A 56504-nucleotide genomic window follows, 5' to 3' on the forward strand; every position below is an offset into this window, starting at 1 on the left:
CCGCGCGTCCCCGGACGAGATGTCGTGCCCCGTGTCGAGGCCGGCCGAGGCGAGGTCGGCGAGCAGCTGCTCCCGGGTCATGGTGACCACGACCGTGGCAGCGACCTTGCCGTGCAACCGGTCGGTCGGCAGGTGCTCGAGCAGCTGCGCGAAGGCCCGGCCGTACTGGTGCGGCCAGTCGACCTCGGCCCAGGTGGCGGTCTTGTCCCCGGGCGCGCCGACGCTTCTGACCGAGCGGGCGCTGCCGCCCTGGTGACCGTCATGGTAGAAGGCGTTGTCGGCGTCGCCAGCGTTGCGTTGGCGACGGGGCGAGGCGAGCTGTTGCACGGTCTTGCGCAGGATGTCCCCGGCGGGGCGGGGCACGACGAACGACCCGGAGACGGTGCCGTCGTGGTTGTCGTGCATCGTGAGGCGGCACCGGTCCAGCGCCGAGCTCTCCTCGTCGCGCAGGACCCGGTCTTCGTGCTCATCGACCTTGCGCTGGTCGCGCTCGACGACCGAGAGGGCGCGCCGGGCCGCGGTGCGCAGTCTCGGCGCCGACATCCGGGCCGCGTCACCCACCAACGACTCCTCGACCCGTGCGACCTGGTCCGGCGACAGCCCCTCGGGCAGCTGCGTGATCGCCCACGCGATCACCCCCGCGTGCTCGGGCGAGACGCGGCCCTGGGACATCGCGGTGCCGGTCGCGGGAAGTCGCTCGTCGAGCTGCTCGGCGAGGTCGGCCTCCCGGGTCGCAGCGCCGCCGGTGCTGTTGGTCTGCCGCGCCAGCCAGGCCCCCGTGGTGGAGAACCCGCTCTGTCTGGCGACCTTGGACCGGTTCGCGCACGCCACCAGCCGCAGCTTCAGAGAGGCCACGCGCCGTGCCAGCCGCTCGGTCTCGGCCACCGCGCGCTCCAACGCGTCGGCGTCGGCGAGCACTCCCGGGCCGGGCTCGTCACCCAGCGCGTCCAGCACCGCGTGCAGCTCGTGCAGGGTGGACGCCACGGTGACGCCGCCCGCGACACGCGGCCGGCTCGCCGTGCTGGTCGCTGTGCTGACCGCCATGCCCTCCCCTCCCCGGGTGACGCTCGTCCCACGACGGGCGAACTGGTGTTCGACTGAGACCCACGCTACGACCGACCACTGACAGCCGCCCCGGAGCCGCGGAACGCCAACAGATCCGCGGGGTTCGTCGTTCTCCGTGCCGGGTCTCGATACGGCCTCGTTCCTCGGCCTACTCGACCGGCTTGTGCCGGCGTACGCGACCGGCTTGCGTCGGGCGTACTCGACCGGTCGGCACCGGCCCGGGGGCCTCCAGCGGCCCGGACTAGGGTTGGGCTACATGCGACAAAGTCGCATATAGCCGATCCGAACCGGAGGTGCACATGGCCGACTACCAGCTCCCCGAGCTGCCCTACGACTACGACGCGCTCGCCCCGCACATCAGCGGCGAGATCATGGAGCTCCACCACGACAAGCACCACGAGACCTACGTCAAGGGTGCGAACACCGCGATCGAGCAGATGGCGGAGGCGCGCGACAAGGACGACCTGAGCACGGTCAACCTGCTCGAGAAGAACCTCGCGTTCAACCTCGCGGGGCACGTCAACCACTCGGTGTTCTGGCCGAACATGTCGCCCGACGGCGGCGACAAGCCCGACGGTGAGCTGCAGCAGGCGCTCGACGACCAGTTCGGCTCGTTCGACGCGTTCCGCTCGCACTTCACCGCCAACGCGCTCGGCATCCAGGGCTCCGGCTGGTCGATCCTCGCCTGGGACTCGGTGGGCCAGAAGCTGCTGATCTGCCAGCTGTACGACCACCAGGGCAACCTGCCGGTCGGCCTCACCCCGCTGCTCATGCTGGACATGTGGGAGCACGCGTTCTACCTCGACTACAAGAACGTCAAGGCCGACTACGTCAAGGCCTGGTGGAACGTCGTCAACTGGGCCGACGTCATCCGCCGGTTCGAGGCCGCGCGCACCGCGACGAACGGACTCATCGTCCCGGCCTGATCGTCAACCCCCGGAGAGACATCTCTCGCAGACGAGCCCTCACCCGCCTCACCCCTTGACCTCGCGCCGGACGCGCAGGAGGTTGGGCCGAGACGGGCGGGGGCCCGTCGTGCACCGCACAAGGGGAAACACCATGAAGATCAAGACCGTTCGTCGTACGGCCGCGGCAGCTGCTGTCGTCGGCGCCGCCGCCACCGGGATCGCCCTGGCGCCCGGGGCCAAGGCCGACAGCAGCTTCACCGGGCCGAACGGCTACATCAGCAGCTCGTGCAGCGGCTCGCTGATCAACTCGGGCCGGCTCTACAGCAGCAACGGGACCCGGCACTCGACCGCGCAGTGGCGGCTGTACTACAGCAGCAGCAACGGTGGCAAGAACTGTCTGGTCCTGAACGACAACATCTGGGGCTCGCACGACATGACCGCGGCCATCCGCTACGCCTACAACTACAACGACGGCGCCAAGGACAGCGGCGTGTTCGCGAACTACGCGGGCGCGTCGAACCTGAAGAACGCCGCCGGGCGTTGCATCGGCATCACCGTGTCGCTCACCGAGCACGACGGGACGGTCTACAGCTACAACCGTGAGTCGTTCCACTGCGGCTGACCCGCGTCAGCAGCACGCGAAAGCCGCCGGATCCCGTTGGGACCGGCGGCTTTTCGCTGTCTGGAGCGGGCGACGAGAATCGAACTCGCGTATTCAGCTTGGGAAGCTGATGTTCTACCATTGAACTACGCCCGCGCGGCCGCTCGTCCGGTCTGGACCGGTCTGCAACGGCACGGCGCCACGGAGTCTAACCGACACCCGCCCGCACTCCCGAACTCGCCCGGCGAGAGCATGTGACTCGTGACAGCGGTGCTCGAGGGATTCGCCACGATCGGCCTGGTCATCGCCCTCGGCGCGCTCCTCGCCCACATCCGCCTCGTGGACGACCAGGCCCGCGTGATCCTCTCCCGGCTGGCGTTCTTCGTCGCCTCGCCGGCGCTGCTGGTGACCACCATCGCCGACACCGACGTGCACGGCGTGCTCTCCGGCAACCTCGTGGCCACCGCCGCCGGCGTGCTCGTCCCGGCCCTGACGTACGCCCTCGCCGCCCGGTTCGTCTGGCGGCGCGGCAGCGGAGACACCGTCATCGGCGCGCTGTCGAGCAGCTATGTCAACGCCGGCAACCTCGGCCTGCCCGTCGCGGCGTACGTCCTCGGCAACGCCTCCTTCGTCGCGCCCACCCTGCTGCTGCAGCTGCTCGTGCTGCAGCCGCTCGCGCTCGCGGTGCTCGACGCCGACCGCGGCGGGCGCCGGGTGTCGCTGCGGGACATCCTGCTGCGCCCGTTCACCAACCCGCTAACCCTCGGCACCCTGCTCGGCCTGCTGCTTGCGGTCACCGGCTGGCGGCTGCCGGAGTTCGTCGGACGCCCCATCGAGCTCGTCGGCTCGATGGCCGTGCCCGGCATGCTCATCGCGTACGGCATCGCGCTGCGGCTCGGACCCGGCCTCGGCGGCGGCATCCCGAAGGCGGAGCTGGCGCTCACCACCGCGCTGAAGCTGGTCGTGCAGCCGCTCGTCGCCTATCTCGTCGCGCACTTCGCGCTCGGCCTCGACGGGCACCCGCTGCTCGCCGTCGTGGTCTGCTCGGCGCTGCCGACCGCGCAGAACATCTACGTGCACGCCAGCCGATACGACCGGGCCACCACCCTCGCCCGCGACACCATCCTGCTGACCACCGCCGGTGCCGTGCCGGTGATCCTGCTGATCGCGTACCTCCTCGGCTGAGGCGGAGCCGCGGGCCACCTCGTAGTGTCGAGGCCCGTGACCCCTGAGCAGATCGCCGACCGGCTGGCCCTGGACCGGGTGCGCCCGTTGCTCGACCCGCTCGCGGTCGAGCCCGACGACGCCGCCGAGCTGGTGCGCTGGCTGCCGACCCTCGACGCCGCCGACCACGCGCGCGTCGCGACGGCCGCGGACGCGGTGCTCGGGCACCTCGGCGTCTACCGGATGCCCGACCCCGACCTGTTCGCGGCGGTGCCCGACGAGGCGGCGCGCCCGCCGGGGCTGCTGCGCCTGGCCGCGCTGCTTGCCACCGTGCCGGAGGTGCGCGCCTTCCACGCCGACCGCGGCATCCCCGACGCCGACTCGTGGACGGCGCTGAGCCTGTTCGGGGTGCAGCTGCGCATCGACCGCGCGGCCTACGACGGCACCTTCGGGCTGCGCACCGCCCTGTGGCTCACCGCTCCCTGGTCGGGCGCGCTCTACTGGCTCGGCCGGCTGCAGCTCAACCTGTTCGACGTGCCCGAGCAGGGGCGCTGGCTGTCCGCCCACATCCCCCGCACCGGACCCCTCGACCCGGGTGCGGTCGACGCGTCGTTCGCGCGGGCGTACGCCTTCTTCGACCGGCACTTCCCCGACCTGCCGGTGCGCGGGTTGCACTGTCGCTCTTGGCTGTTGGACCCCCAGCTGCTGGAGACGGTCGCGCCGGAGAGCAACATCGCCCGCTTCCAGCAGCGGTGGCGGCTGACCGACGAGCTGGCCCCGGGGAACGCCGACGCGCTCTACTTCACCTTCGCGCTGCGCGGCGACCTCGACCTGGAGCGGCTGCCCCAGGAGACCTCGCTGCAGCGCGGCATCGTGGGGCGGGTGCGGGGCGGCGGCGAGTGGCACGTGCGCACGGGCACGATCCCGCGCTGAGCGGCGGGTCGTCTAGTTTGGCGTCGTGCTGCTCTCCGACCGCGACATCCTCGCCCAGATCGACGCCGGCCGCGTGGCCCTCGATCCCTACGACCCGGCGATGGTCCAGCCGTCCAGCATCGACATCCGCCTCGACCGGCACTTCCGGCTGTTCGACAACCACAAGTACCCCTACATCGACCCCGCCGAGGAGCAGCCGGAGCTGACCCGCGCGTTCGAGGTGCGCGGCGAGGAGCCGTTCGTGCTGCACCCGGGGGAGTTCGTCCTGGGCTCGACGTACGAGCAGGTCACCCTGCCCGACGACGTCGCCGCCCGCGTCGAGGGCAAGTCGAGTCTCGGCCGGCTCGGACTGCTCACCCACGCGACGGCGGGCTTCGTCGACCCCGGCTTCTCCGGCCACGTCACCCTCGAGCTGTCCAACGTCGCGACCCTGCCGATCAAGCTGTGGCCGGGCATGAAGATCGGTCAGCTGTGCTTCTTCCAGCTCAGCTCGCCGGCCGAGAACCCTTACGGCAGCGAGAAGTACGGCTCGCACTACCAGGGCCAGCGCGGCCCCACCGCGAGCAAGTCGTTCTCCCGCTTCCACCGCAGCGAGGTCTGAGCGCCGGTGCCGAGCGAGGAGGCGCCCGAGGTCACCGCGGCGCACCGGCCCCACCTGAGCCTGCCGCGCGGTCGGCGGCCGGGGGCCGTGGCGCTGGTGCTGCACGGCGGCGAGCCGACCAGCACCCTCCCGGTCACCCGGCTCGACCCCGCCCTGCTGCGGATGATCCCCTTCGCGCGCGACGTACGCCTGCGCAGCCGCGGGCGGGTCGGCCCGGCCGTGCTGCGCAACGCCGTGCGCGGCTGGAACGGCGACGCCAAGTCGTCGGTCGCCGACGCGGAGTGGGCGCTCGGGCGGCTGCGCGAGCGCTTCCCCGACGTGCCGATCGGGGTGATCGGCCACTCGATGGGCGGGCGCACCGCGTTCGAGCTGGCGGGCCACCCGGAGGTCAGCAGCATCGTCGCGCTCGCCCCTGGCTGTCCGACGCCTACGCCGCCGAACCGTTCGTCGGCACCCCGCTGCTCGTGGTGCACGGGCTGCGCGACCGGCGCACCGACCCGGCCGCGGCCCGCGACCTGGTCGAGCGGGTCGCGGCGGCCGGCGGCGACGCGCAGTTCGTGGGGCTGGACGACGCCCACGCGATGCTGCACCGCGCGCCCGCCTGGCACCGGCTCGCCTCGCGGTTCACCATCGACCGGCTGCTCGCCCGCTGAGCGGGAGGCGCGGGAGGCGTACGCCCGGCTCGCCGGCCCGGGGGAGGGGCGGCTCACCCTTACGGCGGGGCGGCGGACGTACGTCCTGACACCTGTCGGTCCGTGCCCATAGGTTGGGGCCATGATCACGTTCGACGAGGTCACCAAGTCCTACCCCAGCGCGCGGGGCGGTGAGCCGACGATCGCGGTCGACAAGCTGTCGCTGGAGGCCCCCACCGGCAAGATCACGGTGCTGGTCGGCCCCTCCGGCTGCGGCAAGACCACCTCGTTGCGCATGGTCAACCGGATGACCGACCCGACGTCGGGCACGATCGCGATCGACGGGCAGGACATCATGTCCACCGACGCCGCGACCCTGCGCCGGGGCATCGGCTACGTCATCCAGCACGCCGGCCTGTTCCCGCACCGCACCGTCGTCGACAACGTCGCGACCGTGCCGCTGCTGCTCGGCTGGTCCAAGGACAAGGCGCGCTCGCGGGCGCGCGAGGTGCTCGAGCTCGTGGGGCTGCCGGGGGCCTACGCCGACCGTTATCCCGCCCAGCTGTCCGGCGGTCAGCAGCAGCGCGTCGGGGTCGCCCGGGCGCTCGCGGCCGACCCGCCGGTGATGCTGATGGACGAGCCGTTCAGCGCCGTCGACCCGGTGGTGCGCGACCAGCTGCAGGACGAGTTCCTCCGGCTGCAGGACGAGCTCGGCAAGACCATCGTCTTCGTCACGCACGACATCGACGAGGCCATCAAGATGGGCGACCAGGTGGCCGTGCTGCGCGTCGGCGGCGTGCTCGCCCAGGTCGCGACGCCCGAATACCTGCTGGCCCACCCGATCGACGACTTCGTGGCCGACTTCGTCGGGCGCGACCGCGGCTATCGCTCACTCAGCTTCCAGCCCTCCCCGCAGCTGCCGCTGCGCGAGGAGGTCGTGGTGCCGATGGGCGCCGAGCCCGACGCCGTGCGCGCGGCGACCAACGACCCCTGGGTGCTGGTCGTCGACGACGAGGCCCGGCCGCAGGGCTGGGTCGAGCCGCAACGCATCCAGGCCGCGATCGAGCCGTCGATGCTGCACCGCGGCGGCACCGTCGCCCGGGCCGACGGTCCGCTGCGCGCGATGCTCGACGCGGCGCTGTCCTCGCCGAGCCGGCGCGGGGTCGTGGTCGACGACAAGGGCCGGCTGCTCGGGTCGGTGCGGGCGCACGAGGTGCTCGCCGCCATCGAGGCCACCGACCGCCCCGAGGTCGACCCCGACGACGTCGCACCCACCGAGGACCGGTCGGCATGAAGGCGCTCGACGCGTCGTTCGTCTCCGACAACCTCGGCGACATCGCCTACCGCACCTTCCTGCACGCCGAGATGGCCGGCATCCCGCTGCTCATCGGGCTCGCGCTCGCGCTGCCGCTGGGCTGGCTCGCGCGCCGCGCGTCCTGGCTGCGCACCGGGCTGCTCACCGCCTCGGGCCTGCTCTACACCATCCCCTCGCTGGCGCTGTTCGTCGTGATGCCGCTGATCCTCGGCACTCCGATCCTCGCGGGCTGGAACGTCGTGGCCGCGATGACGCTCTACACGCTGGCGCTGCTGGTGCGCACCGTCGTCGACGGGCTCGACGCGGTGCCCGAGACCGTGCGGCAGGCGGCGACGGCGATGGGATACACCCCGTTCAAGCGGTTCGTGTCGGTCGAGCTGCCGCTCGCGGTGCCGGTCATCGGCGCCGGGCTGCGGGTCGCGGCGGTGAGCAACGTGAGCATCGTCAGCGTCGCCGCGCTGCTGGGCATCCCGCAGCTGGGCGTCTACCTGACCAACGGCTACAACCGCACCTACTGGACCGAGATCTGGGTCGGCATCGTCGCGATCCTGCTGCTGGCGCTGGTCTTCGACCTCGTCATCCAGGCCATCACGCGGTTGCTCACCCGGTGGCAGCGAGCGGGGGCGACGGCATGATCCTCTCCGAGGTCTGGACCTGGCTGACCAGCTCCGAGAACTGGTCGGGCGACGCCGGCATCGCCAACCGGCTGCTGGAGCACCTCGGCTACACCGGCCTGACGATGCTCTTCGCGATGCTGATCGCGCTGCCGCTCGGCACCTGGATCGCCCACACCGGCCGCGGCGCCTGGATGATCACCGTCGCCAACGCCGCCCGCGCGATCCCGAGCCTGGGTCTGCTGCTGGTGCTGGTGCTGTGGTTGCAGCCGAAGTTCCAGGGCGACACCAACCTCGGCTTCCTGCTGCCCTCGATCGTCGCGCTCGTGGTGCTGGCGCTGCCGCCGCTGCTGGCGGGCGCGTACTCCGGCGTCAGCGAGGTCGACCCGGCCGCGCGCGACGCGGCCAAGGGCATGGGCATGACCGGCCGCGAGGTCTTCTTCAAGGTCGAGCTGCCCAACGCGCTGCCGCTGATCCTGTCCGGCGTGCGCAGCGCCACGCTGCAGGTCGTGGCCACCGCGACCATCGCGGCGTTCACCGGGCTCGGCGGGCTGGGGCGCTACGTCATCGACGGCCGGCAGACCAGCCAGTCCGACGAGATGATCGGCGGCGCGCTGCTGGTCGCGGCGCTCGCGCTGGTGCTCGACCTGGTGCTCGCGCTCGTGCAGCGCAGCATCGTCTCGCCCGGGCTCACCGGGCGCACGTCCCGACGGCGGCTGCGCCCCGCGCGGTCGGCCGCCGACGCCGACACCGGATCCGCCACCCCCAACGCCACCAGAGAGCAGGCCACGGCATGACCACCCGACCCACTCGACGCGCAGCCCTCGCCGCCGGCGCCTGCGCCGTGCTGCTGACCGGGTGCGGCCTCTCCGGAGACCCGCTCGAGGCGGCCGGCGGAGGCGGGGAGGCGTGCTCCACCGAGCAGCCGCAGGCCGGCCCCATCAAGGTCGGCGCCGCGGACTTCCCCGAGTCGCAGCTGATCGCCGAGCTGTATGCCGGCGCGCTCAAGGCCAAAGGCGTCAACGCCTCGACGACCGACCCGATCGGCGCGCGCGAGGCCTACCTGCAGGCGCTCGGCGACGGCTCGGTGCAGGTCGTCCCCGAATACACCAACTCGCTGCTGAACTTCCTGCAGCCCGACACCAAGGTCAAGGGCACCGAGCAGATCTACGCCGCGCTGCGCACCGCCGTGCCGTGCAGCCAGGTCGTCGGGGCGAAGTCGACCGCCGAGGACTCCAACGCGATGGTGGTCACCAAGGAGACCGCGCAGAAGTGGAACCTCAAGACCGTCTCCGACCTGGCCAAGCGGGCGAACGAGGTCACCATCGCCGCGCCGCCGGAGTTCCGCACCCGCGAGCAGGGGCTGGTGGGGCTGAAGTCGACCTACAACCTGACGCCCAAGGCGTTCCGGCCGATCAGCAACACCGCCACCCTCGCGGCCGCGCTGAAGAACGGCCAGGCCACGGCCGCCAACATCTTCTCCACCGACCCCTCGATCACGACCAACGGCTTCGTGGTGCTGCGCGACGACAAGCAGCTGTTCGGCTCCGACAACGTCGTGCCGCTCATCGCCCGCTCGTCGGCCACCCCCACCGTCCAGGTCACGCTCGACCAGGTGTCGGCCAAGCTGACCACCGCCTCGCTCGCGCAGATGCTCAAGCAGGTCGTGGTCGACAAGCGCGACGCCGCCACCGTCGCCCAGACCTGGCTGCGGCAGAACAAGCTGGCCTGACGCCGCGGAGCGCGCACGCTCTGGCGGTGGACCGTGGGTGCGTGCGCTCGGGCGCACGGGTCGGCGGTGGTCCGCAAGGGCGTACGTCGGTGGCCGGTTCGGCGGGAACCCACCCGGGCGGGTCCCCAGCGGCGAAGATGGTGCCGAGGGCGTGAGGTCTGGCTCGCGTCCCGGAAGGAGACCCGATGCTGCTGCGCCTGGTGCGCTCCGGGCTGGCGTCATACCGACCCTGGGTCGCGCTGCTGGTCGTGCTGCAGCTGATCAGCGTCGTCACGTCGCTCTATCTGCCGAGCCTCAACGCCGACATCATCGACAACGGCCTGGCCCGCGGCGACATCGGATACATCTGGCGGGTCGGCGGCGTGATGCTGCTGGTCAGCGTCGTGCAGATCATCGCCGCCGCGGCCGCGACGTTCACCGGCGCGCGCACGGCCATGAGCTTCGGGCGCGACGTGCGCGCTGCGATCTTCGACCGGGTCACCCGGTTCTCGGGACGTGAGGTCAACGAGTTCGGCGCCCCGTCGCTGATCACCCGCACCACGAACGACGTGCAGCAGGTGCAGATGCTCGTGCTGATGAGCGCGACGCTGGCGGTGAGTGCTCCGATCATGATGATCGGCGGGGTCATCATGGCGCTGCGCGAGGACGTCGGCCTCTCCTGGCTGATGGTCGTCGCCGTGCCGGTGCTCGCGGTCTCCATCGGGCTGATCGTGCGGCAGATGGTGCCGCAGTTCCGGCTGATGCAGACCCGGCTCGACGGGGTCAACCGGGTGCTGCGCGAGCAGCTGATGGGGCTGCGCGTGGTGCGGGCGTTCGTGCGCGAGCCCTACGAGATCGACCGCTTCACCGACGCCAACACCCAGCTCACCGACGTGGCGCGCATCGTCGGGCGGCTGATGGGCGCGATGTTCCCCGTCGTGATGCTCGTGATGAACCTGTCGACCGTCGCGGTGGTGTGGTTCGGCGGCCAGCGGGTCGCGAGCGGTGACATGCAGGTCGGGGCGCTGACGGCGTACATGACCTATCTGGTGCAGATCCTGATGTCGGTGATGATGGCGACCTTCATGTTCATGCTGGTGCCGCGCGCCTCGGTCGCCGCCGAGCGCATCCAGCAGGTCCTCGACACCGACAGCTCGGTGGTGCCGCCCGCCGACCCGGCGCCGCTGCGCGAGCTGCACGGCGTGGTCGACCTGGTCGACGTGGGGATGCGCTACCCGGGCGCCGACCAGCCGGTGCTCACCGGCGTCGACCTGCACGCCGAGCCGGGCCAGACGGTGGCGATCATCGGCTCGACCGGCGCGGGCAAGACCACGCTGCTGTCGCTGGTCGCGCGGCTGTTCGACGCCACCGCGGGCGAGGTGCGCATCGACGGGGTCGACGTGCGCCGGATCGAGCCCGACGTGCTGTGGGGGCACCTCGGGATCGTGCCGCAGAAGCCGTTCCTGTTCAGCGGGACGATCGCGAGCAACCTGCGCTACGGCCGGCCCGACGCCACCGACGACGAGCTGTGGCAGGCCCTCGAGATCGCCCAGGCGCGCGACTTCGTCGAGCGGATGCCGGGCGGGCTCGAGGCGCCGATCTTCCAGGGCGGCAGCAACGTGTCGGGCGGGCAGCGGCAGCGGCTGTGCATCGCCCGAGCGCTGGTGGCGCGGCCGCGGATCTATCTGTTCGACGACTCCTTCTCGGCGCTGGACCTGGCCACCGACGCCCGGCTGCGGGCCGCGCTGGAGCCGATCACCCGCGACGCGACGGTGCTCGTCGTCGCCCAGCGGGCGGCCAGCGTGCGCGACGCCGACCGGATCCTGGTGCTCGAGGACGGCCGGGTCGTCGGCGACGGCCGGCACGACGACCTGCTCCAGACGTGCGAGACGTATCGGGAGATCGTGGAGAGCCAGGCGGGGGCGGGGGTTCCATGAGCGGCGAGGAGCGCGCAGCGCAGGGTGCGGGTGAGGGACGAGCACGCGGCCGGAGCGGAGTGCGATCGAGCGCGACAGAAGACATGACGGATGAGCAGCAGGAGAGGGAGACACCGGCCGCGCCCGTGCGCGGCGGCGGGCGCGACCCGCTGTCGGCGATGCCGCCGGTGGGGAAGTCGCTGAACTTCGTGCCGTCGGCGAAGCGACTCATCGGTCTGCTGCGCCCCGAGCGGGGGCGGATGGTCCTGGTGGTGGCGCTGGCGGTGGTCTCGGTGACGCTGTCGGTGATCGGTCCCCGGGTGCTGGGTCAGGCGATCGACCTGGTGTTCGCCGGCGCGGTGGGCCAGCAGCTGCCCGCGGGGCAGAGCCTCGAGACGGTCGTCGCGGGCATGCGGGCGGCCGGTCAGAACGACATGGCAGACATGGTCTCGCGGCTGGACGTGGTGCCGGGGGTCGGCGTCGACTTCGGCGCGGTCGGACGGGTGCTGCTGATCGTCGTCGCGCTGTACGCCTTCGCGGCCCTGGCACAGTTCGTCCAGGCCTGGCTGCTCAACGACGCGGTCCAGGCGACCGTGCGACGGCTGCGCCAAGAGGTCGAGGACAAGATCCACCGGCTGCCGCTGTCCTACCTGGACGGACAGCCGCGCGGCGAGCTGCTGTCGCGGGTCACCAACGACGTCGACAACATCTCCCAGTCGCTCAGCCAGACGTTGAGCCAGCTGCTGATCTCGCTGCTCACGGTCATCGGCGTCATCGTGATGATGCTGAGCATCTCGCCGCTGCTGACCCTGGTGGCGCTGGTGTCGATCCCGCTCGCGCTGCTGCTGACCCGGCAGGTCATGAAGCGCAGCCAGCGGCTGTTCATGCAGCAGTGGCAGCACACCGGCGAGCTCAACGCCCAGATCGAGGAGGCCTACACCGGCCACGAGCTCGTGACCGTCTTCGGCCGTCGCCGCGAGGTGGGCGCGCGGTTCGCCGAGAAGAACGCCGAGCTCACCGACGTGAGCTACAAGGCGCAGTTCGTCAGCGGGCTGATGATGCCGATCATGATGTTCGTCGGGAACCTCTCCTACGTCGTCATCTGCGTGGTCGGTGCGCTGCGGGTCGTGAGCGGGCAGCTGTCGCTCGGCGAGGTCACCGCGTTCGTGCAGTACTCCCGCCAGTTCACCCAGCCGCTCAGCCAGCTTGCGTCGATGGCCAACCTGCTGCAGTCGGGCGTGGCGTCGGCCGAGCGGGTCTTCGAGCTGCTCGACGCGCCCGAGCAGACGCCCGAGCAGGCCGAGCGCCTGCCGCGCCCGACGCGCGGGCGGGTGGCCTTCGAGGACGTGTCGTTCGGCTACGGCGAGCGGCCGCTGATCGAGCACCTCGACCTGGTCGCCGAGCCGGGCCAGACCGTCGCGATCGTCGGCCCGACGGGCGCCGGCAAGACCACCCTGGTCAACCTGCTCATGCGCTTCTACGAGCTCGACGGCGGGCGCATCACGCTCGACGGCGTCGACATCGCCTCGGTCCCGCGCGAGGAGCTGCGCGCCCGGATCGGCATGGTGCTGCAGGACACCTGGCTGTTCGCCGGCACCATCCGCGACAACATCGCCTACGGCAACCCCGACGCGACGCCCGAGCAGATCCAGCAGGCGGCCGAGGCCACCTTCGTCGACCGGTTCGTGCACTCGCTGCCCGACGGTTACGACACGCTCATCGACGACGAGGCCAGCAACCTCAGCGTCGGCGAGCGGCAGCTGGTGACCATCGCGCGCGCGTTCGTCGCCGACCCGTCGCTGCTGATCCTCGACGAGGCCACCAGCTCGGTCGACACCCGCACCGAGCTGCTGCTGCAGCAGGCCATGGCGGCGCTGCGCACCGACCGCACGAGCTTCGTCATCGCCCACCGCCTCTCCACGATCCGCGACGCCGACGTGATCCTCGTGATGGAGGACGGCGGCATCGTCGAGCAGGGTTCGCACGACGAGCTGATCGCTGCCGAGGGTGCGTACTACCGCCTCTACCAGGCCCAGTTCCGAGGCGCCGCAGTCGATCTCGACGAGGAGGAGGCGGTCGAGCAGACCCAGGGCACCGGGGCCGCCGCCCCCTGACGCGACGCGGCCGACGCGGCATCACGGTCTCTCCGGTGGTCGACGGATCAAGAAGTCGTACGTCGTCGTCCGGCCGCGCAGGAACCCGTCGTTGTCGAGGTACCACTGCACGAGCTGGGGGTCGCGCACGCTGCCGCGCGCGAGCTGCTGCGCGGCGCTGCGGGCGTACCGGTCGGAGTCGTGCACGCCGATCACCGACTCGGGCGCGCAGCCCGGCAGCGGCGAGGGATCGAGCACGACCCGGACCCGGTTGACGGTGTCGGGGTCGGCCTTCTGGTCGAGCCGGGGCACCAGGTCGCTGCGGTGCTCCAGCGACAGCACCCGCACGTCCTTCGGCACGTCGACGCGCGACACCGGCGACCCGGCCGTGAGCACCGAGGTGACCCGGAAGCGCCGGCGAAACGCGGGGTCGGCCGCGAGCCGGGTGGCGACGAGGCCGCCCTGGCTGTGCCCGCTCAGCAGCACCGGCTCGCTGCCCGGCCGCACGCCGGCCGAGCGCATCGCGGCGGCGACCGCCTGGGCGATCGCGGCGTAGAGCCTCGTGGCCACGCCGCCGACCGCCGCGAGGTTGGTCGGGCCGTCGCTGGGGTTGGTGGGGAGCCCAGGCTCCAGTCCTGGGTGCCGGGGATGTTGACCACCCACCGGGCCTGCCCGTCGCCGCCGACGACGCGCTGCACGCGCACCCGTGAGCCCGCCGCCCCGGCCGCGGACGGCGCGGCGATCGCCGACTGGGTCTGCAGCAACCCCGACAGGTCGCCGGGTGCGTCGGTCGCGGCCCCGACGGCCGGTGGATCGTCAGCGGCACCAACGCTTCTCGCGGCCTGCCCTGCCTGCGGCAGGGGCACGGACGTGACGGTGAGCGGCCGGTCGTCGCGGGCCAGCCCGCCGGCGCGCAGCAGCACCAGCAGCTGCCCGGCCTGCTGCTCGAGCGGCCCCGGCGGCAGCATCCACCGGCCGCCGGCGACGGCGAGGTCGACGATGCCGGGGTTGGCGTAGACCGTGGCGTCGAGCCCGCGCAGGAATCGGGCGACCACGTCGGCGACCGGGTCGCGGTCGCGCGGGAACCCTTGGGGCGTGAACCAGCTCGCGGGGTGCTCGGTGACCGACTGCACCACCGAGGTGACGGCCGTGCCGCTGACGACGGTCAGCACGACCGGCACCCCCACCGACAGCTGCACCGCCTCGAAGGCCGCCGACCGGCGCCGCTCGACCGCCTCGTAGGCGCCGGCGCCCAGCCGCACCCCGCGGGCGACCAGCTCGATGCGGATGCCGAGGCTGTGCAGCCCGCGCGGGCCGTACGCCAGCGCCTGCATCTGCAGGTTGACCGCCCCCGCGGTGAAGGGGGACAGGAACGAGGAGCGCAGCGGGATGCCGTCGACGTGCATCACCTGCCGCCCCAGGTCGCGCGCGGTGTCGCCCGACCGGTCGAGCCGCCACGCCACCGACCGCATGTCGCCCAGGTCGGCCTCGATCGACACCGCCCCGCCGGTGACCTGCGGGCGCCCCGGGCCCGGGCCGCACCCCGGCGAGGTCCGGCTCATCCGGTCACGGCCCGCGCGGCGGCACCGGCCGGGCGCGTGAGGACCACGGCCGCGTCGAGCAGCTCGTCACGCAGCATCGCGGCTGAGAGCGGCGCCGCGCTGATCTGCTCGTGCGGGTGCGCCGCGAGCCGCCACCATCCGTCGGCCGTGGCCAGCGCCGAGACGATCGTCAGCGGACGTCGGTCGCCGCCCGGGTCGACTGCCACGGTCACCCCGCCCGTCGTCGAGGTCGCCGCGCTGCGCACCCACCGCGGGACGTCGGCCAGCCCCAGGTCGTCGAGGGCCACCGCCAGCACCTCGGTCTCGTCGCGGCGCAGCACGTCGCACAGCACCAGCAGGTCGCCGAACTCCACGCACGGCGCCGGCAGCGGCTCCTCGTCGGCGAGGTCGTGGTCGGCCGGCTCGAGCACCGCGTCGGCGCTCCCGGCCGCGGCACCGGCGCCCCCGGCCGTGGCGTCGGCGCCCCCGGCCGTGGGCACCAGCCGCCACAGCTCGTCGACCAGGGCCCAGGCCGGGCCGGTGCTGCGGCCCTGTGCGGCGACGGCCGCCTCGTGCACGAACGTCACCGACAGCACGAACCGCTCGCCGTCGAGCGCGGCGGCGGCGGTGAGCTGCCGGTCGCCCTGCCACGACGACAGCAGCAGCTTCGGCCGCAGCGGGTCGCGCAGCGGCGCCAGCTCGGGCCCGTCGGGGTCGGGGTGGATGACCCGCCGCACGCCGCTCACGGCAACCGCCCCACGGCCCGGACCGCGGTGCCGCCCGGCAGCCACGGGGCGATCTGGTCCAGCGTCGCGCCGGTGGCCGTGACCGTCGCGCCGACCTGCTGCCCGACCCGCGCGAGCATGCGCTCCTGGTGGTCGACCGCGACCGCGTGCACCAGCAGCTTGCGCTGCAGCAGCGCGAGCCCCTCGGCGCACCGGTCCATCTCGCGGGCGCGCTCCTCGAGCCGCCGGCGGTATGCCGTGGCCCCCAGGCTCTGCCAGGTCACCCCGTCGGCCCGGCGCAGCGCCGTCGCCGCGGCCCGCGCCTCGAGGGTCATCCGCCCGGCCCGGCCGGCCGCCCGCCTGATCTGTTCGACGTCCTCCGACATACGGCGAGCCTCACCCGGCCCGGCGCCCCGCGCGAGACCCGAGCCCCGGCCTGTGGACACCACCCGGCCGGGGCGCCGGGCTGTGGAAAGCAGCCCCCAGCCCCGCAGCCCCGGAGCCCCGGAGCCTCGCACTCCGGGCTCACCGCGGGTCAGTCGCGCGCGTCCACCCAGGTCGGACGTACGTCCTCGGCCGGCACGGTGCCGACCACGCCGCGCTCGCGCAGCACGTCCGCCGAGCGCCCGGCGGGCACGATCGCGACCGGCCCGGCCGACCGCGCCTGCACCCACGCGCGGTGGAAGTCGCTGCCCGGGGCGACCTCGGCACGCCGCTGCGGCTGGCGCAGCAGGTCGACGTCGCACACCAGGCCCGGCCGCTCGGCGACGACGGGCCGGCGCAGCGCCGGGATGCACTCGGCCAGCGCCAGGGCCGCCGGCTTCGGCCGGTGGTCGACGGTGAACAGGCCGAGGTCGTACTCCCGGTCGGGGAAGTCGAGCAGGTCGCGCGACAGGTCGTGCGAGCACCACCAGGTCACGCCCCACAGGGCCGGGTTGGCGCCGACGTGCTCCAGCGTGCGGCGCACGAACGCGTCGGCCTCGCCCGCACCGATGTCGGGCAGCGGTGCGCCGATCTCCTGCAGCCACACCGGCCTTCGCGGGTCGGTCGCCGTCGCGGCGGCCAGCTCGACGAGGTAGTCGGCGTGCGTGGTCGTCGCGTCACCGAGCGGCCCGTCGATGCGCGAGACGCCGTTGAACACCCACGAGTGCACGGTGCTGAGGTCGCCGATCTCGGTGACGTCGGACGGCACGAACGGGTGGTCCGGGGCGTAGAACGCGTCGTCGAACAGCGAGTGCAGGACCAGCAGCTCGGGCGCGGCGGCCTTCGCGGTCGACACCAGCTCGCGCGCCCAGTCGGTCGAGGTCGCCGCGGTGGTCGCGTTGGCCGGCCACAGGTTGTTGACCTCGTTGCCGAGGGTCACCGCGAACACGTTGGGCCGCGTCGCGACCGCGCGCGTCACGGTCTCGACGTACGTCCGCAGCCCCGCTCGCACGTCGCGGTCCTCGAACACCGAGCGGCGGTGCCAGGTGAGCACCCACGAGGGCAGGAAGTCGAAGCTGGACAGGTGTCCCTGCAGCAGGTCGACGGACACGTCGAGCCCGGCCTCGGCGGCCAGGTCGATCACGGTGAGCAGGTCGTCGATCGCCCGCTGGCGGATCAGCCCGCGGTTGGGCTGGACCCACGGCCACACGGGGAAGACGCGCACGTGGTCCAGCCCGATGCCCGCCAGGTCGGCGAGGTCGCGGCGCACCGCGTCGGGGTCGAGGTCGAGCCAGCTGTAGAACCAGCCGCGCGAGGGCACGTAGTTCGCGCCGATCCGACGCGGGGCCGGGTCCGACGTGCTCGGAGGTGTCACGGGGGCTGCTCTCGTCCGGGGCTGGTGAACGCCCGAACCCTAAACCGCTTAAGTGGCGCGTGGCAACGGGTGCTCAGGAACGGCGTACGCGCGCGGTGCTCTCGCGCACCACGAGCGTGGGCGTGGGGTGCTGGTGCACCACCCGCTCGCCGGGCTCGTCGACCAGGCGCAGGATCAGCTCGCCGATCTCGCGGCCCCAGGCCTGGGTGTCGCGCGACAGCGCGGTCAGCGCGGGGTGGGTGAGCCGGGTCAGCAGCGAGTCGTCGAACGAGACGATCGAGACCTCGCCCGGCACGTCGACGCCCATCTCGAGCGCGACGCCGAGACCCGCCACGGCCATCACGTCGCTGTCGTAGACGATCGCCGTCGGCCGCTCGCGCGAGGCGAGCAGCCGGCGGGTGATGGCCGCGCCCTCGGTGTCGCTGAAGTCGGTCGGGATCGAGCGGCAGCGCAGGTCGAGCCGCTCGCGCGAGGACTCCAGCGCGGCGATCCGCCGCTGGGTGTGCCGGAACTGCTCGAGCCCCGCGACGTGCACGATGTCGTGGTGGCCGAGGGCCGCGAGGTAGTCGATCGCCGACAGCATCGCCTCGGCGTCGTCGATCCAGGCGTACGACAGTGTCTCGCTGGGTTCGAGCGGCCCGCCGAGCACGAGCGAGGGCACCGACAGCTCGCCCAGCACGGCCGGGCGCGGGTCGTCGACGGTCAGGTCGAGCACCACGAAGCCGGCCACCCGCTGCTGCGCGGCCCAGTCGCGGTAGACCTCGATCTCGGCCTCGAGGCTGTCGACGATGAGCAGCTGCAGCGCGGTGCCGCGCGTCGACAGGCCCGCCTGCAGCCCGGAGAGCAGCTCGCCGAAGAACGGCTCGACGCCGAGGGTCTGCGCGGGGCGGGAGAGCACCAGGCCGACGGCGTCGGGGGCGGCGCGGCCGAGCGCGCGGGCCGCGCTGTGCGGGCGCCAGTGCATCTCGTCGGCGACCGCGAGGATGCGCGCGCGGGTCTGCTCGCTGACGCCCGGGCGGCCGTTGAGCGCGAACGACACCGCACCCTTGGACACGCCGGCGCGCGCGGCGATGTCGGCGATGGTCGGCCTGGCCACTCGTCCTCCCCGGGCTCGTGCTGGTCCAGTGCTGCAGGCGGCTGCGGTGCGCCCGCGGCTCGGCGAGCGGTTTTGCGTGAAGTCCTTGACGGCGTACCGCGCTGTGGGGATAGTAGCGGACGACTAAACCGCTTAAGAACAGCGGACGACGAAGGAGTGGCCATCATGGGCGCAGGACGCCGGCACGGCATCGCGGCAGGGGCGATCGGGGTGGCGCTGGTGGCCACCGGTTGTGGCATCGGAGGCGGCGACGCGGGCAGCTCGGCGCAGCCGACCAGCAGCGTCACCGGCGAGGTCAAGGGCACGGTCTCGATCCAGACCTGGGCGCTGAAGCCGAAGTTCACCAAGTACATGCAGGGCGTGATCAGCGGCTTCGAGAAGGAGTACCCCGGGGTCAAGGTCAACTGGCTCGACCAGCCCGGCGACGGCTACTCCGACAAGGTGCTCAGCCAGGCCAGCTCGGGCACCCTGCCCGACGTCGTCAACCTGCCGCCCGACTTCGCGCTGCCGATGGTCAGGCAGAACATGCTGCTGGACGTCTCGACCCAGGACAGCAACCTCACCCGCGACTTCGTGCCCGGCGGGCTCGAGGCCTACCAGTACGCCGGCACCAAGGGCACCTTCGGCTACCCGTGGTACCTCGGCACCGACGTGAACTACTGGAACACGGCGATGCTCAAGCGCAACGGCATCAACACCGACCAGCTGCCGACCGACCTGGACAGCCTGATCAGCGCGGCCGGCACGGTGAAGACCAAGTCCGGCGGCAAGGACTACCTGATGAGCCGCAAGCCGGGCGTCGGCGACCTCGCGCAGGAGGGCATCCCGATCCTCAGCGAGGACGGCAAGAAGTTCGTCTTCAACACCCCGCAGGCGGTGGCGCTGCTGGACAAGTACCGGAAGGCGTACAGCGACGGGCTCATGCCGCGCGACGTGCTGTCCAGCAAGTACCTCGGCAACAGCGAGCTGTTCAACCAGCAGAAGGTCGGCTGGACCACCGGCGGCGGCAACACCATCCCGAGCATCGCCGAGTCGAACCCGACGCTGGCCAAGCAGGTCGTGCCGAGCAAGGCGTTCGGCACCGGCCCGCTGTACGTCCAGGGCCTGTCGGTCTCGTCCAAGAGCAAGAACCTGCCGGCCGCGATCGCCCTGGCGCGGTGGGTCACGAACCCGCAGAACCAGGCGCAGTTCGCCAAGGAGGTGCCCGGCGTCTTCCCGAGCACGACGGCCTCCAGCAAGGACCCGTTCTTCAGCAAGAGCGACGGCACGCCCGCGGGTGACGCCAAGGTCATGGCGTTCAACACCCTCAAGACCGCCAAGCTGCTGCAGCCGGTCGTCGTCGACTCGGCGATGGCCACCTTCATCGACCAGCAGTTCGCGCTCGCGATCTCGGGCAAGGTCAGCTCCAAGAAGGCGCTCGACGACGCCGTGAAGAAGTGCAACGAGCTGCTGAACAACGGCCAGGAAGCTGAGGTGCGCTCCGGCTCGACCATCCAGCAGCAACGCTGGTTCACCCCCTGGCTGCTGGTCGCACCCGCCGTGGTGTGGCTGGTGGTGTTCAACATCTGGCCGGCGATCAACACCGTGTTCCTGGCGTTCACCGACGCCAAGCCGCTCGGCGGCGGCCGGCTCGTCGGGCTGGCCAACTTCGAGCGGATGCTGGACGACACCCAGCTCGCCCACGCCCTGCTCAACAGCGTGGTCTACATGCTGGTGTGCGTCCCGCTGCTGACCCTGCTGCCGCTGCTGCTCGCGTTGCTGGTGGAGAAGAAGCTGCCCGGGATCACCTTCTTCCGGACCGCGTTCTACACCCCGGTGATCGCCTCGGCCGTGGTCGTCGCGCTCATCTGGAACTGGATGCTCGACGACCGCGGCGCGATCAACTCCATCGCCCAGCAGCTCGGGATCCTCTCGGGCCCGCTGCCGTTCCTCAGCGACCGGTGGCTGCTGCTGCTCAGCGCGATCAGCCTCACGGTCTGGAAGGGCCTCGGCTACTACATGATCATCTACCTGTCGGCGCTCGGGAACGTGCCGCGCGAGCTGCACGAGGCGGCCGCCGTCGACGGCGCCGGCCCGGTCCGGCGGTTCCTGTCGGTCACCCTCCCCGGCGTGCGCGGCACGATGCTGCTCGTCACGATCCTGATCACCGTGTCGGCGCTGCGCATCTTCACCGAGCTCTACGTCATGACCAACGAGACCGGCGGCCCGGGTGGCTATGTCAGCTCGGTCGTCATGCTCATCCAGCTCTACAGCCGCGGCTTCAACGGCAACCTCGGCTACGCCTCGGCGCTGAGCCTGCTGCTGTTCTTCATCACGCTGGTGCCGATGCTGCTGCTGGCGCGGCTCAACCGGAAGGAGGGGCAGGCATGAGTGCCCCCACCGGCGTCGCCACCGTGACGCAGGGCGCCGAGCCGACCGAGCCGGGCACCGGCGGGGGCGGCGGACGCGCGAGCCGGCGACGGTCGTACTCCTTCAGCCGGATGTCCGGCAAGGAGATGGCGATCCGCTACGTCCTGCTCGTGGTGGTGCTGCTCATCACCATCGGGCCGTTCCTGTGGCAGCTGTCGACGTCGCTGAAGAGCCCGACCGAGGACGTCTACACCGCGACGCCGCGCTTCCTGCCGGAGTCGCCGACGCTGACCAACTACAGCGCGGTGGCCGAGACCATCCCGGTCTGGAGCTACGCGCTGAACTCGATCATCGTCGCGGTGCTGGTCGTCGGCGGCAACGTGATCGGGGCGACCTGCGCGGGGTACGCCCTCGCCCGGCTGGAGTGGAAGGGGCGCAAGCTGGTCTTCGGGCTGCTGCTCGCCACCCTGATCCTCCCCGGCGAGGCGACGATCATCGCGCAGTACGTCACGGTCCGCTCGATGGGTCTCGCCGACACCCTGCTCGGGGTCGCCCTGCCCGGGATGATCGGCATGCTCAACGTGCTGCTCATGCGGGTGGCGTTCGCGGCCATCCCCGAGGAGCTGGAGATGTCGGCCAAGATCGACGGGGCCAACGCCTGGCAGCGGCTGCGCTACATCGGGCTGCCGTCGGTGCGCGGGATGCTCAGCGTGATCTGCATCTTCGCGTTCATCGGCGCCTGGGACGACTTCCTGTGGCCGCTCATCGTGCTCACCGACCCGCAGAACTACACGCTCACCGTGGGCCTGCAGTACCTCTCCGGCGCGTTCACGCTCAACCCGCGGGTCATCGCCGCCGGCACGATGATCGCCTTCATCCCGATCGCGGTGCTGTTCGCCGTGCTGCAACGATTCTTCTTCAAGGGAGTCGAGGAAGGCGCGGTGAAGGGATGACCGGGATGACGCTGCCGGACACGCACTGGTTCGACGACGAGGGGCGCCGGCTGCTGGCCCTGGTGGGCCGCGCGGTCCACCCCGACGGCGGCTTCGGCTGCCTCGACGACGCCAGCGAGCTCGACCCTCCCGGCCGGTCGCCACCTGGATCACCTCCCGGATGACCCACGTGGCCGCGCTCGGCGCGCTGCACGGGTCGGGCGAGGCGCAGGACCTGGTCGACGTGGGCGTACGCGCGCTGACCGGGCCGCTGCGCGACACCGAGCACGGGGGCTGGTTCTCCGACACCAGCCGCCCGGACCTGAAGGAGGCCTACGCCCACGCGTTCGTCGTGCTCGCGGCCGCGTCGGCCACCGGCGCCGGCCACCCCGACGGGCAGGCGCTGCTCGACGAGGCGCTGGCCGTGCTCGACCAGCGCTTCTGGGACGAGCAGGCCGGCATGTCGGTCGACGAGTGGGACGCCGCGTGGACCCGGCTCGACGACTATCGCGGCGTCAACGCCAACATGCACACGGTCGAGGCGCTGCTGGCCGCGGCCGACGTGACCGGCGACGCGGGGCTGCGCGAGCGGGCCGCGCGCATCACCGAGCGGGTCGTGCACGGCTTCGCGCGCGAGCACGACTGGCGCCTGCCCGAGCACTTCGACACCGGGTGGCGCCCGATCCTCGACTACAACATCGACGAGCCGGGCCACCCGTTCCGCCCCTACGGCGTGACCATCGGGCACCTGCTGGAGTGGTCGCGGCTGGCGCTCGCGGTGCGCACCGCCCAGGGCGACGCGGCGGCCGACTGGCTGCTGCCCGACGCGGTCGGCCTCTACGACGCCGGCGTGCAGCGCGGCTGGGCGGTCGACGGCGCCGACGGGTTCGTCTACACCACCGACTTCGACGACCGGCCGGTCGTGCGCGAGCGGATGCACTGGGTGCTGGCCGAGGCCACCGCCACCGCCGCGGTGCTGCACCGGGCGACGGGGGAGCAGCGCTACCTCGACGACGGCGCCCGCTGGTGGGACTACGCCCGCACCCACCTCATCGACCCCACCGACGGGTCGTGGGTGCACGAGCTCGGCCCCGACAACCAGCCGTCGGCCACGGTCTGGCCGGGCCGGCCCGACATCTATCACGCCTACCAGGCGTCGGTGCTGCCGCTGCTGCCCGACGCCGCCAGCTTCGTCGGCGCGGCTCGCCCCCGGTGGTGACGGCGGCGACCCGCGGCCCCGGGCCCGCGGCAGCGGTCGCGGCGCGCCCGGGCACCGGCCTGACCCGCCCCGACCCGTGGCTGGTCGAGGTCCCGCCCGGCGAGGGCGTGCAGCGCGTGCTGCTGCCCGGCGTGCTTGCCGGGACCGCGCTCGAGGCCGGCACGCAGCTGTGCTGGACGGTCTTCCCCGAGGGGACCGATGATCTCGGGTCCCGTTGGGACGCAACGGCTCTCGCGGTCGACCTGCTGCTCGACGACGGCACCTGGCTGAGCGCGTCCGGTGCGCTGGACCAGTACGCCGGCGCCGTCGACCCGGCCGCGCAGGCCGCCGCGCGACGCACCTGGGTCGACCAGTGGAACCTGCGCCGGGTCACCCTCGACCCGGTGGCCGGTCGCCGGGTGCGGGAGGCGTACGCCGTCGTGGTGGCCTCGCCGCGGCGCGCGCTGCGCGCGCACGTCGACGAGGTGGCGGTGCGGCCGGTGCCCGTGCTCGAGCCCGGGCTCGGCAGCGTCGACACCCGCCGCGGCTCGCACTCCTCCGACCGGTTCTCCCGCGGCAACAACGCGCCGCTCGTCGGGCTGCCGCACGGCGGGGTCTTCGGGCTGCCGACGACCGACGCGACCAGCCGGTCCTGGCCCTACTCCTGGGCCGGCCACCTGCGCGACGACGCGCGACCGGCACTGCAGGCGTTCGCCACCTCGCACCTGCCGAGCCCGTGGATGGGTGACCGCGGGGTGTTCCAGGTGATGCCGAGCGCCTCGACCGACCCCGACGTGTCGCCGCAGGGGCGGGCCCTGGGGTTCGACCACGCCGACGAGCACGCCGGGCCGCACCGCTACGCCGTGCGGCTCGACGACGGTGTCACGGCCGAGCTGACCGCCGGCGAGCACGCCCTCGGCATGCGGTTCGGCCTCCCCGGCGAGCAGGGGTCGCTGGTGCTCGACCACCACGGCACCGTGACCGACGTGCAGGTGGCGGTGCGCGACGGCGAGGCCGTCGTCGAGCTGCGGCTGGACGACCGCGAGGGCACCCCGCCGCACTTCGTGCACCTGCGCGTCGCTGGCGCGGTCGCCGAGCGGCTGACCGTCGAGGACGGCCGGCTGCAGGGCTTCGTCGTGGTGCGTCCCGACGCCCGCGGCCAGGTGGAGGCCGGGCTCGGCATCTCCACCGTCGACGTCGCCCAGGCCCGCGAGAACCTCTCTGCCGCAGGCGATTTCGACCAGATGTGCGGTGCCGCAGAGGCCGCGTGGCGCGAGCGTCTCGCGACGGTCGAGGTCGCCGGCGAGACCGCCGACCAGCAGGTCTCGCTCGCCTCCGGGCTCTACCGGTCGTTCCTCTATCCCAACCGGATGGGCGAGCGGGCCGGCCGCGACGAGCCGGCCTTCGCCTCGCCCTATCCGCCGTTCGAGGTCACCGCGGGCGAGGTGAGCACGACCAACGGGTTCTGGGACACTTACCGCACCGAGTGGCCGCTCCTCGCGCTGCTCGAGCCCGGCACGGCCGGCGAGCTGGCGCAGGGTTTCGTGCGGCACGCCGACCTGTGCGGCTGGACGCCGCGCTGGAGCGCGCCCGGCGCCGAGGACTGCATGACCGGCACGACCCTCGACGTGGTCCTCGCCGACCTCGCGCTGAGGGGAGTGCCCGGGATCGACCTGCGGGCGGCGTACGACACCGTGCTGAAGAACGCGACCGTGCCCGCCGACGACCAGCGCGTCGGCCGAAAAGGCTTGTCGCGCGGGATCTTTCGCGGCTTCATCGACACCGCCACCCACGAAGGCATGTCGTGGACGCTCGACAACGCGATCAACGACTGGGGTGGCGCACAGCTGGCGGCGCGGCTCGTCGGTGACGGTGCGACCGACGACGCCGACCACGACTGGGCCGCCGAGCACGAGTACCTCGCGCGCCGGTCGCTGGCGTACGCCCTGGTCTTCGACCGGGACAGCGGCTTCTTCCGCGGGCGCGACGCCGACGGGGCCTGGCGACCGGGCTTCGACCCGGCCGAGTGGGGCCACGACTACACCGAGACCAACGCGTGGGGCACCCGGTTCACCGCGCCGCACGACGGGGCGGGGCTGGTGGGGCTCTACGGCGGCGAGGCGCGGTTCGGTGCGGCGCTCGACGCGCTGCTCGCGACCCCCGAGACGGCCGCCGAATCCCTCTCCGGTCACTACGGATTCGTGATCCACGAGATGGCCGAGGCGCGCGACGTGCGCCTCGGCATGCTGGGGCTGTCCAACCAGCCGGCGCACCACATCCCGTTCATGTACATGTTCGCCGGGCGCCACGACGACGCCCACGCGGTCGTGCGCGACTGTCTCGACCGCCTCTTCGTCGGGTCCGACCTGGGCCAGGGATACCCCGGCGACGAGGACAACGGCGAGATGAGCGCGTGGTGGACCTTCGCGACCGTCGGCCTCTACCCGCTGGTCCCGGCCACCGGCACGTTCGTGCTGCTGCCGCCCGCGGTGCCGCAGACCCGCATCCGGCCGCTCGGCGGGGACGCGGTCACCACGATCACGGTGCCCGACTTCGACCCGGCGGCGCGGTTCGTGCGCGCGGTGCGCGTCGACGGCGAGCCGTGGCACGAGATCACCCTCCCGCACGAGGTGCTCGCCCGCGGCTCGCGCATCGAGTTCGACCTGGCCCGCACCCCGCAGGGCTGGGCGCGCGACAGCCGCCCGCCGTCGGCCTCCCAGCTGCACGGCTTCCGCACCCCGCCGGCCGACCTCGCCGAGGCGGCCTCCGGGGTGGCGGGCGCAACCGCGCTCGTCGACGACGCAGCCGACCACGACGTACGCCTTCGCCCGGGTGACGCGGTCACCGTGCGTCTGTCCGAACCGTCGCCGATCTCGTTGCTGTCGTTTACGATCGGCGAGCCGGCGACGATCTCGGTCGTCGTGGAGGTGCTCGCCGGAGACACCGTGGTGCAGCGCACCGAGCTGCGTGACGCCCGCTTCCGCTGGACCCGTCAGACGCGGGTCTTCTCCCTGGACGGCGCGGGCGGCGCCGCCACGGACGTACGCCTGACCGCCCTGGAAGACTGCAGCCTGCGACAGGTCGAGGTGCTCGCTGCCGACCCGTCGCGGGCGGACGACCCCGACCTCGACACCACCCAGGAGCAGCACCGTGCACGATGACATCTCGCTCACCGTCGGCCGCGTCCGGCGAGTCCTGACCGAGCGGGTGTGGCCCGCGGTGCACCCCGAGTCGCAGCCGCTGACCGTCGAGGTGCACCAGCTGCCCGGCGAGCCCGTGCCGCCGGCCGAGGGTCTCGAGCTGGACTACGAGCCCTACTCCGTCGGCACCCCGTGGGGCCCGGCGTGGGGCACCACCTGGTTCCGGCTCACCGGCACCGTCCCGCAGGAGTGGGCGGGCCGGCGCGTCGAGGTCGTGGTCGACCTCGGCTTCGACACCAACATGACCGGCTTCCAGTGCGAGGGGCTGGTCTACCGCCCCGACCTGACGCCGGTGAAGTCGCTCAACCCGCGCAACCAGTGGGTGCTCGTGGCCGACCCGGCCGAGGGCGGCGAGACCGTCGAGCTGTTCGTCGAGGGCGCGAGCAACCCGGTGCTGCTGGACTACCACCCCTTCCTGCCGACGCAGGAGGGCGACGTCCAGACCTCCTCGCCGAAGCCGCTCTACACCACCCGCCGGATGGACCTGGCCGTCTTCGACGCCGAGGTGCACGACCTCGCCCTCGACCTCGAGGTGCTCTTCGAGCTGCAGGCGGAGCTGCCCGAGGGCCCGCGCCGCATGCGCGTCCTCCAGGCGCTCGACGACGCGCTGGATCGCCTTGACCTGCAACGCATCTCGCAGACCGCGCCCGACGCGCGCGCCGCGCTGCGCGGGGTGCTCGACCAGCGCTCCGACGCCAGCGCCCACCAGATCTCGGCCATCGGCCACGCGCACATCGACTCGGCCTGGCTGTGGCCGGTGCGCGAGACGATCCGCAAGGTCGCCCGCACCACCTCCTCGATGACCGCGCTCATCGACGAGACCGACGACTTCCGCTACGGCATGTCCAGCGCCCAGCAGTACGCCTGGATCAAGGAGCACCGCCCCGAGGTCTGGCAGCGGGTCAAGGACGCCGTGGCCGCCGGCCGGTTCGTGCCGCTCGGCGGCATGTGGGTCGAGAGCGACACCGTGATGCCGTCGGGCGAGTCGCTGGTGCGCCAGTTCCTCTACGGCCAGCGGTTCTTCGAGACCGAGCTCGGCGTGCGCACCCACGGCGTGTGGCTGCCCGACAGCTTCGGCTACTCGCCGGCGCTGCCGCAGCTGGTGCGCCGCGCCGGCTTCGACTGGTTCTTCACCCAGAAGATCTCCTGGAACCAGGTCAACAAGTTCCCGCACCACACGTTCTGGTGGGAGGGCATCGACGGCTCCCGGGTGTTCAGCCACTTCCCGCCGATGGACACCTACAACTCCCAGCTGTCCGGCTCCGAGGTCGCCAAGGCCTCGACCCAGTTCCGCGAGAACCGGGTCGCCACCGGCTCGATCGCCCCCGTCGGCTGGGGCGACGGCGGCGGCGGCACCACCCGCGAGATGGTCGGCAAGGCGCAGCGGCTGGCCGACCTCGAGGGCAGCGCGCAGGTGCGCTGGGAGCACCCCGACGACTTCTTCGCCCGCGCCCGCGAGGAGCTGGCCGACGCGCCGGTCTGGGTGGGCGAGCTCTATCTCGAGCTGCACCGCGCCACCCTCACCTCGCAGCACAAGACCAAGCAGGGCAACCGGCGCACCGAGCACCTGCTCGTCGAGGCCGAGCTGTGGGCGGCGACCGCCGCGGCGCGCGCCGGGCTGGACTACCCCCACGACGAGCTCGACGCCCTGTGGCACCAGGTGCTGCTGCAGCAGTTCCACGACATCCTCCCCGGCACCTCGATCGCGTGGGTGCACCGCGAGGCCGTGGCGCAGTACGCCCGGGTCACCGCCGCCGCCGAGGCGATCGTCGCCCGCTCGCTCGAGGCGCTCACCGGGGCAGGCGAGACCGCGCTGCTCGCCAACGCGAGCTCGTACGCCATCGACGGCACCCCCGCCGGCGGCGTCGGCCTGCTCGACGCGCCGGCCGCGGACGGCACCGCGCTGGAGGAGCGCGACGGCGGGTTCGTGCTCGACAACGGCGTCGTGCGCGTCGTCGTCACGAGCGAGGGTCTGATCACCTCGGCCGTCGACGTCGCCACCGGCCGCGAGGCGATCGCGCCCGGCGGCGAGGCCAACCTGCTGCAGCTGCACCAGGACTTCCCGAACCTGTGGGACGCGTGGGACGTCGACCGCTTCTACCGCAACCGGGTGACCGACCTGCGCGACGTCGAGAGCATCGCCGGCGAGGTCGTCGACGGCGTCGCCACCGTGACCATCGAGCGGGCCATCACGCCGGAATCGACTGTGCGACAAGTGCTTTCGCTGGCGCCCGGCAGCCGCACGCTGACCGTCGACCAGACCACCGACTGGCACGAGACCGAGAAGTTCCTCAAGGTCGCCTTCCCGCTCGACGTGCGCGCCGAGCACACCGCGGCCGAGACCCAGTTCGGCCACCACAAGCGCGTCACGCACACCAACACCTCGTGGGAGGCCGCGAAGTTCGAGGTGTCGATGCACCGCTTCGTGCTGGTCGAGGAGCGCGGCTTCGGGGTGGCGCTGGTCAACGACTCGACCTACGGCTACGACGTGACGCGCGACGTCACCGACGACGGTCCGACCACCACGCTGCGGCTGTCGCTGCTGCGCGCGCCGCGCTTCCCCGACCCCGAGACCGACCAGGGCGAGCAGACCCACCGCTACGGCCTGGTCGTCGGCGCCGACGCCGCGATCGCCGCGCGCGAGGGCGAGGTGCTCAACACCCCGGCTCGCGAGATCACCGGCGGCGAGCCGGTCGCGCCGATCGTCGAGGTCGACGGCGAGGGGGTGGTCCGCACCGCGGTGAAGCAGGCCGCCGACCGCTCCGGCGACCTGGTCGTCCGGGTGCACGAGGCCCTCGGGGGCCGCACGCGCGGGCGGGTCCGGTTCGCCGTGCCGGCCACGGACGTACGCCGGGCGAACCTGCTCGAAGAACCGCTCCCCGACGCCGGCCTCGAGCCCGACGCCGACGGCTGGGTCTCCTTCGACCTGGGCGCCTTCGAGGTCGCCACCCTGCGCGCCACCCCGCCCCCCACGACCTGACCCAGCCACCCCCTGACCCCCCGTCGGGCATGAAACCGGGTTACGTGCATCTGACCCCAATGCATTGAGGTCAAACGCACCTAACCCGGTTTCATGCGCCGGTCAGGGCCTGCTGGCCGGCCCCCGCGACCTCACCCGCGAGGATGGCGTCATGGACGCGCAGATGTGGGAGCAGCGGTGGGCCGAGGGACGGATCGGCTTCCACCAGCAGACGGTCACGCCCCAGCTCGAGCAGCACTGGCCCGGGCTCGGCGTGCCGGCCGGCGCGCGGGTCTTCGTGCCGCTGGCCGGCAAGAGCCTCGACATGGTCTGGCTGGTCGAGCACGGCCACCCGGTGCTCGGCGTCGAGCTGTCCCAGCTGGCGATCGACCAGTTCTTCGCCGAGCGTGGGCTGCAGCCCGACGTGCACGAGTCGGCGTACGGCGTGCACCACGTCGCCGGGCACTACGAGCTGATCCGCGGCGACGTCTTCGACCTCGACCTGGCCGGCCTCGGCGGTTGCACCGCGGTCTTCGACCGGGCGTCGCTCATCGCGCTGCCCGCCGAAGACCGGCCCCGCTACGCGCGGCTGTTCGATCACCTCGCGCCCGGCACCCGCGGCCTGGTCGTCACCCTCGACTACGACCAGTCCCGCATGGACGGCCCGCCGTTCTCGGTGCCCGAGCCCGAGGTCGACCGGCTGTACGCCCCCGCCTGGCAGGTGGACCGTCTCGAGCGGTCCGTGAGCGAGCCCGAGCCGCGCCTCGCCCGGGCCGGCCTGACCGAGCTGGCGACGACGACGTACGCCCTCACCCACCACTGACCGGCTACGCGCCCCCTCGGGCATGAAACCGGGTTACGTGCATCTGACCCCAATGCATTGAGGTCAAACGCACGTAACCCGGTTTCATGCGTTGGTCTCGATACGGCCCACTCGTTCCTCGCGGGCCTACTCGACCAGCTCAGCCGCGCTTGACCGCCGCCAGCAGCATGTTGGCGACGTCGACCACCTCGACGTCCTCGCGCGCCTGCCCGTCGGACTGCTGGGCGGTGAGGCCGTCGGTGAGCATCACGCGGCAGAACGGGCAGCCGATGGCGATCCGGTCGGCGCCCGTCGCGACCGCCTCGGCGGTGCGGTCGAGGTTGATGCGGTTGCCGAGCTTCTCCTCCATCCACATGCGCGCGCCGCCGGCGCCGCAGCAGAACGAGGTCTCGCCCGACCGCTCCATCTCGCGGTACTCCACCCCCGGCAGCGCGCCGATCAGCTCGCGCGGCGGGGCGTACACCCCGTTGTGCCGGCCGAGGTAGCACGGGTCGTGGTAGGTCACGCTCGGCGCGGTCGAGGCGGCGCCGGAGGTGTCGGCCTCGTCGGGGCGCGCGACCGGCGTCAGCTTCTTCTCGCGCACGAGGCGGTTGAGCAGCTGCGTGTGGTGCACGACCTCGTAGGACCCGCCGAGCTGGGGGTACTCGTTCTTGATCGTGTTGAAGCAGTGCGCGCAGGTGACGACGATCTTGGTCGCGCCGACCTCGCCCAGCGTCTCGACGTTCTGCTGCGCGAGCATCTGGAAGAGCATCTCGTTGCCCGCGCGCCGCGCCGGGTCGCCGGTGCAGGTCTCGCCGTCGCCGAGCACCGCGAACTCCACGCCCGCAGTGTGCAGCAGCTCGGCCACCGCGCGCGTGGTCTTCTTCGCGCGGTCCTCGTACGCCCCCGCGCACCCGACCCAGAACAGCCACTCGACGTCCGTGGCCGACTCGACGGCGTTGCTGCCCGAGCCCCCGATGACCTTGACGTCGAACGGCAGGTCCTTGGCCCAGTCCATCCGCGCCCGCGCGGACATGCCCCACGGGTTCTGCTTGTTCTCCAGGTTCTTGAACAGCCCGCCGAGCTCGGTCGGGAACGCCGACTCCAGCAGCACCTGGTGGCGGCGCATGTCGACGATGTGGTCGACGTGCTCGATGTCGACCGGGCACTGCTCGACGCACGCCCCGCACGTGGTGCACGACCACAGGACGTCCTCGTCGACCACGGCGCCGGCACCGCTCACGCCGAGCGGGTCGTACGCCGTCAGCGGCGAGCCGATGTCGTAGCCGGTCTGCCCGACGAGACTGAGCTCGGCGACCTGCGCCGTCTGCGAGCCCTGGGCCTCCTCGACCGCCACGGCCGAACCCGCCTGTGCCGCCTGCAGATACGGCGCCTTGGCGCTGGCGTGGTCGCGCAGCGTCATCATCAGCAGCTTGGGCGACAGCGGCTTCTCGGTGTTCCACGCGGGGCACTGGCTCTGGCAGCGACCGCACTCGGTGCAGGTGGAGAAGTCGAGCAGGCCCTTCCAGGTGAACTGCTCGACGGCGCCGACGCCCAGCTTCGGCTCGGCCTCGCTCTCGTCGTCCATCAGCTCGTCGAGGTTGTCGAAGTCGACCGGCTTGCCGTCGATCTGCATCGGCGCCAGCGCACCGAGCGACGTGCGCCCGTCGGCGTGCCGCTTGAAGAAGATGTTGAAGAACGCCAGGAAGCGGTGCCAGGCGACGCCCATCGTGGTGTTCAGCGAGATGGTGATCATCCAGGCGAACGAGATGACGATCTTGATCGTCGCGATGACGACGATGAGCTGCTCCAGCGACGTCTGCGACAGCCCGCTGAACGCCTCGCCGACGGGGAAGGTCAGCGGGTAGTGCAGGATCGCGTTGACGTCCTCGGACTTGCTCTGCAGGGCGAACTCCAGGCCGCGCAGGGTCAGGATGCACAGCATCACGCCGAGGATGGTCAGCTCGACGTAGTAGGCCTGCCAGAACGTCGACCCGAAGAAGCGCGAGCGGCGCTCGGTCGGGACCCGGCCCGGGTGGTTCTTGCGGCGCACGGCCATCAGCACGACGATCCCGACGATGCCGGTGATCGTGAGGATGTCGGTGATCCACTCGTACACCGGGAAGTGGCCGATCAGCGGGATCGCGAAGTGCGGGTCGAAGATCTGCCCGAACGCCGTCAGCAGCGTGAAGAACAGGAAGCCGAACGCGATCATCGTCACCCAGTGCGCGGCCGACACGATGCGGATGCGCGACATGCGGGTGTGGCCGAGGAACTCGCGCAGCAGGGTGCGGGTGCGCTCGCCCTTGTGGTCGCCGCGGTTCTCGGGCTGGCCGAGGCGGAAGGTGGCCAGGATGCGGCGCACGGCGCGGACCATCAGCGCGATGCCGACGGCGGTGATGCCCAGCGCGATGACGGCGCAGACGATCTGGAGCGGGGTCATGCGCGCAGTCTAACGATGGGTTACCCGCTGGTAACGTTCCCGGCTCGTCTGCCGGTCGCGGATCGAGATTGACGGGCGGGCCGCACGCACCTGAGGGTGGGGCGCGTGAACGAACCCCGCCTCGTGCTCGGCGCGATGTATTTCGGAACCCGCCTCGACGACCGCGCCAGCTTCGCGCTGCTCGACCGGTTCGTCGCGGCCGGGGGCCGCTGGATCGACACGGCCAACTGCTACTCCTTCTGGGAGGACCCCTCCGGCCTCGGCGGCCAGAGCGAGGAGGTCATCGGCCGCTGGCTGCGGGCCAACCCGGGCGCGGACGTACGCCTCAGCACCAAGGTCGGCGTGCAGCCGACGGTCCCGCACGGTCACCCCGAGCACGACGAGGGCCTGTCCCGCCAGGCGGTGCGGGCGGGGCTTGCGCTCAGCCTCGAGCGGCTCGGAGTCGAGCGCATCGACCGTTACTGGGCGCACCCGGAGGACCTCCGCGAGCCGATCGACCAGGTCGGCGTGACCTTCGGTGAGCTGGTGCGCGACGGGCTGGTCGACGAGGTCGCGATCTGCAACAACCCGACCTGGGCCGTGGAGCGCGCCCGGGCCGCCGCGCAGGCCGCGGGCCTGGCGCCGTTCGCGGGGCTGCAGCTGCGCCACTCCTACCTGCAGCCCAAGCCCGGCGTGGTCGTCGAGGGGCAGGACTGGCGCTTCGGCATGGTGACGCCGGAGACGGTCGACTACGTCGCGCGGAACGACCTCGACCTGTGGGTCTACACCGCGCTGCTGCTCGGGGCGTACGACCGCGACGACCGGCCGTTCACGCCGGCCTACCAGCACGAGGGCAACGCGGCCCGGCTGCAGGTGCTGGGCGAGGTGGCGGACGAGGTCGGCGCCAGCAAGGGGCAGGTGGTGCTCGCCTGGCTCGCCGGCGGCGAGGTGCCGATGCTGCCGATCCTCGGCGGCAGCAAGCCCGAGCAGCTCGACAGCGCGCTCGCGGGCGTGCGGCTGGAGCTGACCGCCGACCAGCGGGCGCGGCTCGACGCCGCCGGCTGAGCAGGCGCCGCCCGGCGAGGGCGTACCGACGGTGCTGAAGCGCGGTTTGAGCGCTCTGACTCCGCTGCAGCACGGTCAAAGCGCTGAAACGCGGTTTCGGCGCCCGGGGTGCCCGGGTGCCGGACTCACCCGGCGGCCGCCACCACGGAGGGAATAACCTGGCGTTGGAGTTCGTATAAGCCTTTGCCGGTCTTGGCGTACGCCGGCCGCACCGACCCCAAGGAGCATGCCCGTGCCCATCCTCGACGACGTCACCCAGTCCATCGGCCAGACGCCGCTGGTGCGGATCAACCGGATCATCAGCGCCGAGACCGGCGCCGCCGACGGCGTGACCGTCGCCGGCAAGCTGGAGTTCGCCAACCCCGCCGCCTCGGTCAAGGACCGCATCGGCGCCGCGATCGTCGAGGCCGCCGAGAAGTCCGGCGAGCTGAAGCCGGGCGGCACGATCGTCGAGGCCACCTCGGGCAACACCGGCATCGCGCTCGCGATGGTCGGGGCGGCCAAGGGATACCGCGTCGTGCTGGCCATGCCCGAGACGATGAGCAAGGAGCGCCGCGCCCTGCTGCGCGCGTTCGGCGCCGAGCTGGTGCTGACCCCCGGCTCGGAGGGCATGAAGGGCGCGGTCGCCAAGGCCCAGGAGCTCGCCAAGGAGGAGGGCGCGGTGCTGGCCCGGCAGTTCGCCAACGAGGCCAACCCCGAGGTGCACCGCCGCACGACCGCCGAGGAGATCTGGAACGACACCGACGGCGCCGTCGACATCGTCGTGAGCGGCATCGGCACCGGCGGCACCATCACCGGCGTCGGCCAGGTGCTCAAGGAGCGCAAGCCCGAGGTGCAGATGATCGCCGTCGAGCCGGCCGAGTCGCCGATCCTCAACGGCGGCGAGCCCGGCCCGCACAAGATCCAGGGCATCGGTGCCAACTTCGTGCCCGACATCCTCGACCGCGAGATCTACGACGAGGTCATCGACATCGACTTCCCGACCTCGGTGGAGTGGGCCCGCAAGGCCGCCACCCAGGAGGGCCTGCTGGTCGGCATCTCCTCCGGCACCGCGCTCGCGGCCGCCGCGCAGGTCGCCGCCCGCCCGGAGAACGCCGGCAAGACGATCGTCGTGATCATCCCCAGCTTCGGCGAGCGCTACCTGTCCACGCTGCTGTTCGAGGGTCTTGTTGACTGATGGCCATGGGCACCCACCTCCTGACGGGGAAGACCGACGACCGGCGTCCGCTGGCGCGGCTGCGCCGAGCCGTGGACGACGTACGCTCGGGGCTGCGCGACGACGTCGACGCGGCTCTGCTGCGTGACCCGGCCGCCGGATCCTCGCTGGAGGTGGTGCTCACCTCGCCCGGGCTGCACGCCGTCTGGGCGCACCGGGTCGCCCACCGGATGTGGCAGCGGGGTGACCGCTGGCGCATCCCTGCGCGGCTCGTGGCGCACGCGTCGCGCGCTGCCACCGGCGTCGAGATCCACCCCGGCGCCACCATCGGGCAGCGCTTCTTCATCGACCACGGCATGGGGGTCGTCATCGGCGAGACCGCGGAGGTCGGCGACGACGTGATGCTCTATCACGGCGTCACGCTCGGCGGCCGCTCGATGGAGCGGGTCAAGCGCCACCCCACGATCGCCGACGGCGTGACGATCGGCGCCGGCGCGCGCATCCTCGGCCCGGTCACGATCGGCGAACGCACCCAGGTGGGCGCCAACGCCGTGGTGGTCAAGGACGTCCCGCGCGACTCGGTCGCCGTCGGCATCCCCGCCACGGTGCGCACCTCCGCCCCCGCAGAGGACCCCTACGCCGACCCCGCGCTGTACATCTAGTCCTTTTGGCCTCAGTTCCTCCTCCGCCAGCCCGGCCCTGCCTACTGATTACCTCGGTTCCTCCTCCGCCAGCCCGTCGCAAGCTCCGGTCTGGCGGCATCGTCACCGAGGGGAGCTCCGGTCTGGCGGCATCGTCACCGAGGGAAGCTCCGGTCTGGCGGCATCGTCGCCGAGGCAGTCTGATCAGGGACGCTCGGGGGAGTGCCGCAGGGTCTGCAGCAGCACCGCCATGTCCTGCTCGCCCAGGCCGAGCGCCACGGTGCGGTCGAACTGGGCGGCCACGGCGTCGCGCACCGGCAGCCGCAGGTCGCCCGCGGCCTCCGCGGCGTAGCGCAGGTCCTTCACGAACAGCCGCGCCGCGGCGGTCGGGGTGAAGTCGTCGCTGCTCAGCGCCGGGCCGCGCTGACGCAGCAGCTCCGAGGCCGCGAGCCCGCCGCCCAGCACCTCCAGCAGCTGGGCGCGGTCGAGGCCGTGGCGCTCGGCGAGCAGGGTCGCCTCGGCCAGCGCCTCCATCGTGGCCGCCACCACCAGCTGGTTGGCCGCCTTGGCGACCGAGCCCGCGCCGACCGGGCCGAGGTGGCGCACCGTGCGGCCCAGCGCCTCCAGCATCGGCCGCAGCCGCTCCAGCTGTTCCGGCGTGCAGCCGCACATGATCGACAGCCGCGCCTCCTGGGCGCCCTGCGCCCCGCCGCTCACCGGCGCGTCGACCACCTCGACCTGCGGGCCGAGCCGCTCGGCCAGCGCGACCACGTCGACCGGGGAGCAGGTGCTCATCACGACCAGCGCGGTCGTCGCGTGGCCCGGGGCCAGCAGCGAGCCGTCCTCGAGCAGCGCCTCCAGGTGGGCCAGCTCGGGCAGCAGGCAGACGAGCGTGTCGCACCCGCGCAGGTCGGCGAGGTCGGTGGTCGTGCGCAGCGACGCCGGCCCGGAGAGCGAGCGGGGCGTGCGCGACCAGCCGGCGACGGCGTACCCCGCCCTCGCGAGGTTGACCGCCATGGGCGCACCCATGTGGCCGAGGCCGATGACGCCGACGTGCTGCGGGGCGGCGGGCTGCATGGCTCAGCAGCCTAGGGCGGCACGGCCGTACGCCTGCCAGGACGCCGAGAGCCCGCTCCGCCGGTGGCGGTGCGGGCTCTCGGCCGAAGGGGAGAAGATCGCTGGGGCGTCAGCCCTTGGCGGCAGCCTTGAGCTTGCTGCCCGCGGTGACCTTGGCGGCCTTCGTCGCGGCGATCTGGATCTCCTCGCCGGTCTGCGGGTTGCGGCCGGTGCGCGCCGCGCGGTCGACGACCTCGATGGTCAGCAGGCCCGGCAGCTGGATCTTGTCGCCGCGGCCGACGGCCTCGAGGATCACATCGTTCAGTCCACCGATGACAGCGTTGGCGTCCTTGACGCTCACGCCGGTCTTCTGCGCGATGGTGCTGGCGAGGTCAGTGCGGTTCATGAATGAGTCCTGTCCTTGGTTGAACGGCAAGCCGTGACCGGCTTCCCGATGGAAACTACGCCAGATCGCCCGGAATTTCGCGACCTGGGGGCGTCGGGCGTGCCTCGTGTCGCGGGTGCCCGATACGCGTGTGACGCGTGTCGACCAGTGCTGCTGGACGTGCGTCGGGCGAGCGCAGGATCAGGGCAGGTTGCCCGGGCCGGGGCCGAAGCCACCGGGCTCGGCGTGCAGCTTGCCCTTCTCGTCGCGGTGGATCGTCTCCGGCAGGTCCTCGTCGGCGGTGTTGGGCGCCTCCGGCCCGGACGAGACGCCCGGGGTGGCCCGGGCCGCCTGACCTGCGGCCTTCTGCGCGGCGGTGCCGGCGGCGGCCGCGACCTGCGGCGCCTTGGCCTTCACCTGCTCGCTCGCCTTCTCCACCGTGTCCTGCACCTGCGGGTGGCCCCACGCCTGGTTCGCGCGGTCCTTGATCTGCTCGTAACGCTGCCTGCCGGCCTTGGCGCCGAGGACGTATCCGGCTCCGAGGCCGACGAGGAAGGACAGCTTGCCCATGATGTGCAGCTCCTTTCGGGGTTGGCTCGCCTGTTCCAGGCGGTTCTCGCGACCCTAACGCGACGAGAGCGGCGTTCCCACGCCCGCGCGGGCGTACGGCCGGCTCGCGTCTAGACTCGGGGACGGGCCCGCTGGTGCGGGCAGGGAGGGCTCGCATAGTGGCCTAGTGCGGCGGTCTTGAAAACCGCTAAGTCGGTTACCCCGGCTTCGTGGGTTCGAATCCCACGCCCTCCGCCACCGCAGTACGCCGCCCCCGGGCGGGGCCGAGGCGCCGCGGACCGCTCCACCCCAACGGCGGAGGCCCGTCAGCGCGGGGCTGCGCGCAACATCTCGACGCGCTCCATCCGTCTGGTGTTCACCTGTCGCGTGCTAACGTCGCACCCGGTTGCAGTTGCAGTTCCTCGTGATCGATGGACCGCCCGCGCGAGCGGGCGTTCCTGTGTCGGGACCGTCTCGGTCCGGGCAGGGGTGTCATCGGCAGCCGGCCCCGGCACCATCGGGGTCTCACGCCAGAGAAACAACAGATTGAGAGTTACACCCCATGGCACAGGGAACCGTCAAGTGGTTCAACGCTGAGAAGGGCTTCGGCTTCATCGCCCAGGACGGCGGCGGCCCGGACGTCTTCGTCCACTACTCCGCCATCCAGTCTCAGGGTTACCGCAGCCTCGACGAGCAGCAGCGCGTCGAGTTCGAGATCACCCAGGGCGACAAGGGCCCGCAGGCGACCAACGTCGTCCCGGTCTGAGTCCTGCCCTAGAGCAGACTTCGCCGGTCTCCTGACCGGCTCCGAAGGCCCCGCACCGATCGGTGCGGGGCCTTCGTCGTGCCCGATGGCGTACGTCCTCAGCCGGCCTGCGAGAGCAAGGCCAGGAAGTCCTTGGCCACCGGGGCGGCCCGGTCGCCGCCGCCGCTGCCCAGCGGCACCGTCTCGATCAGCACGGCGAACGCGACGTTGCCCTGCCAGCCGACCAGCCACGCGCGCGACTCGGGCCCGTCGGCGCCGTCGAACTCGGCCGTGCCGGTCTTGGCGAACACGTCGCCGCCCGGGGTGCCCTGCATCTGCCGGCCGGTGCCCTCGGTGACGACCTGGCGCATCATCTGCCGGATCTGCCCGACCGCGTTGCCGTCGAGCGGCTTCGGGGTGCGGTCGGTGCCGGACTGCACGACCAGCTGCGGCGGGACGTAGCTGCCGCGCGCGACCGACCCGGCCATCACCGCGAGCGACAGCGGCGAGGCGAGCGTGCGGGCCTGGCCGAAGCTCTCGGCGGCGTGGTCGACCTTCCCGTCGGTCGGCGGCACCGACCCGGTGTAGGCCGGCACGCCCAGCTGCTTGGTCCAGTCGACGCCGATGCCGAGCTGCTTGGCCGACGTGCTCATCGCGTCCGGCGCGAGGTCGCTGGAGGCCTGCACGAAAGCCGTGTTGCACGACTGGGCGAAGCTGTCGCGGAAGTCGGCGTCGGCCGGCAGCGTCTCCTGCTCGAAGTTCCCGATGCGGCGGCCGTCGACCATGATGCTCGGTGGGCACGGCACCTTGGTGTCGGCCGAGAAGCCGTTGGTGAGCAGGGCGTACGTCGTAGACACCTTGAGCGTCGACCCGGGCTGGTACTGCCCGGCCAGGGCACGGTTGATGCCGTTGCTCGGCCCGTTGGCGACGGCCAGCACGTCGCCGCTCTTGACGTCGAGGGCCACGATCGCGGCGGGGGAGGAGTCGCCGGCGTTGCTGATCGCCTTCTCGGCGGCGCGCTGCACCTTCGGGTCGAGGGTGGTCTGCAGCGACGTGCCGGGCTGCGGCTTGGCGCCGTGCAGCACCTGGTCGGGCTGCCCGGCGACGGTGACGGTGAGCCCGCCGCTCGGCGCGAGGGTCGAGTCGAACGCCGCCTGCAGGCCCGAGCGCCCGACGTACATGCCGGGGCGGTAGCGGTTCGGCTGCTTCTTGATCATCTCGTCGGTGGCCGGGCCGACGGTGCCGAGCAGCGGCTGCCCGAAGGTGCGGGTCTCGGCGAGCGGCTGCTGCCGGTCGTCCACGACGATCCCGTCGAGACCGGTGAGCGAGTCCTCCTTGGGCTGGTAGTCGCTCGCGCGGTAGGTGATCACCGGGATGAGCGCCTCGGACTTGCGGGCCTTGGCGGCGGTCAGCTTCGCCAGCAGCTGGCCGCGCTGGCCGACGACGCCCTCGAGCGTGCCGACGCTGCTCGGCGTGGCCTTCTGCGGGTCGATCTTGACGTCGTAGACGGTCTGGTTGGCCATCAGCTTCGCTCCGCCGCGGCCGAGGATCTCGCCGCGCTGCGCGTCGGACTCGCGCACCGCGAACGCGCCGTTCGGCGCCAGCTTGGGGTGCCACAGCGAGGTGTCGCCGACCTGGACGCCCCACTGCTGGCCCGACTTGGCGAGGGTCACCGGGTCGACCCACTGGAACGGCTTGCCGTTGCGCAGGGTCCAGCTGACCTGCAGGTCGGCCGTGGCGGTGCTGCCGTCGCGCCGCAGGTCGCCGACGGTGATCTTGATCGGGCCCGAGCCGAGCGCGGCGGTGGCGGTGCGGAAGTTGGCGGCGGCGCCCTGCCCGTCGGTGCCGATGTAGCGGGCGTCCTGCGGGGCGCGCTGCATCCACGCGCGGGCGAACTGCTCGGCGGCCGCCCGCGCGTCGTCGTCGGCGGCGGAGCCCTCGCGGTAGTCGCTGAGCAGCATGTAGCCGCCGAGCCCGCCGGCCAGCACCACGCCGGCGACGGCCGCGGTCAGCACCGTGTGACGCGCCACGAGCGTCCCCCTTCGTCGGTATGACCGTGCGCAGTCTCTCAGCAGGAGTCGCGCGTGTTGGTGATCGCCTGCGTGGTGGTGCTGCTGCTCGTCGGCGGCACCGTCGTGGTCGTGCTGGGCGTCGGCGTGGGCGAGCCGGTCGACTTCGGCGCCGTCTTCTCCGGCGGGGCGGTGGTCGCCTGCTTCACGAGCGCGCGGATCTTGGCGTAGTCGGGGTCGTAGCCCTTGATGATCGGCGGCGACAGGTTGACGCTGCGCATCGTGCCCTTCTGCATCGTCTCCACGAGGGTCGCGAAGGCGGGCAGGTGCTCCTGCGGGATGTCGAAGCTGATGTTGTTCTCCGCGACGGCCATGATGTCGGGGAACTTCTGCAGCAGCGAGAACGGGTTGGACTGGCTCACCAGGGCGTTGACCATGCACCGCTGGCGACGCATCCGGTCGTCGTCGCTGGTGGTGGCGCGCGAGCGGGAGTACCACAGCGCCTGGTGCCCGTTGAGCCGCTGGTAGCCCGGCTCGATCCAGTCGGTGATGCTGCCGGGCACGACATAGCCGTTGCGGATGACGCCGCCGATCGGGATGCGGGTCGGCACGTTCATCGTGACCCCGCCCATGGCGTCGACGAGCTTGGTGAAGCCGGACAGGTCGACCACGGTGGTGTAGTCGATCGGGAGCCCGACGATCTCCTGCACGACCTCGCGGGTGGTGTTCAGCCCCGGGTTGGCCTCGTCGGCGGGGAACTTGTCGCGGTTCTTGGTGGCGGCCTCTTCCCAGACCGCGTCCATCAGGCACTCGTTGCCGCAGTCGAAGCCGTTCGGATAGACCTTCTTCAGCGGGTTGTCGGCGGGGAAGGGCACCTTCTGCAGGTTGCGCGGCACGCTGATCAGCACGGTGTCGCCGGTCTTGGTGTCGATGCTCGCGACCATCAGCGAGTCGGTGCGCACGCCGGTGCGCTGGTCGGCCGCGTCGGAGCCGATGAGCAGCACGTTGACGCGCGGCACGTCGCGCCACGGGTCGGAGCCGCCGTCGGGGGTGCGCGCCGAGCCGCCGCGGCCGGCGTAGCGCTCCTCGGTCATCCGGGTGAAGGCGTCCTTGGTGATCAGGACGTACTGCGCGCCGCGGGCCGACGGCGCGGCGATCAGCAGGCACAGGGCGGCGGCGAAGATGCGGTGCAGCCAGACCGAGCGCGTCGACCACGAGTCGCGCACCGTCTCCTGCGCGGTCAGCATGATGCCGAGCACCCAGACCACGCCGCCGATGACGAACAGGGCGAGCAGGAGCAGCAGCCCGCGCGCGGTGAGGAACCCCGCCGCGCTGCTGATCACGCCGCCGCTGAGCAGCGAGAAACCGACGAGCCCGAAGGTGATCAGCGCGGCCAGCGCCATCAGGATGCCGAGGCCGCGGCGGCGGGTGAAGATCAGGCCGAGACCGGGCAGCAGGGTGCTCAGCGCGGTGAGCCCGAACGCCCGGCGCACCTCACCGTTGTGCTGGGCGCGCTGCCCCGCCTGCTGGTCGCGCCAGCCGCTGCGGGAGAGAGGATCCGACCCGCCCGGCTCGTCCCGGGGTCGTACGGCCGCTGCGGGGGCGTCGCCGGCGGCGGCTGGCTCATGGATCATCCTTCGCGGGGCTCGGGAGGCACCGGGTCACGGTGCGGCTCGGGTGGCGCACGGTCGACCGTCGATGCTGTCGGGGCGCGACCGCCGATCATCGTCCCGCACCGTCTCCAGCAGTGTCAGGCGAACCGAGCAGATGTGACCCCGAGCATCTCAGATCGGTTACCGAGCATGACGCCACATCAACCTGTGTGGTTGCTGGGCGGTCCGGTTTGGTCGGGAACCCGCGCCGCAGGTAGCCTGGCGGACGCTCGACGGGGAGGCGTCGCCTAGTCAGGTCTATGGCGCCCGCCTGCTAAGCGGGTTTGGGGCTACAACCCCATCGAGGGTTCAAATCCCTCCGCCTCCGCCACAGCGCACGAAGGGCCCTCACCGACCAGGTGAGGGCCCTTCGCTGTGCCGGCCGAGGGCGTACGGCGGGGTTGGGCATGTCGTACGTCGTCGCACGATCTGCGCCAGCAGCTCAGCCGGGCGCGGGGCCGAGCGGGGCGGCCGGGGGAGGTGGCGCGAGCGGGGGCGGCGTCGCCGGGAGCGCGATGGTCACCGTCGTCTCGCCCGGGCGGCTGGTCAGCCCGACGCGGCCGCCGTGCGCGCTCACGACCGCGTGCACGATCGACAGCCCGAGGCCGCTGCTGCCGCCGGCGCGCTGGCGGGCGGCGTCACCCCGGGTGAACCGCTCGAAGACGCGCGCCTGCAGCTGCGGCGGCACCCCCGGCCCGGTGTCGGTCACCCGCAGCTCGACCCCGCCGGGGACCGGCCGGATCGCGGTCGTGACGAGCGTGCCCGGCGGGGTGTGCGTGCGGGCGTTGGCCAGCACGTTGATCAGCACCTGCCGCAGCCGGGCCTCGTCGCCGACGACCTCGGCGGGCTCGTCGGGCAGCTCCAGGGCCCAGCGGTGGTCCGGGCCGGCGGCGCGGGCGTCGCTGACCGTCTCCATCACGACCATCGTCAGGTCCACCGGGTCCTGGGCCAGCGGACGCCCGGCGTCCAGCCGCGCGAGCAGCAGCAGGTCCTCGACCAGCTCGGTCATCCGGTCGGCCTCGGCCTCGATGCGCCCCAGCGCGTGCACGACGCCCTCGGGCACCGGCTCGGGCTCCTTGCGGGACAGCTCGGCGTAGCCGCGGATCGAGGCGAGCGGGGTGCGCAGCTCGTGGCTCGCGTCGGCGACGAACTGGCGCACCTGCAGCTCCGAGCGGTGCCGCGCGGTGAGCGAGCGGTCCACGTGGTCGAGCAGCTCGTTGAGGGCGACGCCGACCTGGCCGACCTCGGTGCCGGGGTCGGTGTCGGCGGGCGCGACCCGCTCGGACGACGTCTGCGCGGCGCCCTCGGCCAGCGGCAGGTGCGACACCCGGCGGGCCGTGCCGGCGACCCGGCGCAGCGGAGCCAGGTTGCGGCGCACGAGCAGCCACGACGCGAGCACGATGAACAGCAGGCCGAAGAGGCCGACGAGGGCGACGGTGCGCACCAGGCGGTCGACCGACTCCTGCACCGGCGCGAGCGGCAGGCCGCGCACCTCGGTGAGGGTCTGCTCCTCGGTGCCCTCGCGGGTGCGCACCAGGCCCGAGCGCTGGGCGGTGACGACGCGATAGTCAGAGCCGTCCACCGCGCGGGTGACCGGCCTGGCGGACTGCTGCGGCGAGAGCGTGCGCATCAGGGTCTCGACCTGCCGCTGCGTCAGGTCGAAGCGGCTGCCGTCGGTGCCGGAGACGTAGCAGGTGCTCGCCAGGCTGCCGTCGACCACGCGCTGCACGATCGTGCCGTCCTGGGCGACCGTGCAGGTGACCTGGGACAGACCGAGCCCCGGCGGCGGGCCGCTCTTGCCGGCGTCGCCGCCCTCCAGCGCGAGCGCGGCGCTGCGCAGCTGCTCGTCCATCTGGGACAGCTGACTGGTGCGCGAGCCCAGCACGGTGGCGGCACCCGTCACCAGCGTGACGGCCAGGTAGAGCAGGACGATCGAGGCGACCAGCTTGGTGCGCAGGTTCCAGCCGCTCGGCCGGAGCGCGCGCGCCCGCCGAGCCGAAGGTCTGGTGCCGGTCACGCAGCCGGCTTGAGGACGTACCCCGCGCCGCGCATGGTGTGGATCATCGGGGTCCGGCCCGCGTCGATCTTCTTGCGCAGGTAGGAGATGTACAGCTCGACGACGTTGGCCTGGCCGCCGAAGTCGTAGTGCCACACGCGGTCGAGGATCTGCGCCTTGGACAGCACCCGGCGCGGGTTGCGCATGAGATAGCGCAGCAGCTCGAACTCCGTCGCGGTCAGGGCGATCTCGTCACCGCCGCGGGTGACCTCGTGGCTGTCCTCGTCGAGCGTCAGGTCGCCGACGACGAGCACCGAGTCGGACTCCTCCTGCAGCAGCACGGTGCGGCGCAGCAGCGCGCGCACGCGCGCGACGACCTCCTCCAGCGAGAACGGCTTGGTGACGTAGTCGTCCCCGCCGGCGGTCAGCCCGGCCACCCGGTCCTCGACGGCGTCACGCGCGGTGAGGAACAGCACGGGCACCGTGGGGTTCTCGTCGCGCAGCCGGCGCAGCACCTCGAGGCCGTCGAAGTCGGGCAGCATCATGTCCAGCACGACCGCGTCGGGCTTGAACTCCTTGGCCACGCGCACCGCCTGCGAGCCGGTGCCGGCGCTCTTGACGTCCCACTTCTCGTAGCGCAGCGCCATCGACAGCAGCTCGGTGAGGTTGTTCTCGTCGTCGACGACCAGCACCCGCACGGGGTTGCCGTCGACGCGGGCGAGGGCGCGCTGCTGCTCATAGCAGCAGTGAAGCGCGCACCTCTGTGCCGGCGCCATCACCAACCTGTGCGAATCCTGTGTCGGCGCGAAACCCTCAGGTGGTGGCGGTCACGTCGCGCAGGCCGGGGCGCGTCTCGGGGGCCTTGGTGCGGGTGGCGTCGCTCTCGGCGTCGGTCGCGAGCTGCTGCGAGGCGATCTCGGCCGCGACCCGCTCCTTGTAGGCCTCGATCTCGCGCGCCTTGGTGGCCTCGTCCCAGCCGAGCACCGCCGCCATGATGTCGGCGGTCTCCTCGGCGGCGTCGACCCCGCGGTGCTTGGTCTCGATCGACATGCGGGTGCGCCGGGCGAGCACGTCGGCGAGGTGGAGCGCGCCCTCGTGGGTGACGGCGTACTTCAGCTCGGCTCGCAGGTACTTCTCCGCGGAGGCGACCGGCTCGAGCATCGAGGGGTCCTCGTCGCCGAGCGCCAGCACCTCGTGCAGCTTGGAGCCGTAGCGGCCGAGCAGGTGCTCGATGCGCCACTCCGGCAGGCCCGCCTCGCGCCCGAGCTCGGACTTGAGGTTGAGCATCGCGGCGTAGCCGTCGGCCCCGACGAGCGGGACGTGCTCGGTTACCGACTCGCTGATCTGACCGAGGTCCTCGGCCGCGGCGTCGACGGCGTCCTTGGCCATCACCCGGTAGGTGGTGTACTTCCCGCCGGCGATGGAGACCATGCCGGGGGCCGAGCGGGCCACGGCGTGCTCGCGCGAGAGCTGGCTGGTGTCCTCGCTCTCGCCGGCGAGCAGCGGCCGCAGGCCGGCGTAGACGCCGACGATGTCGTCGTGGGTCAGCGGCACGGCCAGCACCGTGTTGACGTGCTCGAGCAGGTACTCGATGTCGGTGGCGGTCGCGGCCGGGTGCGCCAGGTCGAGCGCCCAGTCGGTGTCGGTGGTGCCGATGATCCAGTGCTGGTCCCACGGGATGACGAACAGCACCGACTTCTCGGTGCGCAGGATCAGGCCGACCTCGCCGGCGATCCGGTCGCGGTTGACCAGGATGTGCACGCCCTTGGACGCCCGCACCCGGAAGCGGCCCCGGCCGCCGGTCATCTTCTGGATGTCGTCGGTCCACACGCCGGTGGCGTTGATGACGACCTTGGCGCGCACGGTGGCCCGCTCGTCGGTCTCGACGTCGCGCACCACCGCGCCGACCACGCGGTCGGCCTCGGTGAGGATCTCGACGACCTCGGTCGAGGAGCGCACGACCGCGCCGTAGTGCGCCGCCGTGCGGGCCACGGTCATGGTGTGCCGGGCGTCGTCGGCCTGGCCGTCGTAGTAGCGCACGGCCCCGACGAGCGCGTCGGACTTCAGACCCGGGAACAGCTGCAGCGCCCCGCCCTTGGTGAGGTGCTTCTGCCGCGGCACCGAGCGCGCCCCGCCCATCTGGTCGTACATGGCCAGGCCGGTGGCGACGTACGGCCGCTCCCAGCCGCGGTGCGACAGCGGGTAGAGGAACGGCACGGGGTGCACCAGGTGGGGCGCGATGTGGGTGAGCATCAGCTCGCGCTCCTTGAGCGCCTCGGCCACGAGCGAGAAGTTCATCTGCTCCAGGTAGCGCAGGCCGCCGTGGAACAGCTTGGACGAGCGCGAGGAGGTGCCGCTGGCGAAGTCGCGCGCCTCGACGAGGCCGGTGCGCAGGCCACGGGTCGCCGCGTCGAGCGCCGTGCCGGCTCCGGTGACGCCGCCGCCGATGACCAGCACGTCGAACTCACGCTCGGTGAGCTCCTTCCAAGCCTGTGCGTGCTCGGCCGGACCGAGTGTGGCGCTGAACGGCTGCATCACCATGACGGGGATCCTCTCTCGACGCGACACAGGGCTCGGGCATCACCCGTTCGGTGTACCGACAACCCCGAAGTGCGGTAGGAATCGAAGCCTACTGAGCACGTCGAGGGCGTCGCAGCCGCACCGTGCGTCCGAGCCCTCATCGAGACGAAAGGCACACCATGAGTCTGGGGCAAGTGTTCGTCAGCGAGGTCTTCGGGACCGCGTTGCTGCTGCTGCTCGGCTGCGGCGTCGTCGCCAACGTCGCGCTGCCGAAGAACAACGGCTTCGAGGGCGGCTTCCTGATGGTCAACTTCGGGTGGGGGCTGGCGGTGTTCGCCGGTGTCTACGGCGCCTACAAGTCGGGCGCGCACCTCAACCCCGCCGTGACCTTCGGCCTGCTGGCCAACGACGCCGGCGAGTACGCCAAGGGCGTCCCGATCACGGTCACGTCCACGCTGGTCTACCTGGCCGGTGAGATGGTCGGCGCCTTCCTCGGCGCCGTGCTGTGCTGGATGGCGTACAAGAAGCAGTTCGACGAGCGCGGCGACGCCGCGTCGCTCGGCGTCTTCTCCACCGGTCCGCAGATCAAGAGCACCCCGTGGAACCTGATGACCGAGATCATCGGCACCTTCGTGCTGGTCTTCGTGATCATCACCTTCGGGCAGACGCCGTCCGGGCTCGGCCCGCTGGCCGTGGCCCTGCTCGTGGTCGGGATCGGCGCGAGCCTCGGTGGCCCCACGGGGTACGCCATCAACCCGGCCCGCGACCTGGGCCCGCGCATCGCGCACGCGCTGCTGCCCATCCCGCACAAGGACGACAGCAACTGGGGCTACGCCTGGATCCCGGTGGTCGGTCCGATCATCGGCGGCGTCATCGCCGGTGTCCTCGCCAACCTCTACATCTGAGCATCTGAGCCAAGGAGACTTTTGTGAGCAGCTACATCGCCGCTATCGACCAGGGGACCACCAGCACCCGCTGCATGATCTTCGACCACGACGGCAAGATCGCCGCCGTCGCGCAGATGGAGCACGAGCAGATCTTCCCCAAGGCGGGCTGGGTCGAGCACGACGCCAAGGAGATCTGGAACAACACCCGCAAGGTCACCGCCGAGGCGCTGGCCCAGAAGGACCTCAAGGCCAGCGATATCGCGGCCGTGGGCATCACCAACCAGCGCGAGACCGCGCTGGTCTGGGACAAGACCACCGGTGAGCCGGTCTACAACGCCATCGTCTGGCAGGACACCCGCACCGACGACATCTGCGACGAGCTGGGCGCGCTCGGCGGCGGGGCCGAGCGTTATCGCGACAAGGTCGGCCTGCCGCTCGCGACCTACTTCTCCGGCCCCAAGGTGCGCTGGATCCTCGACAACGTCGAGGGGGCGCGCGAGAAGGCCGAGAAGGGCGACCTGCTCTTCGGCAACATGGACACCTGGCTGGTCTGGAACATGACCGGCGGCGTCGAGGGCGGGGTGCACATCACCGACGTCACCAACGCCTCGCGCACCCTGCTGATGGATCTGTCGACGCTCGACTGGGACGAGTCGATCGCCGAGGACATGAAGATCCCGATGTCGATGCTGCCGGAGATCCGCTCCTCGGCGGAGGAGTACGGCAAGGTCCGCGAGCGCGGCGTGCTCGGCGGCGTGCCGATCGCGGGCATCCTCGGCGACCAGCAGGCCGCGACCTTCGGCCAGGTCTGCTTCGAGCCGGGCACCGCCAAGAACACCTACGGCACGGGCAACTTCCTCCTGCTCAACACGGGCGAGGAGAAGGTCATGTCCAAGAACGGCCTGATCACGACCGTCTGCTACAAGATCGGCGAGAACAAGCCGATCTACGCCCTCGAGGGGTCCATCGCCGTCACCGGCTCGCTGGTGCAGTGGCTGCGCGACAACCTGGGGCTGATCAAGCAGGCGCCGGAGGTCGAGGACCTCGCCAAGAAGGTCGAGGACAACGGCGACGTCTACGTCGTGCCCGCCTTCTCCGGTCTGTTCGCCCCGCACTGGCGCAGCGACGCCCGCGGCGTGATCGTCGGCCTGACCCGCTATGCGAACAAGAACCACATCGCGCGGGCGGCGCTGGAGGCCGTGGCCTTCCAGAGCAAGGAGGTCGTCGACGCGATGAACGCCGACTCCGGCGTCGACCTCTCCGAGCTGAAGGTCGACGGCGGCATGGTCGGCAACGACACCCTCATGCAGTTCCAGGCCGACCTGCTCGGGGTGCCCGTCATCCGCCCGGAGATCACCGAGACCACCTGCCTCGGCGCGGCCTACGCCGCCGGTCTCGCGGTCGGCTTCTGGAAGGACGAGGACGAGCTGCGCAAGCAGTGGGCCGAGGACAAGCGCTGGGAGCCGGAGATGGACTCCGAGCAGGTCACCGCGCTCATGACCAAGTGGGACAAGGCGGTCAAGCGCACGCTCGACTGGGTCAAGGACACCGACAGCGACGCGGCGCCGGAGGCCCCGGCCAACGCCTGACGCGTCCGCCGGTGAGCCGACCGGCGTCAGCCCGCGAGGTCGTACCGAGATCTCCCTGAGCCAGATCTCGGTACGACCTCGTGCTGTGTGCGCACCGACCTCACCGGGGCGGACGCGGGCCGGGCCGGTGGCGTCGGGTCAGGGGACGGTGACCTCGGCGCTGCCGGCGGAGGAGCTGCCGGCGCCCTGGTCGCCGCAGTAGGACACGGTCACCCGGATCGTGTACGTGCCGGGCGCGGCGTAGACGTGCTGACGCTCGCTGGCGAGCGCCTGGCTGAGCGCGACGACCGGGGCGGCCGGGTCGCAGCTGTCGTTGACGTAGTGCTCCTCGCGGTCGCCGTCGCCGAACTCGACGGTGAAGGACATGATCCCCGCGCCCGGCGAGGTGACGTGGACCTGCCCGATCGCCGAGCTGCTCCAGTAGACCGTGCGTCCCTCGACGCGGTCGGCGCTGGTCGTGACCTGCAGCCAGGTGCCGGGGCGCTCGTCGGCCGGCGGCGGGGGTGGGGTCGGGGCCGCCTGCGGCGGGACGGGCGCGGCGTACGTCGGTGCCGGCGACTCGCTCGGGCTGGGCGCCACGGGTTCCTGGGGCGTGTCGGGCGCGTCCGGGGCGGAGGTGTCGGGGGCGGTGGTCTCGGCGCGCGGGCTCGCCGTGGGTGCGGCGGGCGGTGCTCCCGGCGCGGGGGACCCAGGGGCTCCGGGGGCTCCGGGGGCCTGCGGCGACGGGCCGGGTGCGCCCGGCGGCAACGGGGCGGGCTGGGTCTGCTGGGGCGGGCGCGGCTGGCCCGGCTGCTGGGGCGCCGGCGGGGACTGCTGCGGCGCGGGTCCGCCCGGCGTCTGGCCGGTGGGTGCCGCGCCCGGGGTGGTGCCGGGGGCCGGCTGGCTCGGCGCGCCCGGCGTGCCGGTGGCGCCCGGGCTCTGCCCCGGGGAGCCGCCCTCGGTGGTGACCTGCACGGTCGAGGTGACGGTCGCGACCGAGCGCGAGCTCTCGGCGACCTGGCTGCCCTGCTGGTCGCGGTCGAGGGTCAGGGTGAGCACGCCCAGCCCCATGGCCGCGGCGGTGAGACCGGCCGCCGCGAGGCGCCAGCCCCTTCCGGCGGGGCCACGACCGGCGCTGCCGAGGCGGCCGCCACCGGCGGCGGGCGGCTCCTCGGCCAGGCGTCGACGCAGCTGCGTCTCGCGGTCGCGGTCGAGCTGCTCGGGGGTGATGCTGCGCGCGCTCGCCTCGAACGCATCGCGCAGGCGCTGCTCGAGGGGGTCGGTCATGATCGGGCTTCTTCCAAGTACGTCTGCAGGGTCTTCATCGCGCGGCTCGCCTGGGACTTCACGGTCCCTCGGGACACCCCCATCGCCTGGGCGATCTCGGCCTCGGACAGGCCGGACCAGAATCTCAGGACCAGCACCTCGCGCTGCCGCTCGGGCAGCCGGCGCACCGCCTGGAGCACCTGCTGGTGCTCCTCGGAGAGCAGCAGGCCGGCGTCGGCCGGCGGGGCGACGTCGGGCTCGGCGACCCGCAGGTGGGCGCGCGCGGTGCGGCGGCGGCGCAGGGTGGACCGGGCCTGGTTGACCACCGCCTGGCGGATGTATCCCACCGCCGCGCCGGGGTCGCGCAGCGTCGCCTGGTTGCGGTGCAGGCCGAGGAAGGCGTCCTGGACGACGTCCTCGGCGGTGGCGAGGTCGTCGACGAGCAGCCGGGCCAGACGCACCATGCTGAGGTGGTGGGCGGCGTAGAGATCCGCCAGGTCGACCTCGGCCGGCACGAACGTCACCCCCGTCCCACGGGCCCGGACGGTCCGGGTGACCGCGGGCGTGGCTGCCGAGGCCAAGGTTGTCATGCCTTCGCCTCCCCGGTCAGGTGTTGAGCGCCGCGACGGCGCAGTGGCTGGTCGGACCACTACCTACGAGGACGCCTGACCCGCTCCGAGGTTGCACGACCGCAAAGGGTGATCTGCCCCACCCCTCCCCTCCCGCGCGGGCGGGGCGGCCCGGATACGGCAGGGGCGGCCCACCTAACAAGTGGGCCGCCCCTGCCGTAGGGGCCGCCCCACCTCGAGGAGGTGGGGCGGCCGGCGTACGTCCTGCTCTCGGTCAGACGCCCAGGCGGGCCTTCAGACCGTCGAGCTCGACCCGCAGCTGCGTCGGGAGGTCGTCGCCGAACTTGGCGAACCACTCCTCGATCTGCGGGATCTCGGCCTTCCACTCCTCGGCGTCGACCGCGAGCGCCTGCTCCAGCTCGGCGTCGCGCAGGTCCAGGCCGTCGGTGTCGAGCGACTCCGGCGTCGGGACGTGGCCGATCGGGGTCTCGGCCGCGGCGGCCTTGCCCTCGATGCGCTCGATGACCCACTTGAGCACGCGGGAGTTCTCGCCGAAGCCCGGCCAGAGGAACCCGCCCTCGTCGTCCCGGCGGAACCAGTTGACGTAGAAGATCTTCGGCAGCTTGCTGGCGTCCGCGTCCTTGCCGACGTTGACCCAGTGCTGGAAGTAGTCGCCGGCGTTGTAGCCGATGAACGGCAGCATCGCCATCGGGTCGCGGCGCACCACGCCGACCTGGCCGACCGCGGCGGCGGTGGTCTCCGACGACAGCGTCGCGCCCATGAACGTGCCGTGCAGCCAGTCGCGCGACTCGGTCACCAGCGGCACCGTGGTCTTGCGGCGGCCGCCGAACAGGATCGCCGAGATCGGCACGCCCTGCGGGTCGTAGTACTCCTTCGCGAGGATGTCGCACTGCTCGATCGGGGTGCAGTAGCGGGAGTTGGGGTGGCTGGACAGCTCCTCGGACTCCGGCGTCCAGTCCTGGCCCTTCCACGACGTGGCGTGGGCCGGCTCGTTCTCCAGGCCCTCCCACCAGATGTCGCCGTCGTCGGTGAGGGCGACGTTGGTGAAGACCGAGTTGCCCTTGTTGATCGTCGCCATCGCGTGCGGGTTGGTGTGCTCGTTGGTGCCCGGGGCGACGCCGAAGAAGCCGAACTCGGGGTTGACGGCGTAGAGGCGGCCGTCCTTGCCGAAGCGCATCCAGGCGATGTCGTCGCCGAGCGTCTCGACCTTCCATCCCGGGATGGTCGGCTTGAGCATGGCGAGGTTGGTCTTGCCGCACGCGCTCGGGAAGGCGGCGGCGACGTAGTAGACCTGCTGCTCGGGCGAGGTCAGCTTGAGGATGAGCATGTGCTCGGCGAGCCAGCCCTCGTCGCGCGCCATGACGCTCGCGATGCGCAGCGAGTAGCACTTCTTGCCGAGCAGCGCGTTGCCGCCGTAGCCGGAGCCGAACGACCAGATCGTGCGCTCCTCGGGGAACTGCACGATGTACTTCTCGTCGTTGCACGGCCACGGCACGTCGGCCTGGCCCTCGGCGAGCGGGGCGCCGACCGAGTGCAGCGCCGGCACGTAGCGCGCGTCGTCGCCGAGCTCCTCGATGCGGCGCAGCACCTGGGTGCCGCATCGAGCCATGACGCGCATCGACACGACGACGTACTCGGAGTCGGTGATCTCGACACCGAACATGGGGTTCTCGGAGTCCAGGTGCCCCATGACGAAGGGGATGACGTACATCGTCCGACCGGCCATGCACCCGCGGTAGAGCTCGGTCATGATGCGCTTCATCTCGTCCGGCGCCATCCAGTTGTTGGTGGGGCCGGAGTCCTTCTCGTCCACGGAGCAGATGAACGTGCGGTCCTCCACGCGCGCGACGTCGGTCGGGTCGGAGGCGGCGTAGAAGCTGTTCGGCTTCTTCGACTCGTCGAGGCGCACGAACGTGCCGGCGTCGACCAGCTTGTCGGTGAGCTCGGTCCACTCCTCGTCGCTGCCGGTCACCCAGTGGATGCGGTCGGGGGTGGTCAGCGCGGCGACCTCGTCGACCCACTGCTGCAGCTGGGTGTGCGTGGTGCCCTGGGCCGACTCGGGCTGGGCGACGTCCTGTGCAGTCATGCTGTGCCTCTTTCGGCTGCCGGCCGGACGGCATGCGTCGGGCGGGCGCGCCATCGCGGGTGGTGCGTCGCCGGGGTGCGAAGGCGACGTGGCCGTGACGTTACGGGCGCCGGTCGGGCCGCCGAGAATCGCGCCGAGGGGCCCGAGTGTGACGCTCGTCACACATGCTGGCTGGTTTGTTGGGTTGCCGGTCGCCCGTCGGCCAACCGGACGCCATGCACCCCGATCCAACAGAATCGATCACGCACGAGCACGTTTTACGTGCGGTTCTCGCCCGGTGTCGTACGTCAGTGGCGGGGTCGCGCGACGACCGTGAGCTCCTGGCGGTTGTGCTGCAGCTGACGCACGAAGACCGGCTCGTACGCCGGCGCCATCAGGTCCAGCGACTCGTCGGCCTGCTTGACCGGGTTGTTCGTGCCGAGCTTGAAGGTGACGATCGCGAGCCCGCCGGGGCGCAGCAGCGGCGCCGCCTCGACCATCGTGTGCGCGGTGAGGTGGGGGACCATCCGCATGTCGTTGACGATCAGGTCGACCGGCGCGGCGTCGGGACCGTTCACGAACTCGCCCGCCGTCGTGCGGTGATGGGTCACCCCGGGCAGGCCGAGCACCCGCGGGTCGAGGTCGGCGGGGTCGACCGCGTCGATGCTGGTGGCGCCGAGGCCGTGCACGATCCGGGTCCAGCCGCCGGGGCTGGCGCCGAGGTCGACGGCGCTGGTCACCTCCGGCGCCCCGACGAGCGAGAACAGCTCCTCGAGCTTGAACTCCGCGCGCGACACCTGCTCCTTGCGGCTGGCCAGGCGCATCCGGCCACCGCCCCAGTCGGACAGGCCGTCGGCGCTCGCGCCGATGCCGGCCGTGCTGCGCTCCTCGCCGAGGCACACGCTCACCGTGCGCGGTGCGCCCGAGGTGACCACCCGGGCGCCGGAGTCGATGAGCGCCTCGAGCAGCGGCCTGCGCACCTTGCCGGGGCGTACGGCGCCTGCCCGCTGTCCCACACGTGCAGGCTGACCTCGTCGCCCGGCTCGAGGCGGTCGAGCACGGCGTCGAGCGCCCAGTCGGCGGCGTCGTCGGGGCCGCCGCGCAGCGCGGACGTCTTGGTCTGGGCGTCGGCTGCGGCCAGGTGCCGGACGAACCGGACCTCGCCCCGCCGGCACGCGTCGGCGACCGTGCGCAGCGAATCCCCTTGCGCACCAGACCGATCGGGCGTCTGGCGCAGCTCGACGACGCCCGCGTCGTCGCCCAGGCGGCGCACCGACGCGACGTCGAGCGAGCGGCGCAGCTCGGCGACGGCGGCGCGGTAGTAGTCGGGGGAGACCGAGAAGGTGACGGCGGAGCTCACCGGGTCATCCCACCACGAGTGCGGCGGGGCTCGGGATCACCGGGAGCGCGCCGCCTCGTAGAGCACGACCGTGCCGGCCGAGGCGGCGTTGAGCGAGCTCGCCGAGCCGCCCATCGGGATGCTGAGCGTGGCGTCGCACGCGTCGCGCCACGCGGCGGTCATGCCGCGGGTCTCGTTGCCGACGACGACCACGGTGCGGCTGGACAGGTCGTGACCCGGGAGCGGGTGGTCGCCGTGCTCGTCGGTGCCGAGCAGCGTGGCGCCCTGCGCGCGAGCCCAGTCGACGACCGGCGCGTGGGAGTCGGCGCGCACGACGGGCAGGGCGAACATCGACCCGGTGCTGGCCCGCACGGCCTTGGGGTCGTAGGGGTCGGCCGCGTGCCCGGTGATGACCAGGCCGGACCCGCCGAGGGCGTCGGCCGACCGCAGCAGGGTTCCGATGTTGCCGGGCACGCTCGGACGGTCGAAGACCAGCGCCGGCCGGCCCGGCTCGGGGGTGATCCGGGTGAGGTCGTCGGGCGGCATGCCGACCAGCGCCAGCAGCTGCGCACCGTCCTCCTTCTCGGCCAGCTCTGCCATCAGGTCGGGCGCGAGGGCGTACGTCGGGGCGGGGTTGTCGCGCATCGTCGCCTCGGCCCAGTCGGACCGCCGGCCGGCGAGGGCGAGCCACGCCTGGATCTCCCAGTCGTGCTGCACCGCGAGGAGATCGGCCGCACGCCCTGCACGAGGAACGCGCCGGCGCGGGTGCGTTTGGTGCGGTTGGTGAGCAGCGCCTGCCACTGCTGGAAGGTCGCGTTGCGCCGGTCGACGCGGGTGGTGCGCACGGCGGTGACGCTACCCCGTGCGGCTCCCGGTGAAAGCGGGGCCGTGGGGTCGCCGGGGCGCTACGTTCGCGGGAGCGCGGCCACCGGTGCCCCGCCCGAGAGCGCGAGGTGCGCGATGAGGTTGCTCCTGGCGTCGGCCGGCGTGACGAGCCCCGGGATCCGCGACGCCCTGGTGGGCATGCTCGGCAAGCCCGTCGAGGAGGCGGACGCGCTGTGCATCCCGACGGCGGCGTACGCCATGTCCGGGCCGCAGCGCGCCTGGGACTTCGTGGCCGGGGCCGAGCCGCGCTGCCCGATGACCGAGCTCGGGTGGCGCTCGGTCGGGCTGCTCGAGCTGACCGCCCTGCCGAGCCTCGGTGACGACGAGTGGGTGTCGTGGGTGCGCGCCGCCGACGTGCTGCTGGTGGGCGGTGGCGACGCGCTCTACCTCGCGCACTGGATGCGCGAGTCGGGGATGGTCGAGCTGCTGCCGTCGCTGGCCGACACGGTGTGGCTCGGAATGAGCGCCGGAAGCATGGTGCTGACGCCGCGCATCGGGAGCGACTTCGTGCCGTCGTGGCGACCGCCGACGGGTGGGGACGAGACGCTCGGCCTGGTCGACTTCGCGATCTTCCCGCACCTGGACAACCCGGACCTGCCGGAGAACACGACGGCCGACGCCGAGCGGTGGGCGGCCGGGATCGGCGGCCCGGCGTACGCCATCGACGACCGCTGCGCGATCTCGGTGGTGGACGGGGCGGTCGAGGTGGTCGGCGACGGGGCGTGGCGCCGGTTCCCGGGCTGATCACCCGCGGCCGGCGCGGGGGAACGACCAAGCCCCGACCGGACATACGCCGGTCGGGGCTTGGTCGACTGTCTCAACTCAGTGCGCACCCGAAGGGATTCGAACCCCTAACCTTCTGATCCGTAGTCAGATGCTCTATCCGTTGAGCTACGGGTGCAGATGCCGCCCTGGTGGGCAACGACGAGCAATGCTACCGGGGGCCCGGCCGATCCGCGAAATCGGCTCCGGGCGTGGGTTCGTGGGGGTGACCGAGAGGGTTCTCTCGGGGTGCAGCGGAGCGCGGCAGGGGGCCGTCAGTCTGCGTGAGTGCCGCTCACGGGCGTACGCCGAGCGGCCGAGGACGTACATCGCACCACTACAGGGGAGAGATCGTGAACAGCAAGACCACTCGCAGGCTGACCGCCGTTGCCGCCGTGCTGACCGTGGGGGTGCTGGCCGGGTGCCAGGACACCGGGCAGGTGCCCGGGGGCGGTTCGGCCGCCACGCCCACGTCGGCGCCGAGCAAGGCGCCGTCGGGCGACTCGAGCTCCGAGGGCTCGCGCGGCACCGGCGGGAGCGGCGAGCTGAAGGCGCCGGATCTGCTCAGCGCGCCGTTCCCGGCCATGTGCGACAACCCGGCCGGCCGCCTGAAGGAGGGCAAGGCGAAGGTGGGCAGCGGCAACGTCACGCTGATGGACCGGCACGTCTCGCCCGGCTACAACCCTTCCGCCGGCCCGGTCGGACTCGACCTGGACAACGACGGCGACAACGAGATGGTCGCCGAGCTCGAGTGCGACAACGGCGGCGTCACCTGGCCGTCGGTGATCGTGGT

The 56504-nt window shown here is 72.2% G+C and carries 49 protein-coding genes, 4 tRNA genes and 1 pseudogene (2 of these 54 cut by a window edge); 29 read left to right on the top strand and 25 right to left on the bottom strand.

The window, feature by feature from the left end:
- Positions 1 to 1044 carry the 5' portion of an HNH endonuclease signature motif containing protein gene (locus tag QUE40_RS00275; protein ID WP_289231962.1) on the bottom strand. It extends 339 nt beyond the left edge of the window, so the window shows 1044 of its 1383 coding nt (coding positions 1–1044); it begins with the start codon at positions 1042 to 1044; the stop codon falls past the left edge of the window.
- A gap of 320 nt (positions 1045 to 1364) precedes the next feature.
- Here QUE40_RS00275 and QUE40_RS00280 point away from each other — a divergent pair, with 320 nt between their 5' ends.
- Together QUE40_RS00280 and QUE40_RS00285 are read left to right on the top strand one after the other, a co-directional pair.
- Complete coding sequence (locus tag QUE40_RS00280) at positions 1365 to 1991, top strand: superoxide dismutase (protein ID WP_142007705.1); 627 nt, start codon at positions 1365 to 1367, stop codon at positions 1989 to 1991.
- A gap of 133 nt (positions 1992 to 2124) precedes the next feature.
- Positions 2125 to 2595: a hypothetical protein gene (locus QUE40_RS00285; RefSeq protein WP_289231963.1), complete on the top strand. Its 471-nt coding sequence runs from the start codon at positions 2125 to 2127 to the stop codon at positions 2593 to 2595.
- A 61-nt stretch (positions 2596 to 2656) separates the two neighbouring features.
- Here the strand turns inward: QUE40_RS00285 and QUE40_RS00290 are convergent.
- A tRNA-Gly gene (locus QUE40_RS00290) sits at positions 2657 to 2730 on the bottom strand.
- 105 nt (positions 2731 to 2835) lie between these two features.
- Between QUE40_RS00290 and QUE40_RS00295 the strand changes: the two genes are divergently transcribed.
- The 10 genes from QUE40_RS00295 to QUE40_RS00340 all read left to right on the top strand — a co-directional run bounded on the left by QUE40_RS00295 (position 2836) and on the right by QUE40_RS00340 (position 13574).
- Positions 2836 to 3759, top strand: a complete 924-nt coding sequence (locus QUE40_RS00295; protein ID WP_142007707.1) for an AEC family transporter — start codon at positions 2836 to 2838, stop codon at positions 3757 to 3759.
- Between the two features lie 36 nt (positions 3760 to 3795).
- Positions 3796 to 4671 carry an acyltransferase domain-containing protein gene (locus tag QUE40_RS00300; protein ID WP_289231964.1) on the top strand — a complete coding sequence of 292 codons (876 nt, stop codon included), beginning with the start codon at positions 3796 to 3798 and terminating at the stop codon, positions 4669 to 4671.
- 25 nt (positions 4672 to 4696) lie between these two features.
- Positions 4697 to 5272 carry a dCTP deaminase gene (gene dcd, locus QUE40_RS00305; RefSeq protein WP_142007709.1) on the top strand — a complete coding sequence of 192 codons (576 nt, stop codon included), beginning with the start codon at positions 4697 to 4699 and terminating at the stop codon, positions 5270 to 5272.
- 6 nt (positions 5273 to 5278) lie between these two features.
- Positions 5279 to 6037, top strand: coding sequence for an alpha/beta hydrolase family protein (locus QUE40_RS00310; RefSeq protein ID WP_289231965.1), 759 nt, complete (start codon positions 5279 to 5281; stop codon positions 6035 to 6037).
- 9 nt (positions 6038 to 6046) lie between these two features.
- On the top strand, positions 6047 to 7198 hold the full coding sequence (locus QUE40_RS00315; protein ID WP_289231966.1) for an ABC transporter ATP-binding protein: 1152 nt from the start codon (positions 6047 to 6049) through the stop codon (positions 7196 to 7198).
- Positions 7195 to 7854, top strand: a complete 660-nt coding sequence (locus QUE40_RS00320; RefSeq protein ID WP_142007711.1) for an ABC transporter permease — start codon at positions 7195 to 7197, stop codon at positions 7852 to 7854. The genes QUE40_RS00315 and QUE40_RS00320 overlap by 4 nt, the downstream gene beginning before the upstream one ends.
- Positions 7851 to 8630 carry an ABC transporter permease gene (locus QUE40_RS00325; protein ID WP_170206951.1) on the top strand — a complete coding sequence of 260 codons (780 nt, stop codon included), beginning with the start codon at positions 7851 to 7853 and terminating at the stop codon, positions 8628 to 8630. The genes QUE40_RS00320 and QUE40_RS00325 overlap by 4 nt, the downstream gene beginning before the upstream one ends.
- Positions 8627 to 9565 carry an ABC transporter substrate-binding protein gene (locus QUE40_RS00330; RefSeq protein ID WP_142007713.1) on the top strand — a complete coding sequence of 313 codons (939 nt, stop codon included), beginning with the start codon at positions 8627 to 8629 and terminating at the stop codon, positions 9563 to 9565. The genes QUE40_RS00325 and QUE40_RS00330 overlap by 4 nt, the downstream gene beginning before the upstream one ends.
- A gap of 185 nt (positions 9566 to 9750) precedes the next feature.
- On the top strand, positions 9751 to 11481 hold the full coding sequence (locus QUE40_RS00335) for an ABC transporter ATP-binding protein (protein WP_289231967.1): 1731 nt from the start codon (positions 9751 to 9753) through the stop codon (positions 11479 to 11481).
- Between the two features lie 83 nt (positions 11482 to 11564).
- Entirely contained in the window at positions 11565 to 13574 is a 2010-nt protein-coding gene (locus QUE40_RS00340) for an ABC transporter ATP-binding protein (RefSeq protein WP_289231968.1), read from the top strand.
- A 21-nt stretch (positions 13575 to 13595) separates the two neighbouring features.
- On the opposite strand, the gene QUE40_RS00345 is transcribed toward QUE40_RS00340, so the two are convergent.
- From QUE40_RS00345 to QUE40_RS00370, 6 genes are all read right to left on the bottom strand, one after another.
- Complete coding sequence (locus QUE40_RS00345) at positions 13596 to 14123, bottom strand: PGAP1-like alpha/beta domain-containing protein (RefSeq protein WP_289231969.1); 528 nt, start codon at positions 14121 to 14123, stop codon at positions 13596 to 13598.
- The gene (locus tag QUE40_RS00350; RefSeq protein WP_289231970.1) at positions 14030 to 15115 is read right to left on the bottom strand and encodes a hypothetical protein; all 1086 of its coding nucleotides are present in this window, start codon (positions 15113 to 15115) and stop codon (positions 14030 to 14032) included. Before QUE40_RS00350 ends, QUE40_RS00345 begins: the two co-directional genes overlap by 94 nt.
- Positions 15112 to 15840: a hypothetical protein gene (locus QUE40_RS00355; RefSeq protein WP_289231971.1), complete on the bottom strand. Its 729-nt coding sequence runs from the start codon at positions 15838 to 15840 to the stop codon at positions 15112 to 15114. Before QUE40_RS00355 ends, QUE40_RS00350 begins: the two co-directional genes overlap by 4 nt.
- Positions 15837 to 16205 carry a hypothetical protein gene (locus QUE40_RS00360; RefSeq protein WP_289231972.1) on the bottom strand — a complete coding sequence of 123 codons (369 nt, stop codon included), beginning with the start codon at positions 16203 to 16205 and terminating at the stop codon, positions 15837 to 15839. The genes QUE40_RS00355 and QUE40_RS00360 overlap by 4 nt, the downstream gene beginning before the upstream one ends.
- Positions 16206 to 16354: 149 nt before the next feature.
- A complete protein-coding gene (locus QUE40_RS00365; RefSeq protein ID WP_289231973.1) occupies positions 16355 to 17617 on the bottom strand; it encodes a glycoside hydrolase 5 family protein in 1263 nt (420 codons plus the stop codon).
- A 73-nt stretch (positions 17618 to 17690) separates the two neighbouring features.
- Positions 17691 to 18713: a LacI family DNA-binding transcriptional regulator gene (locus QUE40_RS00370; RefSeq protein WP_142007719.1), complete on the bottom strand. Its 1023-nt coding sequence runs from the start codon at positions 18711 to 18713 to the stop codon at positions 17691 to 17693.
- Between the two features lie 165 nt (positions 18714 to 18878).
- Between QUE40_RS00370 and QUE40_RS18665 the strand changes: the two genes are divergently transcribed.
- The 7 genes from QUE40_RS18665 (at position 18879) to QUE40_RS00410 (ending at position 30174) form a co-directional block, all read left to right on the top strand.
- Entirely contained in the window at positions 18879 to 21083 is a 2205-nt protein-coding gene (locus QUE40_RS18665; protein WP_350227021.1) for an extracellular solute-binding protein, read from the top strand.
- Positions 21080 to 22015 (top strand): carbohydrate ABC transporter permease, encoded by a 936-nt coding sequence (locus tag QUE40_RS00385; RefSeq protein ID WP_289231974.1) that lies wholly within the window; start codon positions 21080 to 21082, stop codon positions 22013 to 22015. Before QUE40_RS18665 ends, QUE40_RS00385 begins: the two co-directional genes overlap by 4 nt.
- Before the next feature lie 5 nt (positions 22016 to 22020).
- Positions 22021 to 22179 carry a hypothetical protein gene (locus tag QUE40_RS00390; RefSeq protein WP_289231975.1) on the top strand — a complete coding sequence of 53 codons (159 nt, stop codon included), beginning with the start codon at positions 22021 to 22023 and terminating at the stop codon, positions 22177 to 22179.
- Positions 22176 to 23213 carry an AGE family epimerase/isomerase gene (locus QUE40_RS00395; protein WP_289231976.1) on the top strand — a complete coding sequence of 346 codons (1038 nt, stop codon included), beginning with the start codon at positions 22176 to 22178 and terminating at the stop codon, positions 23211 to 23213. Before QUE40_RS00390 ends, QUE40_RS00395 begins: the two co-directional genes overlap by 4 nt.
- The gene (locus QUE40_RS00400; protein WP_289231977.1) at positions 23210 to 26353 is read left to right on the top strand and encodes a GH92 family glycosyl hydrolase; all 3144 of its coding nucleotides are present in this window, start codon (positions 23210 to 23212) and stop codon (positions 26351 to 26353) included. The genes QUE40_RS00395 and QUE40_RS00400 overlap by 4 nt, the downstream gene beginning before the upstream one ends.
- Positions 26343 to 29372, top strand: coding sequence for an alpha-mannosidase (locus QUE40_RS00405; protein WP_289231978.1), 3030 nt, complete (start codon positions 26343 to 26345; stop codon positions 29370 to 29372). The genes QUE40_RS00400 and QUE40_RS00405 overlap by 11 nt, the downstream gene beginning before the upstream one ends.
- 151 nt (positions 29373 to 29523) lie before the next feature.
- Positions 29524 to 30174 carry a thiopurine S-methyltransferase gene (locus QUE40_RS00410; RefSeq protein WP_289231979.1) on the top strand — a complete coding sequence of 217 codons (651 nt, stop codon included), beginning with the start codon at positions 29524 to 29526 and terminating at the stop codon, positions 30172 to 30174.
- Positions 30175 to 30313: 139 nt separating this feature from the next.
- Here QUE40_RS00410 and QUE40_RS00415 read toward each other — a convergent pair whose 3' ends face one another.
- Complete coding sequence (locus tag QUE40_RS00415) at positions 30314 to 32596, bottom strand: (Fe-S)-binding protein (protein WP_289231980.1); 2283 nt, start codon at positions 32594 to 32596, stop codon at positions 30314 to 30316.
- Positions 32597 to 32701: 105 nt separating this feature from the next.
- Between QUE40_RS00415 and QUE40_RS00420 the strand changes: the two genes are divergently transcribed.
- The 3 genes from QUE40_RS00420 (at position 32702) to epsC (ending at position 35458) form a co-directional block, all read left to right on the top strand.
- Positions 32702 to 33640 carry an aldo/keto reductase gene (locus QUE40_RS00420; protein ID WP_289231981.1) on the top strand — a complete coding sequence of 313 codons (939 nt, stop codon included), beginning with the start codon at positions 32702 to 32704 and terminating at the stop codon, positions 33638 to 33640.
- 232 nt (positions 33641 to 33872) lie between these two features.
- On the top strand, positions 33873 to 34817 hold the full coding sequence (gene cysK, locus QUE40_RS00425; protein ID WP_289231982.1) for a cysteine synthase A: 945 nt from the start codon (positions 33873 to 33875) through the stop codon (positions 34815 to 34817).
- Positions 34817 to 35458, top strand: coding sequence for a serine O-acetyltransferase EpsC (gene epsC, locus QUE40_RS00430; protein ID WP_420809474.1), 642 nt, complete (start codon positions 34817 to 34819; stop codon positions 35456 to 35458). The genes cysK and epsC overlap by 1 nt, the downstream gene beginning before the upstream one ends.
- A 183-nt stretch (positions 35459 to 35641) precedes the next feature.
- Here the strand turns inward: epsC and QUE40_RS00435 are convergent, their stop codons facing one another.
- The 3 genes from QUE40_RS00435 to QUE40_RS00445 all read right to left on the bottom strand — a co-directional run bounded on the left by QUE40_RS00435 (position 35642) and on the right by QUE40_RS00445 (position 37448).
- Positions 35642 to 36514 carry an NAD(P)-dependent oxidoreductase gene (locus QUE40_RS00435; protein ID WP_289231983.1) on the bottom strand — a complete coding sequence of 291 codons (873 nt, stop codon included), beginning with the start codon at positions 36512 to 36514 and terminating at the stop codon, positions 35642 to 35644.
- A 109-nt stretch (positions 36515 to 36623) separates the two neighbouring features.
- The gene (locus QUE40_RS00440) at positions 36624 to 36899 is read right to left on the bottom strand and encodes an HU family DNA-binding protein (protein ID WP_142007730.1); all 276 of its coding nucleotides are present in this window, start codon (positions 36897 to 36899) and stop codon (positions 36624 to 36626) included.
- Between the two features lie 180 nt (positions 36900 to 37079).
- Positions 37080 to 37448 (bottom strand): YtxH domain-containing protein, encoded by a 369-nt coding sequence (locus QUE40_RS00445; RefSeq protein WP_142007731.1) that lies wholly within the window; start codon positions 37446 to 37448, stop codon positions 37080 to 37082.
- 144 nt (positions 37449 to 37592) lie between these two features.
- Here QUE40_RS00445 and QUE40_RS00450 point away from each other — a divergent pair.
- Together QUE40_RS00450 and QUE40_RS00455 are read left to right on the top strand one after the other, a co-directional pair.
- Positions 37593 to 37685, top strand: a tRNA-Ser gene (locus tag QUE40_RS00450).
- Between the two features lie 304 nt (positions 37686 to 37989).
- Positions 37990 to 38193, top strand: a complete 204-nt coding sequence (locus QUE40_RS00455) for a cold-shock protein (RefSeq protein ID WP_142007732.1) — start codon at positions 37990 to 37992, stop codon at positions 38191 to 38193.
- Positions 38194 to 38291: 98 nt separating this feature from the next.
- On the opposite strand, the gene QUE40_RS00460 is transcribed toward QUE40_RS00455, so the two are convergent.
- Together QUE40_RS00460 and QUE40_RS00465 are read right to left on the bottom strand one after the other, a co-directional pair.
- Positions 38292 to 40202, bottom strand: a complete 1911-nt coding sequence (locus QUE40_RS00460; RefSeq protein WP_289231984.1) for a penicillin-binding transpeptidase domain-containing protein — start codon at positions 40200 to 40202, stop codon at positions 38292 to 38294.
- Between the two features lie 38 nt (positions 40203 to 40240).
- Positions 40241 to 41815, bottom strand: a complete 1575-nt coding sequence (locus QUE40_RS00465; RefSeq protein ID WP_289231985.1) for an LCP family protein — start codon at positions 41813 to 41815, stop codon at positions 40241 to 40243.
- A gap of 255 nt (positions 41816 to 42070) precedes the next feature.
- Between QUE40_RS00465 and QUE40_RS00470 the strand changes: the two genes are divergently transcribed.
- Positions 42071 to 42164 (top strand) — tRNA-Ser (locus QUE40_RS00470).
- A gap of 111 nt (positions 42165 to 42275) precedes the next feature.
- Here the strand turns inward: QUE40_RS00470 and QUE40_RS00475 are convergent.
- From QUE40_RS00475 to QUE40_RS00485, 3 genes are read right to left on the bottom strand one after another with little or no spacing between them, the layout of a single operon-like run.
- Positions 42276 to 43850 carry a sensor histidine kinase gene (locus tag QUE40_RS00475; RefSeq protein ID WP_289231986.1) on the bottom strand — a complete coding sequence of 525 codons (1575 nt, stop codon included), beginning with the start codon at positions 43848 to 43850 and terminating at the stop codon, positions 42276 to 42278.
- Complete coding sequence (locus QUE40_RS00480; protein WP_289231987.1) at positions 43847 to 44605, bottom strand: response regulator transcription factor; 759 nt, start codon at positions 44603 to 44605, stop codon at positions 43847 to 43849. The genes QUE40_RS00475 and QUE40_RS00480 overlap by 4 nt, the downstream gene beginning before the upstream one ends.
- Positions 44606 to 44642: 37 nt before the next feature.
- Positions 44643 to 46370, bottom strand: a complete 1728-nt coding sequence (locus QUE40_RS00485; RefSeq protein WP_142007737.1) for a glycerol-3-phosphate dehydrogenase/oxidase — start codon at positions 46368 to 46370, stop codon at positions 44643 to 44645.
- A 158-nt stretch (positions 46371 to 46528) separates the two neighbouring features.
- Here QUE40_RS00485 and QUE40_RS00490 point away from each other — a divergent pair, with 158 nt between their 5' ends.
- Together QUE40_RS00490 and glpK are read left to right on the top strand one after the other, a co-directional pair.
- On the top strand, positions 46529 to 47254 hold the full coding sequence (locus tag QUE40_RS00490; protein ID WP_142007738.1) for an MIP/aquaporin family protein: 726 nt from the start codon (positions 46529 to 46531) through the stop codon (positions 47252 to 47254).
- Positions 47255 to 47328: 74 nt separating this feature from the next.
- Complete coding sequence (glpK, locus tag QUE40_RS00495) at positions 47329 to 48825, top strand: glycerol kinase GlpK (protein WP_433997094.1); 1497 nt, start codon at positions 47329 to 47331, stop codon at positions 48823 to 48825.
- A 138-nt stretch (positions 48826 to 48963) separates the two neighbouring features.
- On the opposite strand, the gene QUE40_RS00500 is transcribed toward glpK, so the two are convergent.
- The 7 genes and pseudogenes from QUE40_RS00500 to QUE40_RS18670 form a co-directional block, all read right to left on the bottom strand.
- The gene (locus tag QUE40_RS00500) at positions 48964 to 50091 is read right to left on the bottom strand and encodes a hypothetical protein (protein ID WP_289231989.1); all 1128 of its coding nucleotides are present in this window, start codon (positions 50089 to 50091) and stop codon (positions 48964 to 48966) included.
- On the bottom strand, positions 50088 to 50585 hold the full coding sequence (locus tag QUE40_RS00505; protein ID WP_289231990.1) for a SigE family RNA polymerase sigma factor: 498 nt from the start codon (positions 50583 to 50585) through the stop codon (positions 50088 to 50090). Before QUE40_RS00505 ends, QUE40_RS00500 begins: the two co-directional genes overlap by 4 nt.
- A gap of 328 nt (positions 50586 to 50913) precedes the next feature.
- A complete protein-coding gene (locus tag QUE40_RS00510; protein WP_289231991.1) occupies positions 50914 to 52746 on the bottom strand; it encodes a phosphoenolpyruvate carboxykinase (GTP) in 1833 nt (610 codons plus the stop codon).
- Positions 52747 to 53033: 287 nt separating this feature from the next.
- Positions 53034 to 53741 carry an SAM-dependent methyltransferase gene (locus QUE40_RS00515; RefSeq protein ID WP_289231992.1) on the bottom strand — a complete coding sequence of 236 codons (708 nt, stop codon included), beginning with the start codon at positions 53739 to 53741 and terminating at the stop codon, positions 53034 to 53036.
- Positions 53630 to 54085: a hypothetical protein gene (locus tag QUE40_RS00520; RefSeq protein ID WP_289231993.1), complete on the bottom strand. Its 456-nt coding sequence runs from the start codon at positions 54083 to 54085 to the stop codon at positions 53630 to 53632. The genes QUE40_RS00515 and QUE40_RS00520 overlap by 112 nt, the downstream gene beginning before the upstream one ends.
- Before the next feature lie 36 nt (positions 54086 to 54121).
- Entirely contained in the window at positions 54122 to 54709 is a 588-nt protein-coding gene (locus tag QUE40_RS00525) for a TrmH family RNA methyltransferase (protein ID WP_350227022.1), read from the bottom strand.
- Positions 54689 to 54909, bottom strand: a pseudogene (locus QUE40_RS18670) (rRNA methyltransferase); the annotation flags it as partial. The pseudogene QUE40_RS18670 and the gene QUE40_RS00525, both read right to left, overlap by 21 nt.
- Before the next feature lie 115 nt (positions 54910 to 55024).
- On the opposite strand from QUE40_RS18670, the gene QUE40_RS00530 reads away from it, so the two are divergent.
- Positions 55025 to 55693 (top strand): Type 1 glutamine amidotransferase-like domain-containing protein, encoded by a 669-nt coding sequence (locus QUE40_RS00530; RefSeq protein ID WP_289231994.1) that lies wholly within the window; start codon positions 55025 to 55027, stop codon positions 55691 to 55693.
- A gap of 84 nt (positions 55694 to 55777) precedes the next feature.
- Here QUE40_RS00530 and QUE40_RS00535 read toward each other — a convergent pair.
- A tRNA-Arg gene (locus QUE40_RS00535) sits at positions 55778 to 55850 on the bottom strand.
- Between the two features lie 214 nt (positions 55851 to 56064).
- Between QUE40_RS00535 and QUE40_RS00540 the strand changes: the two genes are divergently transcribed.
- Positions 56065 to 56504, top strand: the 5' portion of a protein-coding gene (locus tag QUE40_RS00540; protein WP_289231995.1) for a hypothetical protein. The gene runs 247 nt beyond the window's last position; 440 of the gene's 687 nt are visible here — the first part of the coding sequence; it begins with the start codon at positions 56065 to 56067; the stop codon falls past the right edge of the window.

This window comes from Barrientosiimonas endolithica (assembly GCF_030296655.1).
In the GTDB taxonomy this organism is placed as follows: domain Bacteria; phylum Actinomycetota; class Actinomycetes; order Actinomycetales; family Dermatophilaceae; genus Barrientosiimonas; species Barrientosiimonas humi.

Coding starts and splice junctions, on each gene's coding strand:
- QUE40_RS00410 (WP_289231979.1), top strand. CDS start 29,524: ATGGACGCGCAGATGTGGGAGCAGCGGTGGGCCGAGGGACGGATCGGC.
- QUE40_RS00395 (WP_289231976.1), top strand. CDS start 22,176: ATGACCCACGTGGCCGCGCTCGGCGCGCTGCACGGGTCGGGCGAGGCG.
- QUE40_RS00525 (WP_350227022.1), bottom strand. CDS start 54,709: ATGCGCGACAACCCCGCCCCGACGTACGCCCTCGCGCCCGACCTGATG.
- QUE40_RS00510 (WP_289231991.1), bottom strand. CDS start 52,746: ATGACTGCACAGGACGTCGCCCAGCCCGAGTCGGCCCAGGGCACCACG.
- QUE40_RS00315 (WP_289231966.1), top strand. CDS start 6,047: ATGATCACGTTCGACGAGGTCACCAAGTCCTACCCCAGCGCGCGGGGC.
- QUE40_RS00465 (WP_289231985.1), bottom strand. CDS start 41,815: ATGATCCATGAGCCAGCCGCCGCCGGCGACGCCCCCGCAGCGGCCGTA.
- QUE40_RS00340 (WP_289231968.1), top strand. CDS start 11,565: ATGACGGATGAGCAGCAGGAGAGGGAGACACCGGCCGCGCCCGTGCGC.
- glpK (WP_433997094.1), top strand. CDS start 47,329: ATGATCTTCGACCACGACGGCAAGATCGCCGCCGTCGCGCAGATGGAG.
- QUE40_RS00445 (WP_142007731.1), bottom strand. CDS start 37,448: ATGGGCAAGCTGTCCTTCCTCGTCGGCCTCGGAGCCGGATACGTCCTC.
- QUE40_RS00350 (WP_289231970.1), bottom strand. CDS start 15,115: ATGAGCCGGACCTCGCCGGGGTGCGGCCCGGGCCCGGGGCGCCCGCAG.
- QUE40_RS00320 (WP_142007711.1), top strand. CDS start 7,195: ATGAAGGCGCTCGACGCGTCGTTCGTCTCCGACAACCTCGGCGACATC.
- QUE40_RS00285 (WP_289231963.1), top strand. CDS start 2,125: ATGAAGATCAAGACCGTTCGTCGTACGGCCGCGGCAGCTGCTGTCGTC.
- QUE40_RS00415 (WP_289231980.1), bottom strand. CDS start 32,596: ATGACCCCGCTCCAGATCGTCTGCGCCGTCATCGCGCTGGGCATCACC.
- QUE40_RS00390 (WP_289231975.1), top strand. CDS start 22,021: ATGACGCTGCCGGACACGCACTGGTTCGACGACGAGGGGCGCCGGCTG.
- epsC (WP_420809474.1), top strand. CDS start 34,817: ATGGCCATGGGCACCCACCTCCTGACGGGGAAGACCGACGACCGGCGT.
- QUE40_RS00435 (WP_289231983.1), bottom strand. CDS start 36,514: ATGCAGCCCGCCGCCCCGCAGCACGTCGGCGTCATCGGCCTCGGCCAC.
- QUE40_RS00325 (WP_170206951.1), top strand. CDS start 7,851: ATGATCCTCTCCGAGGTCTGGACCTGGCTGACCAGCTCCGAGAACTGG.
- QUE40_RS18665 (WP_350227021.1), top strand. CDS start 18,879: ATGGGCGCAGGACGCCGGCACGGCATCGCGGCAGGGGCGATCGGGGTG.
- QUE40_RS00500 (WP_289231989.1), bottom strand. CDS start 50,091: ATGACCGACCCCCTCGAGCAGCGCCTGCGCGATGCGTTCGAGGCGAGC.
- QUE40_RS00485 (WP_142007737.1), bottom strand. CDS start 46,370: ATGGTGATGCAGCCGTTCAGCGCCACACTCGGTCCGGCCGAGCACGCA.
- QUE40_RS00330 (WP_142007713.1), top strand. CDS start 8,627: ATGACCACCCGACCCACTCGACGCGCAGCCCTCGCCGCCGGCGCCTGC.
- QUE40_RS00440 (WP_142007730.1), bottom strand. CDS start 36,899: ATGAACCGCACTGACCTCGCCAGCACCATCGCGCAGAAGACCGGCGTG.
- QUE40_RS00385 (WP_289231974.1), top strand. CDS start 21,080: ATGAGTGCCCCCACCGGCGTCGCCACCGTGACGCAGGGCGCCGAGCCG.
- QUE40_RS00530 (WP_289231994.1), top strand. CDS start 55,025: ATGAGGTTGCTCCTGGCGTCGGCCGGCGTGACGAGCCCCGGGATCCGC.
- QUE40_RS00490 (WP_142007738.1), top strand. CDS start 46,529: ATGAGTCTGGGGCAAGTGTTCGTCAGCGAGGTCTTCGGGACCGCGTTG.
- QUE40_RS00335 (WP_289231967.1), top strand. CDS start 9,751: ATGCTGCTGCGCCTGGTGCGCTCCGGGCTGGCGTCATACCGACCCTGG.
- QUE40_RS00360 (WP_289231972.1), bottom strand. CDS start 16,205: ATGTCGGAGGACGTCGAACAGATCAGGCGGGCGGCCGGCCGGGCCGGG.
- QUE40_RS00455 (WP_142007732.1), top strand. CDS start 37,990: ATGGCACAGGGAACCGTCAAGTGGTTCAACGCTGAGAAGGGCTTCGGC.
- QUE40_RS00280 (WP_142007705.1), top strand. CDS start 1,365: ATGGCCGACTACCAGCTCCCCGAGCTGCCCTACGACTACGACGCGCTC.
- QUE40_RS00480 (WP_289231987.1), bottom strand. CDS start 44,605: ATGGCGCCGGCACAGAGGTGCGCGCTTCACTGCTGCTATGAGCAGCAG.